38 protein-coding genes are annotated in these 40,529 nt (G+C 59.6%); 7 read left to right on the forward strand and 31 right to left on the reverse strand.

Translation table 11 applies throughout. The features are described 5' to 3' along the window. Positions 1–306 precede the first annotated feature (306 nt). From FYJ40_RS08015 to FYJ40_RS08025, 3 genes are all read right to left on the reverse strand, one after another. Complete coding sequence (locus FYJ40_RS08015) at positions 307–1,707, reverse strand: phosphoglucomutase/phosphomannomutase family protein (RefSeq protein ID WP_370450673.1); 1,401 nt, start codon at positions 1,705–1,707, stop codon at positions 307–309. A gap of 176 nt (positions 1,708–1,883) precedes the next feature. Beyond that, positions 1,884–2,777, reverse strand: a complete 894-nt coding sequence (locus FYJ40_RS08020; protein WP_154518399.1) for a homocysteine S-methyltransferase family protein — start codon at positions 2,775–2,777, stop codon at positions 1,884–1,886. A gap of 12 nt (positions 2,778–2,789) precedes the next feature. Continuing rightward, positions 2,790–3,212, reverse strand: coding sequence for a metal-dependent transcriptional regulator (locus FYJ40_RS08025; RefSeq protein ID WP_154518396.1), 423 nt, complete (start codon positions 3,210–3,212; stop codon positions 2,790–2,792). A 120-nt stretch (positions 3,213–3,332) separates the two neighbouring features. Between FYJ40_RS08025 and pepT the strand changes: the two genes are divergently transcribed. After that, on the forward strand, positions 3,333–4,580 hold the full coding sequence (gene pepT, locus FYJ40_RS08030; protein ID WP_154518393.1) for a peptidase T: 1,248 nt from the start codon (positions 3,333–3,335) through the stop codon (positions 4,578–4,580). A 219-nt stretch (positions 4,581–4,799) separates the two neighbouring features. Here pepT and FYJ40_RS08035 read toward each other — a convergent pair whose 3' ends face one another. The 25 genes from FYJ40_RS08035 to FYJ40_RS09155 form a co-directional block, all read right to left on the reverse strand. Further along, a complete protein-coding gene (locus tag FYJ40_RS08035) occupies positions 4,800–6,053 on the reverse strand; it encodes an LCP family protein (protein WP_154518390.1) in 1,254 nt (417 codons plus the stop codon). Positions 6,054–6,065: 12 nt separating this feature from the next. Continuing rightward, on the reverse strand, positions 6,066–7,349 hold the full coding sequence (murA, locus tag FYJ40_RS08040; RefSeq protein WP_154518387.1) for a UDP-N-acetylglucosamine 1-carboxyvinyltransferase: 1,284 nt from the start codon (positions 7,347–7,349) through the stop codon (positions 6,066–6,068). An 88-nt stretch (positions 7,350–7,437) separates the two neighbouring features. Next, positions 7,438–7,830: an ATP synthase F1 subunit epsilon gene (gene atpC / locus FYJ40_RS08045; RefSeq protein ID WP_154518384.1), complete on the reverse strand. Its 393-nt coding sequence runs from the start codon at positions 7,828–7,830 to the stop codon at positions 7,438–7,440. Between the two features lie 3 nt (positions 7,831–7,833). Beyond that, a complete protein-coding gene (gene atpD, locus FYJ40_RS08050) occupies positions 7,834–9,288 on the reverse strand; it encodes a F0F1 ATP synthase subunit beta (protein ID WP_055286334.1) in 1,455 nt (484 codons plus the stop codon). Next, complete coding sequence (atpG, locus tag FYJ40_RS08055) at positions 9,288–10,196, reverse strand: ATP synthase F1 subunit gamma (protein ID WP_154518381.1); 909 nt, start codon at positions 10,194–10,196, stop codon at positions 9,288–9,290. The genes atpD and atpG overlap by 1 nt, the downstream gene beginning before the upstream one ends. 5 nt (positions 10,197–10,201) lie before the next feature. Next, on the reverse strand, positions 10,202–11,800 hold the full coding sequence (gene atpA / locus FYJ40_RS08060) for a F0F1 ATP synthase subunit alpha (protein ID WP_154518378.1): 1,599 nt from the start codon (positions 11,798–11,800) through the stop codon (positions 10,202–10,204). Then, on the reverse strand, positions 11,800–12,276 hold the full coding sequence (locus FYJ40_RS08065; protein WP_154518375.1) for a FoF1 ATP synthase subunit delta: 477 nt from the start codon (positions 12,274–12,276) through the stop codon (positions 11,800–11,802). The genes atpA and FYJ40_RS08065 overlap by 1 nt, the downstream gene beginning before the upstream one ends. Further along, positions 12,266–12,868: a F0F1 ATP synthase subunit B gene (atpF, locus tag FYJ40_RS08070; RefSeq protein ID WP_117716380.1), complete on the reverse strand. Its 603-nt coding sequence runs from the start codon at positions 12,866–12,868 to the stop codon at positions 12,266–12,268. Before atpF ends, FYJ40_RS08065 begins: the two co-directional genes overlap by 11 nt. Positions 12,869–12,883: 15 nt before the next feature. Beyond that, positions 12,884–13,078: an ATP synthase subunit C gene (locus FYJ40_RS08075; protein ID WP_022094262.1), complete on the reverse strand. Its 195-nt coding sequence runs from the start codon at positions 13,076–13,078 to the stop codon at positions 12,884–12,886. Positions 13,079–13,202: 124 nt separating this feature from the next. Next, positions 13,203–14,006: a F0F1 ATP synthase subunit A gene (atpB, locus tag FYJ40_RS08080; RefSeq protein WP_022094263.1), complete on the reverse strand. Its 804-nt coding sequence runs from the start codon at positions 14,004–14,006 to the stop codon at positions 13,203–13,205. A 3-nt stretch (positions 14,007–14,009) separates the two neighbouring features. Further along, positions 14,010–14,321 (reverse strand): hypothetical protein, encoded by a 312-nt coding sequence (locus FYJ40_RS08085; protein WP_117770551.1) that lies wholly within the window; start codon positions 14,319–14,321, stop codon positions 14,010–14,012. 281 nt (positions 14,322–14,602) lie between these two features. Next, positions 14,603–15,250: a uracil phosphoribosyltransferase gene (gene upp, locus FYJ40_RS08090; RefSeq protein WP_040359658.1), complete on the reverse strand. Its 648-nt coding sequence runs from the start codon at positions 15,248–15,250 to the stop codon at positions 14,603–14,605. Between the two features lie 121 nt (positions 15,251–15,371). Then, complete coding sequence (gene glpK, locus FYJ40_RS08095) at positions 15,372–16,913, reverse strand: glycerol kinase GlpK (RefSeq protein WP_154518372.1); 1,542 nt, start codon at positions 16,911–16,913, stop codon at positions 15,372–15,374. Beyond that, positions 16,867–17,670 carry an L-threonylcarbamoyladenylate synthase gene (locus tag FYJ40_RS08100; protein WP_229770733.1) on the reverse strand — a complete coding sequence of 268 codons (804 nt, stop codon included), beginning with the start codon at positions 17,668–17,670 and terminating at the stop codon, positions 16,867–16,869. Before FYJ40_RS08100 ends, glpK begins: the two co-directional genes overlap by 47 nt. Positions 17,671–17,879: 209 nt before the next feature. Next, a complete protein-coding gene (locus tag FYJ40_RS08105) occupies positions 17,880–19,130 on the reverse strand; it encodes a HemK/PrmC family methyltransferase (protein WP_154518369.1) in 1,251 nt (416 codons plus the stop codon). Between the two features lie 631 nt (positions 19,131–19,761). Further along, complete coding sequence (gene prfA, locus FYJ40_RS08110; RefSeq protein ID WP_154518366.1) at positions 19,762–20,829, reverse strand: peptide chain release factor 1; 1,068 nt, start codon at positions 20,827–20,829, stop codon at positions 19,762–19,764. A 299-nt stretch (positions 20,830–21,128) separates the two neighbouring features. Further along, positions 21,129–22,556, reverse strand: a complete 1,428-nt coding sequence (locus tag FYJ40_RS08115; RefSeq protein WP_154518363.1) for a M20/M25/M40 family metallo-hydrolase — start codon at positions 22,554–22,556, stop codon at positions 21,129–21,131. Positions 22,557–22,628: 72 nt separating this feature from the next. Further along, positions 22,629–23,414 carry an amino acid ABC transporter ATP-binding protein gene (locus FYJ40_RS08120; protein ID WP_154518360.1) on the reverse strand — a complete coding sequence of 262 codons (786 nt, stop codon included), beginning with the start codon at positions 23,412–23,414 and terminating at the stop codon, positions 22,629–22,631. Between the two features lie 22 nt (positions 23,415–23,436). Next, positions 23,437–24,585 (reverse strand): amino acid ABC transporter permease, encoded by a 1,149-nt coding sequence (locus FYJ40_RS08125; protein WP_154518357.1) that lies wholly within the window; start codon positions 24,583–24,585, stop codon positions 23,437–23,439. A gap of 9 nt (positions 24,586–24,594) precedes the next feature. Further along, positions 24,595–25,521 carry a transporter substrate-binding domain-containing protein gene (locus tag FYJ40_RS08130; protein ID WP_154518354.1) on the reverse strand — a complete coding sequence of 309 codons (927 nt, stop codon included), beginning with the start codon at positions 25,519–25,521 and terminating at the stop codon, positions 24,595–24,597. Positions 25,522–25,860: 339 nt separating this feature from the next. Continuing rightward, positions 25,861–26,754 (reverse strand): aldose 1-epimerase family protein, encoded by an 894-nt coding sequence (locus tag FYJ40_RS08135; protein ID WP_154518352.1) that lies wholly within the window; start codon positions 26,752–26,754, stop codon positions 25,861–25,863. 114 nt (positions 26,755–26,868) lie between these two features. Then, positions 26,869–27,735 carry a hypothetical protein gene (locus tag FYJ40_RS08140; RefSeq protein WP_154518349.1) on the reverse strand — a complete coding sequence of 289 codons (867 nt, stop codon included), beginning with the start codon at positions 27,733–27,735 and terminating at the stop codon, positions 26,869–26,871. A 125-nt stretch (positions 27,736–27,860) separates the two neighbouring features. Next, positions 27,861–29,177, reverse strand: coding sequence for an ATP-binding protein (locus FYJ40_RS08145; RefSeq protein WP_154518347.1), 1,317 nt, complete (start codon positions 29,175–29,177; stop codon positions 27,861–27,863). 138 nt (positions 29,178–29,315) lie between these two features. Continuing rightward, positions 29,316–29,663, reverse strand: coding sequence for an NUDIX domain-containing protein (locus FYJ40_RS09065; RefSeq protein WP_154518344.1), 348 nt, complete (start codon positions 29,661–29,663; stop codon positions 29,316–29,318). Positions 29,664–29,685: 22 nt separating this feature from the next. Continuing rightward, positions 29,686–29,811 (reverse strand): hypothetical protein, encoded by a 126-nt coding sequence (locus FYJ40_RS09155; RefSeq protein WP_255481761.1) that lies wholly within the window; start codon positions 29,809–29,811, stop codon positions 29,686–29,688. A gap of 262 nt (positions 29,812–30,073) precedes the next feature. On the opposite strand from FYJ40_RS09155, the gene FYJ40_RS08955 reads away from it, so the two are divergent. The 3 genes from FYJ40_RS08955 (at position 30,074) to FYJ40_RS08165 (ending at position 32,263) form a co-directional block, all read left to right on the forward strand. Continuing rightward, positions 30,074–30,217 carry a hypothetical protein gene (locus FYJ40_RS08955; RefSeq protein ID WP_195838622.1) on the forward strand — a complete coding sequence of 48 codons (144 nt, stop codon included), beginning with the start codon at positions 30,074–30,076 and terminating at the stop codon, positions 30,215–30,217. Positions 30,218–30,412: 195 nt separating this feature from the next. After that, positions 30,413–31,783 carry an ATP-binding protein gene (locus FYJ40_RS08160; RefSeq protein WP_154518341.1) on the forward strand — a complete coding sequence of 457 codons (1,371 nt, stop codon included), beginning with the start codon at positions 30,413–30,415 and terminating at the stop codon, positions 31,781–31,783. Between the two features lie 33 nt (positions 31,784–31,816). Then, a complete protein-coding gene (locus FYJ40_RS08165; protein WP_154518338.1) occupies positions 31,817–32,263 on the forward strand; it encodes a low molecular weight protein-tyrosine-phosphatase in 447 nt (148 codons plus the stop codon). A 154-nt stretch (positions 32,264–32,417) separates the two neighbouring features. Here the strand turns inward: FYJ40_RS08165 and FYJ40_RS08170 are convergent, their stop codons facing one another. The 3 genes from FYJ40_RS08170 to FYJ40_RS08180 form a co-directional block, all read right to left on the reverse strand. Further along, positions 32,418–33,779 (reverse strand): ATP-binding protein, encoded by a 1,362-nt coding sequence (locus tag FYJ40_RS08170; RefSeq protein WP_154518335.1) that lies wholly within the window; start codon positions 33,777–33,779, stop codon positions 32,418–32,420. Positions 33,780–33,962: 183 nt separating this feature from the next. Beyond that, positions 33,963–34,292, reverse strand: a complete 330-nt coding sequence (locus FYJ40_RS08175; RefSeq protein WP_154518332.1) for a TIGR04076 family protein — start codon at positions 34,290–34,292, stop codon at positions 33,963–33,965. Beyond that, positions 34,285–35,109: a PfkB family carbohydrate kinase gene (locus tag FYJ40_RS08180; protein ID WP_154518329.1), complete on the reverse strand. Its 825-nt coding sequence runs from the start codon at positions 35,107–35,109 to the stop codon at positions 34,285–34,287. The genes FYJ40_RS08175 and FYJ40_RS08180 overlap by 8 nt, the downstream gene beginning before the upstream one ends. Before the next feature lie 675 nt (positions 35,110–35,784). Between FYJ40_RS08180 and FYJ40_RS08185 the strand changes: the two genes are divergently transcribed. The 3 genes from FYJ40_RS08185 to FYJ40_RS08195 are packed head-to-tail and all read left to right on the forward strand — an operon-like array spanning position 35,785 to position 40,019. After that, positions 35,785–36,291: a MarR family winged helix-turn-helix transcriptional regulator gene (locus FYJ40_RS08185; RefSeq protein WP_154518326.1), complete on the forward strand. Its 507-nt coding sequence runs from the start codon at positions 35,785–35,787 to the stop codon at positions 36,289–36,291. Further along, positions 36,284–38,107, forward strand: coding sequence for an ABC transporter ATP-binding protein (locus FYJ40_RS08190; RefSeq protein ID WP_229770734.1), 1,824 nt, complete (start codon positions 36,284–36,286; stop codon positions 38,105–38,107). The genes FYJ40_RS08185 and FYJ40_RS08190 overlap by 8 nt, the downstream gene beginning before the upstream one ends. Next, positions 38,100–40,019: an ABC transporter ATP-binding protein gene (locus FYJ40_RS08195; RefSeq protein ID WP_154518323.1), complete on the forward strand. Its 1,920-nt coding sequence runs from the start codon at positions 38,100–38,102 to the stop codon at positions 40,017–40,019. Before FYJ40_RS08190 ends, FYJ40_RS08195 begins: the two co-directional genes overlap by 8 nt. Positions 40,020–40,529 lie beyond the last annotated feature (510 nt).

Genomic DNA, 40,529 nt, shown 5'->3' on the forward strand with positions numbered 1-40,529 from the left:
GCCGCCTCTCGGCGGCCTTGCGAAAAACGAATCCAAGTCAGACCATTTCAAATGGTTCGATGTCTGCCCGGATGCGACACATCTGGTGTGTCCATCCTCGCAGTATCCGGTTCTCAAGGTGCACGCCCCGCGGCTCATCCGGTCCGACCGGGCCGCGCGGCAAGGAGATATATTGCCAGACCGGAGGGGCCCGCGGGGCGGGAATCTGGTTGCACACAACTCCTACACATTTATACCCGCTGCTGACGCTTGCCAGTCGTTACCTACCACTCGCCGAGCATATCTTTATATTGATCAGCCCCATGGCTAGAGCCGATATGCGCCCCGAGCCAAAGCGCAGCCGGCATCAAGCAACTCGTCGCGCTCCTCCACCGAAAAGCCCTCGGCGTACACTCGCACCACCGGCTCAGTGCCACTCGGGCGAACCAACAGCCAGGTATCATCCTCAAATGCCAAACGCAAGCCGTCCATGTGACTTACGCTCTGCGGCGCCTTGCCGCAAATCGACTTTGGATTCACACCGGGAAGCAGCGTGCGCAGCGACTCGGCATCTTCTGCCTCAAGTCGTAAATCTCGACGGCCATAACTTGTTTTTCCAAAACTCGCCTCGAGCTGATCGACCAGCACGCCCAGCGAAGCCCCCGTCTTTGCCATGAGCTCACACAGGAGTAGGCAAGCGAGAATGCCGTCACGCTCGGGCATATGCGCGGCAATGCCGATGCCACCGGCCTCCTCACCGCCCATAAGCACCCCGTCTTTTTTCATCTCGGCGGCTATATATTTGAAGCCAACCGGTTTTACGGTCACGCGGCAACCGAGTGCCTCGGCAACACGACGTACAAGCGTCGAGCACGATAGATTGACGACGACTCGCCCCTTCAAATTGCGAAACTGAACCAATTCGCCCATTACGAGCGCCATGATCTGATGCGGATGTATATATCTACCGCGCTCGTCGACCGCGCCAATACGGTCAGCATCGCCATCGGTCACCAGACCGGCACACGCACCGTCTTCGATAACTGCACGCTCGCAGGCATCCACCCACGGCTCTACGGGATCGGGACAGATATCCCCCCAATCCGATGCTTGCCCCGCATGAATCTCATGGACCTCAACACCCAGCTCGCGCAGCAAATCGGCAAGATAACCTTGAGCCGCTCCCCCCATGGGGTCGACCGCCACGCGCAGATGAGCGGCACGAATGGCATCGGCATCGACAAACGATGCTACCGCTCGCATATAGTCGGGAATGATATCCGCCGTGCGATACTGCTCCTCGAGCCCCAGAGGTTCGGCGGCCATCGTTGCCTCGAGTTCTTCGATGACGTCCTGGTTTGCCGTGGAACCATCGCCCATGCGCAGTTTGAGACAGAGATAGCCCTGCGGATGATGCGAACCGGTCACCATGAGCGCCCCGCACGCCTCGCCATCGTATGCGGCAGCCCACGTGATGGCAGGCGTGGGTACAAAACGGGCCGCGAGCACGGCATCAAGGCCATGGGCCGCAAGCACGCCAGCTGCAAGTTCTGCAAACTCGCGCGCCCGGGGACGGGTGTCATACCCGATATATACCGTCTTGCCGGGATATGTCTTTTGCCAGAGCTCGCCGGCGGCATCAGCGATACGGGCAACATTGTCAGCGTTAAAATCCTCGCCGACGCGAGCGCGCCAGCCATCAGTTCCAAAATGAATTATCGCGCACACTCGCAGACACCTCGCAGTGTTTGGATCATGGTACGCAAGTGGTATACCCGCAACGAGTGCCCGGCAAGCCGCCGGCGCACGCATTCACCGTTTAGGCAAAAGCCGTCGAGGGCGCATATAGACAAAAAAAACCGCCCCGGTCGGGGCGGTAATTCGAATGTGCTTTTCTTAGGACTCTATATATCGAGCGCGTCTGCCATAGCAGCCGTCGTGATCGCCGTGGTTCCGCAACAGCCACCAACCATTGCGGCGCCAGCCCGCTTCCACTCGACGCATGCGCGCGCGAAAGCTTCGGGGTCCTCGTGCCACACGGGCCCATCTTGCGTTTGGACCGGATTTCCCGCATTGGGACGTACAGTAACGGGCGTCGTGGCTATCTTGACCATTCTTGGTACCGCAGCGGTAGCCGCTGTCAGGGTGCAGCAATTGACCCCAACCGAGCTCGCACCGTGCTTCTCGGCATACAAGATGGCACCTTCGATGTTTAGGCCATCACCCAGCAGGTCGCCCTTGTCATCAATAGCAAAGCTCACCAGAACGGGCATGCCATCAGCGGCATCATGGACACCGGCGAGCACGGGCTGCAGATTGCGGATAGACGTGATCGTCTCGACCAGAATCCCGTCGACGCCGGCGTTGAGCAGGGCGGACGCCTGCTCGCGAGCATTTGCGCGAATCTCTCGATATTCGGAAGAATCCTCGACAAACCACTCAATCGCAATAGGCCCCATGGACCCCAGCAATAGCTGGGGATTTGCCTGGCGGGCATCGTCGACCGCCCCGCGATTGACCTCTGCCATAGATGGAGCGATTTCATCGCGATCGAGCGCAAAACCCGATGCCTGGAACGTATTGGTAATAAGCACCTGTGCACCAGCGGCAGCATACAGTCGGTGGATGCGAGAAACCGTCTGCGGTTCGGCGAGGTTCCAAAATGCCGGCGGAATATCGGCGGCACCGTATTCACTCAGCAGCACGCTGCCCATCGGACCCTGTGCCAGCAGCGTCTCGCTGGCAAGTCGGCGCATAAGCTCCTCGCCGCCGAAGCGATTGTAATAACTCGTATCCATATATATGTTTCGCTATTCCTCGATGCTGATTCCCTGCTTTTCGAGATAGGCGAGCCAACGGACCATTGTGTCCTCGGAAAGCGCGTGCTCCATCATGCAGGCCTCGGCATCGGCGCGCTCAAAGTCGACGCCGAGCTCCTGGACCAAAAATGTGCGAATCAGGCGATGGCGATACCAGATAGCCAAACCGACCTCGCGCCCACGGTTGGTCAGAATAACCTTGCCGTAGTGAGACTGCTCGACAAGTTCGGATGCCTTGAGAGCCGAAACCGCCTTGTTGACCGATGCCTTCGAGACGCCAAGGCGCTGTGCGATATCGACCGACCGCACGCCATTAGTCTCCCCATCCTCGCTTTCGATGCGAACCATGCACTCCAAGTAGTCTTCGTTCGCCACCGTTAGATGTAGCTCGCGCGAGCTATTTGTCGTATCCATGAACATCCGTCCCTTCTGCATTCAATGGCTGATTCTACCCCATCCAAGCGTCGCGGTATGCCGCGGCATACCGTGCTAGAGTTCTTGTTGCACACGACAACCAAGATTGGAGCGGTCTCTATGGAAAACACCACCACGAACCCCGACGTACTCGAGCGTTTTTTGCGCTACGTCCAGATCAACACACAGTCCGAGGATGCCAACTGCGACCAGGTTCCATCGAGCACCGTCCAGTTTGATCTTGCCAATGTGCTTGCCGAGGAATTGCGCGAGCTTGGTGCAACCGATGCCCATGTAACCGAAAACGCCTATGTCTGCGCTCACATTCCCGCGAGCGCCGGCTCCGAGAATAAGCCCGCCCTGGGCCTGATCGCGCACCTCGACACCACCGAGGTCGCACCGGGCGCCGGCGTAGCGCCGCACATCGTGCACTACGAGGGCGGCGACCTGGTTTGCGGCATCGTCGACGGCAAGCCCGTATCCATGAGCACCGCCAAGCTCCCCGCCCTCAACAACCTTTTGGGCGAGGACCTGGTTTGCACCGACGGCACCACGCTGCTGGGCGCCGACGACAAGGCCGGTGTCGCCGAGATTATGGCGCTCGTCGCACGCATTGCACAGGACCCCAGCCTGCCCCACCCCACGCTTGGTATTTGTTTCTGCCCGGACGAGGAAATCGGCCACGGTGCCGAGCTGTTGGATATCGAGGACTTTGGCTGTAAGTATGCCTACACAGTCGACGGCGGTCCGGTTGGCGAGCTTGAGTGGGAGTGCTTCAACGCCGCCGAGGCTACCGTTAGCTTTGAGGGCCAGTCCATTCACCCCGGCGACGCCAAGGGCCGCATGGTTAACGCGGGCAATCTGTTCTGCGACTTCAATGCCCTGCTTCCCTACGTGCAGCGTCCGGAATACACCGAGGGCTACGAGGGCTTCTATCACCTCGAGGGCGTTTCTGCCACAGTCGACCATGCCACGGCGCGCTATATCGTCCGTGATCACGATGCCGCCAAGTTCCAGCAGAAGCTCGATCTGATGGATGCTGCCGCCGCGCTGCTCAACCAGCGTCTGGGCGAGGAGCGCGTAACGGTCGAGATCAAGCACCAGTACCGTAACATGGCCGAGATCGTCCGCGACTACCCAGAGCTGATCGAAGTCGCCAAGGAATCCTTCCTTGCCTGCGATGTTGAGCCCCAGGTGCTGCCGATTCGCGGCGGCACCGACGGCGCACAGCTGTCGTTCCGCGGCCTGCCCTGTCCCAACCTTTCGACGGGCGGCTACTGCTACCACGGCGTCAACGAGTTTGTTCCGGTCAGCTCGCTCGTCAAGATGACCGACGTCTTGCAGGAGCTCGTCGCCCGCTTCGCATAAGGAACTCGAATAATCTAGGTAAGCAAAATCGCCCCGTCCTCAAAACCGAGAACGGGGCGATTTTTTGGTGCAAGGGGAGTAGTCGGCATCGCTGGTTGAATCAACGTCAGCGAGCGACATCCAGAGCGAACAAGTTGGCATGAAAAAGGCAGGACATTGACCTTCTGGTCATGCCCTGCCTTTTGAATGACAAATTGTCGCTCTGGACGGCGCGCAACCCTAGTAGTTGGCTTCGTAACCGTTGCCGTCGCCAGTGGGCTCCTCGTAATAATATGAGCTGTAATCCGAATCGTCCGAATAGCTCGAATCGTCCGAATAGCTCGAATCGCCCGAGCTTTCCGACGAACCGGCCGTACCGTAGGCGTAATCGTCAGAAGTATGATTGCTCAAATCACCGATTGTGGAGCTGGTTCCGTCGGATAGGCCCATGGTGTTTGGTCCCTTAGGATCCTTGCCGGCATCGACGCGCGCCATCATCTCCTTAAGCTCGTCCTCGTAGACAAAGACATAGCTCTGGCCGTCGATCATGGTGGTTTCATCTGCGTAGGAAGGCAGATTCGCCGAATAGATGCCATCGACATCCATGCCGCGCATAGCATTGACCGTAGACACGATGTCCTGAACGCTCATATCGGTCACAAGCATATCGGACAGCGAATTAACCAGGTCGAAGACCTTCGTAGCATCAAAGTTGTTGAGAATCTGGTTGGCAAGGGCACCAAGCACCTGGCGTTGGTGACGCATGCGCGTATAGTCGCCGTCGGCATAGGTATAGCGGCAACGGGCATAGGTGAGCGCGGTAGCACCGTCCATGTGCTGCTGGCCTGCCGTAATCTTAATGTCCAGATGCTCGGGGTCATCGACATCGTCGGTGGCGTTGATGTCGATACCGCCCACAGAGTCAATCAATGATTGCATACCGTCAAAGCTAACCTCGGCATAGTGGGAAATCTGCACGCCGCACAGCTCATTGACCGCTTGAACCATGGCCTCGGCACCGCCATAGGTATGGCAGGCGTTGATCTTCATGGTTTCGCCGTTATAGACAACCTTGGTATCACGTGGAATGGATATAAGCGTAGCCTGCTTTTGCGTAGGGTCGATGCGCGCCAAGATAATTGAATCGGAGCGATACGTGTCCTCGCCCGGACGACCATCGGTACCCAAGAGAAGCACGTAGAACGGATCCTTGGCCTCATTGGTATCCACCAAGATATGGCGCAGATTGTCGGTAATGACATTGGAATCGCCAAGCTTGCCCATAATATTGGCGAACCACAGCCCGGCGGCAGTCGTAGCGCTCAACAGCACGCCAAGCACGGCGATAAGCGCAACGCGACGGATTGTCTGGCCGCGGCGGCGCTGACGAGCGCGCTCGGAGTAGCGTGCAACATTATCGCGACTGTAGATCTTGGCCTGTGCGCCGGTTGAAGGTCTTCGAGTATCCGCTAAGGGCTTCTTATTATTAAACATAGGCAACCTGCATTAGTAGATGACGGGATCGGGAACAGTGGCGTGCTCGACGTTTGCACCAAGTGCCTGCAGTTTTTCGACAAACTGCTCATAGCCACGTTTGATGTGATGAATGGCCGAGACCTCGGTAACGCCGTCGGCGATAAGGCCAGCAACGACGAGCGCGGCGCCGCCGCGCAGATCAGGCGAGGTAACCTGTGCACCCGAGAACCCCTTGACGCCATGAATCATGGCGTGATGGCTTTCGATGCGGATATCTGCGCCCATACGGACCAGCTCCGACGCGAACATGAAGCGGTTCTCGAAGATATTCTCGGTAATCACAGAGCTGCCATCAGCGAGAGCGGAAAGCACCATGATCTGCGCCTGCATGTCCGTCGGGAAGCCCGGGAACGGAAGTGTCTGAATATCGACCGGCCTGATGTGCTCGACACGACTCACGTGAACGCCATTCTCGATTCGCTCACACTCGATACCCATGAGCTCCATCTTCTTGAGCACCATGCCCAAGTGAATGGGGCAAAAGCCCGTAACGTCGACACCGCGGTCATCGGCCATCAGGGCACCGGCAACGATAAAGGTGCCGGCCTCGATGCGGTCGCCCACCACGCGATGGGTAACGGGATGCAGCTCGTCCACACCTTCGATGGTCACGACGGGCGTGCCGGCGCCAACAATCTTGGCGCCCATCTCGTTGAGCATATTGGCAAGGTCGACGATCTCGGGCTCGCGAGCCGCATTATCGATAACCGTAGTGCCTTGCGCGCGCACGGCCGCCATGATGAGGTTCTCGGTAGCGCCGACGCTGGCAAACTCAAGCGTAACCGTGGTACCACGCAGCCCCTGAGGAGCGTTGGCATTGATGTAACCGTGTGCAGTGTCGAATTCTACGCCCAGCGCCTCAAGACCCAAGATGTGCATGTCGATCTTACGGGCACCCAGATTGCAGCCACCCGGCATGGCAATCTTGGCACGATGGAAACGGCCCAGCAGGGGACCCATCACGGCCGTGGAGGCGCGCATCTTGGCGACAAGCTCGTAGGGAGCCTCCCAGGAATCAACCTGAGAAGTGTCGATCTCGAGCGTATGCTCATCGAGAACGTCAATCTTGGCGCCCATACCCTTGAGCACCTTGCCCATAACATGGACATCCGAGATATCGGGCACGTTCTGCAGCGTCGTCTTCCCCGGTGCCAGAAGCGTTGCCGCCATGAGTTTGAGTGCAGAGTTCTTTGCACCCGAAACGGGCACGGAGCCTCCGATGGTGTGGCCACCTTCAACACGGATAATATCCAAGGTCTACCCTTTCAAAAAGCATGCCCGGGATGGCTGGGCCATCCCGGGCATGATGTGTTCGCAAATGGTCGAACGCCAAATCGTTTGACTATTGGGCAAGCATGAGCTTACACCATGCGATTTCATTATAGAGGTAGGCGCGGCGTGCATCATCCTCCGACAAATTACCCAGCTTCTCTTCAAAACCTTGAATATCAGCTTTAAGCTTGTCGGCATCGACGGTCGCCAAATCGCAAGCGCGCTCGGCGAGAACGGTCACGACATCGTCCGCAACCTGGGCATAGCCGCCGGCCACGGCAAACGTGTGGTCGACAGTGCCCATGGCCTTATCGGAGACGCGAACGTAACCGCGGTCGATCGTGCAGATCTCGCTGGAGTGAGCAGGCAGAACGCCAAACTCGCCATCCGTGGACGGAATCGACACAAACGCAGCGTCGCCCTCATAGGCGCAGCTCACGGGGCACACGATGCGGATACGCATAACCTACTTCTCCCCCATCTTGCGGGCGCGCTCGCGCACGTCCTCAATCGTGGAAGCATAGCGGAAAGCCTGCTCGGGCAGGTCATCGGCCTTGCCGTCGACAATCTCGGCGAAGGAGCGGACGGTATCCTCGACGCGAACGTAGACACCGGGGTTGCCGGTGAACTTCTCGGCGACGTGGAAGGACTGCGAGAGGAACTGCTGAATCTTACGAGCGCGGTTGACCGTAAGGCGCTGCTCCTCGGACAGCTCGTCCATACCCAGAATGGCGATGATGTCCTGAAGGTCGGAGTACTCCTGCAGGAGCTCCTGGACCTTAACGGCGACACGGTAGTGCTCCTCGCCGACGATCGAGGGATCGAGGGCGTCGGAGGAAGACGCGAGCGGGTCGATGGCCGGGAACAGGCCGAGCGACGAAATGCTACGCGAAAGAACCGTAGTGGCATCGAGGTGCGTAAACGTCGTGGCGGGAGCCGGGTCGGTCAGGTCGTCTGCGGGGACGTAGACAGCCTGAACGGAGGTGATGGAGCCCGTCTTGGTCGAGGTGATGCGCTCCTGAAGGTCGCCCATCTCGGTAGCCAGCGTGGGCTGGTAGCCAACGGCGGACGGCATACGACCCAGAAGAGCGGAAACCTCGGAACCGGCTTGGGAGAAGCGGAAGATGTTATCGATGAACAGCAGAACGTCCTGACCACGATCGCGGAAGTACTCGGCGGTGGTAAGGCCGGCCAGACCGATGCGCAGACGCGCTCCAGGCGGCTCGTTCATCTGACCATAGACCAAGCAGGTCTTGTCGATAACGCCCGACTCGCTCATCTCGAGATAAAGGTCGGTACCCTCACGGGTACGCTCGCCGACGCCGGTAAACACCGAGGTGCCACCGTGCTCCTGAGCGAGGTTGTTGATGAGCTCCTGAATCAGAACGGTCTTGCCGACGCCGGCGCCACCGAACAGACCAGTTTTGCCGCCACGGATGTAGGGCTCGAGCAGGTCGACGGCCTTAATGCCGGTCTCGAAAATCTCGGTCTTGGTAGTGAGCTCGTCAAAGCGGGGCGCTGCATGGTGGATGGGGTAGAACTCCTCCACCTCGGGCATGGGCTTGCCGTCGACGGGCTTGCCCATGACGTTCCAGATGCGACCGAGTGTCTTGGGGCCAACGGGCATCTTCATGGGCTCACCGGTATCGGTGGCGATGAGGCCGCGTTGCAGGCCGTCGGTCGAGGACATGGCGACCGTGCGGACAACGCCGCCCGGAAGCTGGCTCTCGACCTCGAGGATCGTGCTCAGGTGACCGATCGGGGTCTCGGCCTCGACCGTGAGCGCGTTGTAGATCGGGGGCACCGCGCCGTCAAACTTGACGTCGACGACAGGGCCGATAATACGCACGATGCGACCATCACCGGCAGTCGTCTTCTTGGTGGCTTCCTCGACCGCAAGCTTTACGGTGTTATTAGCCATTACTGTTCCTCCAATGCTGAGGCTCCGCCGACGATCTCGTTAATCTCGGTCGTGATCGAAGCCTGACGCACGCGACTATACGTGCGGGTAAGGGTCGAGATGATCGCGGTGGCGTTTTCCGTCGCGGAGTGCATGGCCTTGCGGCGTGCACCCTGCTCGGCAGCCGCCGAATCGATCAAGGCCTGGTAGATGACCGTCAGGATATACGACGGTACAAGCTTGCCGAGAACATGCTCGGGAGAGGGCACGAACTCGAACGTGGACGAGATACGCTTAGGGGCGTCGGCCTCGTTCTTACGCGGACCGTGGGCCATAGCGATCATCTCGGGATCGAGCGGCAGCAAGTGCTCGACGCGAAGCTCCTGATCCACGCGGTTCTTGGCGTGGTGGTAGACAAGCTCGACACGGTCAAGCTCACCGGCACGATACGCATCGCAGATATGAGAGGAGATCATGCGGGCCTGATTGAAATCGGGCTCAGAGGAGTTGCCCTCAAAGTGCATGATGACGTTTGCGCGGTCACGGAAATACGTGGCCGGTTTGCGCCCACACGCGATGATCTCGCACTCGACGCCGTCGTTCGCCCAAGAAGCGGCGAGCTTTTCGGCCGTGCGCTCCACCGTCGTATTGAAACCGCCGGCAAGGCCGCGGTCCGAGGCAATAACGACAATCAGGCCATGCTTGACGCTCTCATGCTTCTGCAGCATGGGATCGGTGCCTGAACAGGAGGCGTCGCCGGCGACCGTCAACATGACGTCGGTAAGCGCCTCCTTATAGGGTTCGGCCTGCTTGGAGCGATCGAGGGCACGACGGATCTTGGCCGTAGAGACCATCTCCATCGTGCGCGTGATCTGCTTGGTCGTGGTAACCGAGGAGATTCGCTTCTTAATGTCGCGAAGGTTGGCCATAGGGCTTAGTTCTCCTCTGATCCAGTCGTATCGGCATGGTGCTTGGCCATGAACTGCTGCTTAAAGTCGCCGATGACGCGCAGGAGCTCAGCCTTGGTGTCATCGTCGATCTTCTTGGCGCGAACCTTGTCGAGCAGCGAGCCAAAACCGTTGTCCATGTACTCAATGAGCTCGGCGCGGAAAGGCAGCACGTCGGCGATCTCCAGGTCATCCAGGAAACCCTCGTTGCCAGCGAACAACGCAACGATCTGCTCGGAAACCTCGAACGGCTTGTAGCGCGACTGCTTAAGGAGCTCAGTCATGCGAGCGCCGTGGGTAAGCTGCTTTTGCGTGGCCTCGTCGAGGTCGGAGCCGAACTGCGTAAAGCCGGCGAGCTCCTGGTACGAAGCGAGGTCCAGACGGAGGTTGCCGGCGACCTGCTTCATAGCCTTGGTCTGTGCGTCGCCACCGACGCGGGACACGGAGATGCCCACGTCGACTGCCGGGCGCTGACCCTGGAAGAAGAGCTCGGACTGCAGGTAGATCTGACCATCGGTAATGGAAATGACGTTGGTCGGAATGTAGGCCGAGACGTCGCCGTCCTGGGTCTCGATGATCGGCAGAGCCGTCATGGAGCCGTAACCGTTCTTCTTGGACATCTTGACGGCACGCTCGAGCAGACGAGAGTGCAGGTAGAAGATGTCGCCAGGATAAGCCTCGCGTCCGGGCGGACGATGCAGCGTCAGCGACATCTGACGGTAGGCCACAGCCTGCTTGGACAGGTCGTCGTAGATGACAAGCACATGGCCGCCGGGGTTGGTCTCGCTGGCGGGCTTGCCGTCCTCGCCGTTGTACATGAAGAACTCGCCGATAGCGGCACCGGCCATAGGCGCGATGTACTGCATAGGGGCGGAATCGGCAGCGGTGGCCGAAACGATGATGGTGTAGTCGAGCGCGCCGTGCTGAGCGAGGGTCTCGCGGATGTTGGCAACCGTGGAGGCCTTCTGGCCGATAGCGACGTAGATGCAGACCATGCCCTTGCCACGCTGGTTGAGGATAGCGTCGATGGCGATAGCGGTCTTACCGGTCTTACGGTCGCCGATGATAAGCTCGCGCTGGCCGCGGCCGATAGGCACCATGGAGTCGATAGCCAACAGGCCAGTCTGAACCGGCTCGCATACCGGGGTACGGTCGATGACACCGGGGGCCTTGAACTCGATAGGACGACGGTGCGTGGCGACAATGTCACCCAAACCGTCGATGGGCTGGCCGAGCGGATTGACGACGCGGCCGAGCATGGCACGGCTCACGGGGATATCCATAATGCGGCCAGTGGTGCGGCACTCGTCGCCTTCCTTGATGGAGTCGACGGCACCAAACAGAACGGCGCCGACCTCGTCACGGTCAAGGTTCTGGGCAAGGCCGAAGACGGTCTCACCGGTATCGGAGCTCTTGAACTCCAGAAGCTCGCCTGCCATGGCGCTCTTGAGGCCGGAGACGCGCGCAATGCCGTCGCCTACCTCGTCGACCGTTGAAACCTCATGCGTATCGACCGTCGCGGAGAGGTTCGTGAGCTGCTCCTGCAGTTTCTTGGCGATATCCTGGGCATTGAGGGTTTCGGACATTAGGCTTCACCTCCGTACGAATTAGCAGAGTTTGCGAGGGTCTCCTGCGCGATGCGCAGCTGCGTCTTGACGGAAATGTCACGACGCTCGCCGCGGGCCTCGAGCACCAGGCCGCCCACGATAGACGGATCGACCTGCTCGATAAGGAATACCTTGCGGCCGAAGTCCTGCTCGCATTTCTTAGTGATGGTTTGACGCAGCTCGTCGTCGAGCGGGATCGCCGTGGTGACGGTCACGCCCACTACATCCTCGTCTTCCTCGGCAACATGCTTAAAGGCAGCTGCCACCTTGGGAAGAAGGTCGAGCTGGTCGCGCTTGGACATGGTGTCGAGCACGGCAATGATCTCGGGGCTGGCGGAAGCCAGGCGCTCGATCATCTCGAGGTCCTCGAACACATGGTTCTCGGCCTTGGCGGCTTCCATGAGGGAGCGCGCGTAGGTCTCGAGCACCTTGTCCTGATAGCGGCTAGTCGGCATTCAGGCTACCTGCTTCCTGGATGTAGCGCTCGATGAGCTTCTTCTGCTCGGTCTCGTCCTCGAGCGCCTCGCCCACGATCTTGGTGGCGACGGCAACGGACAGGTCGGCGATGGAGCTCGCGGCACCGGCGTAGATGGACTTGCGCTCGTCCTCGACGGTCGTATGGGCCTTGGCGATGATCTCCTCGGCCTCCTTGTGAGCAGCCTCGATGATACGGGCGCGCTCGGACTCGGCGTCCTTACGGGCCTCGAGAACAATGTCGGCAGCCTGACGACGGGCGTCGGTGACGATCGAGTCGGACTCAGCGCGCTTGGCGATAGCCTCCTGCTTGGTCTTCTCGGCCTCGTCGAGGCTTTCCTCGATCTTCTTGCCGCGCTCCTCCATGGTCTTCATGATGCCCGGTAGGGCGACCTTGGCCAGCACGATCCAGATGATCAGGAAGGCGATAAGCGCCGGGATGAACTCCGCCATCTTAGGGATGAGGATGTCCGCACCGGCAGCGCCGTCCTCGGCGAACGCGGAAACCGGCATGAGCAGCGCGGCCGCGGACGCGGAGAGTGCGATCGCGCTCTTCTGGGATGAAAGATTCATACTTGACGCTCCGTGCTATTTAACGATCAGCGCGACAACGAAGCCGATCAGAGCCAGAGCCTCGCCGAAGGCGGAGCCCATGATGAAGACGGTGAACACGCGGCCCTGGACCTCAGGCTGACGGGCCATAGCACCCGTAGCACCCAGAGCAGACAGGCCGATAGCAAGACCAGCGCCGATAACACCGAGACCGTAACCGATAACTCCCACGATTCCTCCTTTGTCGTGCGTGTCTTATTTCACGCAGGATAACCTTTTTATAACTGCCGGGCTCCATGGGTACGGGCACCGGCGGTTTAACGAATTGCCTTACCTTTAAGGCGCGAACGGAAGACTACTCCTCCTCCGCGACCTCCTCTGCCTCGGAGACATACACGGCGGTAAGGACCGTGAAGACGTAAGCCTGGATGGCGCCGACCACAAGCTCGATCGCATAGATCAGGATGAGGATGGCAAGCCAGGCCAGCGAAGGCAGGGCGCCGACGGCGTGGGCCGCGGAAACCTGCTGAAGCAGCGGCTGCATGAACATGCTCGCCATGATGGCGAACGAGCCCATGACCACGTGTCCTGCGAACATGTTGCAGAACAGACGGACGGCAAGCGTGATGAGGCGCAGGAAGGTCGAGAAAAGCTCGACGACCCACACAAGGACGTTCATCGGGAAGCTCACGCCCTGCGGGGCGAGGCTCTTGATGTAGCCGATCACGCCGTGAGCCTTGCATCCGTAGTAGATGAAGTACACGAAGGCGAAGATGGCGAGCGCGGCGGTGGAGCCGATTGCGCCGGTGCCGGGCTTCATTCCCGGGATCAGGCCGATCATGTTATTGATCAGGATGAACAGGAAAAGCGAGCACAGGAACGGGAAGTGCTTCTTCCAGTTCTCACCCACGACGCCCTTGCCGATATCGTTCTCGACGTACTCGATGATGTACTCGAAACCGTTGACGAAGAAGCCCTTGGGAACCAGGGTCTGCTTCTTCTTGAACACGGCCAGGACGATCAGGAGCACGATCGTGGAGACGATCAGCCAAAACGAGTACTGCGTGATGCCGCAGCTCAGATCGCCCACGACAGGGGTGGAGCTGAACTCGCTGACCAGATGATTAATCTCATCAGGCAGCTTTTCAAAAATTTCCACGACTTACCTTTCGACCTCATGAGGATCTCGCAGCGCCTTGGCGACGCGAACCGTGCAGGCGGCCATAAAGGCCACGAAGCCGATCGCCTCGCCCAGGAGGAACATGCGAAATGCCTCTCCGAACAACGCAAACACAACCAAGGTAAAGACGAGCAGGGCGATTGCCGAGACCGCCAGACTCACCATACCCTTGAGCATGTCCGCATTCTGTTTATCGTCAAGAACCGGCTTGAGCGTAAAGACAAAGGGAAGAAAGGCGACCGCGCCCGCGATGGCGCCTGCAACGATAGCGAGCAGATCGGCTATCTGAAACACTGGCGTCCTCACTTTCTTTTTTAACGCTTCACAGAACAGTTCCCGCCAAACATTGGTGACTATTGTACGAGCCAATCGCTAAAGTACAACCGAAAAAGCATCGGTTAATACGCACCTGTTCGTTTTCTTAAGACCTTCTTTATGCCGCAGGTACGGTAATACGTTTTTCTCGAACCCTGCAGGGCAAAACGTCCGTTAACAGGAGTGCGCGCGGTCGACTTTTGTTCGTCCGCGCGCACCGTTTCTTCGTATTTGCAGCCGCGGCCGTCTTAGCCCAGCGACTAGAGCGTGCCGTAGATGCGGTCGCCGGCGTCGCCGAGGCCGGGAACGATGTAGGCAGCCTCGTTGAGATGGTCGTCGATGGCGCAGGTATAGATATGCACATCTGGGTCTTTCTCGGTCAGCGACTTGAGGCCCTCGGGGGCCGCGACGATGCACAGCATGCGGATGTCCTTGACACCGCGCTCGCGCAGGTAGCTAATGGCCATCTCGGCCGAACCGCCCGTGGCGAGCATGGGGTCGACAACCAGGCAGATGCGCTGGTCGATATCCTTGGGCATCTTGCAGTAATACTCATGCGGTTCGTGGGTAACCTCGTCGCGCTCCATACCGATGTGTCCCACGCGAGCGGAGGGCACCAGGTCGAGGATGCCGTCGACCATGCCAAGGCCCGCACGCAGGATGGGCACGATGGCGAGTTTCTTGCCGGCGAGCTGTTTGAACGTGGCGGTAGTGATGGGGGTCTCGACCTCGACGTCTTCCATAGGCAGGTCGCGCATGGCCTCGTAGCCGTCAAAAAGCGCGAGTTCGCGCACGAGCTGGCGGAACTGATTGGTGCCGGTGTTTTTGTCGCGCAGGATCGACAGCTTGTGCTGGACGAGCGGATGATCGACAAGCGTCACACGGGACGCATCGTAGGTAACGGTCATGGGTCTTGCCCCTTTCGTTGCGGCCACAAAATGGCCTTGCTGACAAGGCGCGCAGCAATGTTGCCGCCGCGCGCCATACACAAGTTTAGCGGTTTGCTGTAACGAGTGGCCCGTCGCAGCCCTACTGTGCGGTACTGAGCGAGCGCTTGACCGCATCGCGCCAGCCCGCAAGGTTTTGCTCGCGGCGCTCGGCGGACATGTGGGGAAGGAAGGTCCTAACGATCTGGGCATTTTGCTCCAGCTCTTCCAGGTCTTCCCAATAGCCGACGGCAAGGCCCGCCAAGTACGCGGCACCGATTGCCGTGGTCTCCACCGTCTCGCATTGCAGCACGGGGATATCCAGCAGGTCGGCCTGGAATTGCATGATGAACTCGTTGCGCGACGCGCCGCCATCGACAGACAGGCGTTCGATCGAAAGCCCCACGTCCTGCTCCATGGCGCGCAGCACGTCGTAGCTCTGATATGCCATGGATTCGCAGGCGGCACGTACGATGGTCGCACGGCTCGAGGCGCCGGTCAGACCGCACACGATACCGCGGGCACGCGGGTCCCACCAGGGAGCGCCCAAACCCGCAAAGGCGGGAACGAAGTAGCAGCCCTCGTTGTCGTTAATCGAAGCGGCGAGTTGTGCCGACTCGCTCACGCTCGAGATGATGCCCATGTTGTTGCGAAGCCAGTTCATGGTGGAGCCGGCGGCAAAGATGGAACCCTCGAGCGCATAGCTGATCTTCCCGTCCGCGGCGATACCGATGGTGGAGACCAGACCGTTCTTGGATTCGACGACCTCGTCGCCGGTGTTCATGAGCATAAAGCAACCAGTGCCATAGGTGTTTTTGGTCTGGCCGGGATGGAAACAGCAGTGGCCGAACAGCGACGCCTGCTGGTCGCCCGCCACACCCATGATGGGTGGCATGTTGGTCATGATGTCGCTCGCGACGCGGCCGTAGTCGCCCGAGCTCCAGCGAACCTCGGGCATCATGGAACGCGGAACGTCAAAGAGCGCCAGCAGGTCGTCGTCCCAATCGAGCGTATGGATATTAAAGAGTGCCGTGCGGCTGGCATTGGTGTAGTCGGTGGCAAAGACCTGGCTGCCGGTGAGGTTGTAGATGAGCCAGGTGTCGATGGTGCCAAACATGAGGTCGCCCGCCGCCGCGCTCTCGCGTGCGCCGTCGACGTTGTCGAGAATCCACTGCACCTTGGAGGCCGAGAAATACGGGTCGAGCGTAAGCCCCGTGCGGGAGCGCACCAGCTCTTCTGCGCCCTGCTCAACCAAATTATCGATCAGAGACGCGGTGCGACGGCACTGCCATACGATGGCGTTATAGATGGGCTGGCCGCTCACGCGGTCCCAGACCACCGTGGTCTCACGCTGATTGGAGATACCGATGGCGGCGATGCGATCGGAATGAATCCCGCTCTTAAACTGAACCTCCATCATGACCGCAATCTGGCTGGCAAGGACCGCCATGGGGTCTTGCTCCACCCAGCCGGGACGCGGGAAGCTGGTTTTGACACTGCGGCGCGCTTGGGCGACGATGCAGCCGTACTCGTCGACGATGGTCGCAAGTACCGAGGTGGTGCCGCAGTCGAGCGCCATGATGTAGGAACCGCCAAAGTCAAACGAGGCATCTTCCATGCCCAGGCTGCCCAGATTCAACGACATCGCTTACACCTTTCTGTTGCATCGGGTCGGACAGGACCCGCTCAATCTCTGACGCGGGAAGTGCGCCTTGGCGCAGGATCTGGAGCCCGCCGTGCTGGAACGACACGATGGTCGAAGCGTCGCGGCACGGCGTCTCGCCCGCGTCGACGGCCACGTCGACCCCTTCTAGAATGCGGTCTTCAACGTCGGCAAAGCTTGCCGGCGCGGGCGCGCCGTGTGTATTGGCGCTCGTACAGGCAAGTGGGCTGCCACAGGTGCAGATGAGCGCCTGTACCACGGGCGATGCCGACGCGCGAAGAGCCACCGTGTCGTCGGCGGCACGCATAAAGGTCGGCACGCAGGGAGCCGCCTTGACCACAATAGTCAGGGCGCCCGGCCAGCATCGTCGGGCAAGTATGCGTGCCTCTTCTGGGATATCCACGCCGTAGCGGTCGAGGGCCTCGGCATCATCGACCAGCCAGGCGACCGTTTGGGTGAGCTCACGCTGCTTGAGGGTAAAGATGCGACGGTAGCCGGTACCGAGCGCGGGCACCGCGGCGCCGTTGACGGCAGCCTGCGGATCGCGCGGCCACGGCAGAGATTCGCTTGTATCTTGGGGCACGGCGTCCGAGAAGGCGTTGACTGCCACAGCGACGCCATAGACGGTCTCGGTCGGGATCAGGGCCAGGCCGCCACGGCCGAGCACCTCGGCCGTACGCTCGACGGCGAGCCGATGCGGCTCGCGCGCTCCCTCGAATACCCGATAGACCGTCTGCATGTGTATGCCAGCCCCTTACGCTCTGGTGAAAGTTTGTTTACTGAGGGGCATTCTCGCACGAAACGTTTAACCTATTTGTCCACAGCGCATGTTGGTTTGGTGAGCGGCTATAGCAGTCGGTGAAAGTGAGGGGTAATTGAGCCGTGACAAGCCTCTTTACATTTCCGGCGCAGCGCTCCCGCCGCCGCGCCGCCAATACGCTTCGTACTTTACTGACGTTGTTTGGGCTCGGTGACGATAGCTCGAACGATGCGGGGACGATCGGTGAGGTCACGGACGATGCGTACGTCCGAAAGACCCGCCTGGCGGCAGAGCTCGGCCGCGGCGTCGAGGGCGCCCTCATAGAGCTCGCAGGCAAACAGGCCGCCGGCGCGCAGCATATAGGGCGCCGCATTGAGCAGGCGGCGGAAGATATCAAGGCCATCGGCTCCGCCCTCGAGCGCCAAATCGGGCTCAAAGTCCTTGACCTCGTGCGGCAGCGAGCGCATGACGTCAGTCGGGATATAAGGCGGGTTGGAAACGAGCACGTCGAAGGTGCCCCACTCCTCGCGGGGGATAGAGCTCACCAGGTTCGTGAGGCTGAAGGCGACCTCATCGGACGTAAGCCCGAGTGCATCGCGGTTTTTGGTGGCCAGGTCGATGGCGCGCGGCTCGATATCGGTAGCGGTGCAGGCGACATGGCCGCGACGCTCCCAAGCAAGGGAGAGCGAAATGCAGCCCGTGCCGCAGCCGACCTCGAGAACGCGGGCAATGCGGGGGTCGGCAGGCACAGACGCGGCGGCATCCTGCACTAGGGCCGTCTCTTGGTCGACGCCTTCGATGGCAATGCCGTATTCGTCGAGCTCGGGCTCAGCGACTTCCGCGGTCTCGGCCTCAGCTGCCTGCGCGGCGGCTTCCTCGGCCTCACGATCGGCCAGCTCCTCGGCATAAGCTCGGCTGCCCAGCACGTCTCCGCCCAACGCCGCCTCATCGGCAGCCGTGAGGTTGGCGGCACGGCGCTCGGCAGTCGCGCGTTCGTCGGCCAATGCGACTTCGGCTTTACGCGCCTGCTCGACCTCGTCGTTCCATGGCAACTCTACGCGCTGGCGGGTGGCAGCCTCGGGGCTCAGAACCTCGGCATCCAGATAATTGAGGACTTCCTCGACGAGCATCTCGGTCTCGGGACGTGGAATGAGCACGCCGGGAGCGCACGCGACGTCGATCATGCGGAACTGCGTGCTGCCGGTGATGTACTGCAGCGGCTCGCCCTTGGCGCGACGGACAACCGCCGCGTGCATGGTCTCGAGCTGCGCTGCATCGAGCGTGTCGTCCATACGCATATATAAGTCGATGCGCGCTAGGCCCGTGGCTGCGCACAACAGCCACTCGGCAGAAAGACGGGGGTGCTCTTCGCCGCGCTCGGCTAGGTACTCCTTGGTCCACTCGAGACAACGCCTGATGGTCCAGATCTCGTTTGCCATGGGTCCTCCCCTCTTAAGCGCCGGGCGGCGCGCGAATGTCGGAGCAGATTGTACGCGAGGGCGGCACGCGGCGAGAGACGATTGGAAGCGATTATCGAGAATCAGCCCAGAATTTTGCACCGGGCTCGCTCAAAGTGTTCATTCGCCGACGTCTAGATTTGCATTCGTCAAGCTTTTGGCAAGGTTGCCCCAAAACTGACCAATATCTAACCAAGAACTTGCCACATCGCTTGACGTGCGACGCACCAAAAAAGGCCCCGCGACTTCTTGGACGATTTTTCGAGCAATATTTTCAATTGCAGATGAAGGCTTTTATTTAATTTGAGCAGTTAGGAAGCCCAATTTCCAACAAAGCAGATTAAATAAACTCGAAAAGTAATTTACCCAACCTAGTCATTTAAGAACGTCCCCAATGACTACCTCTAAGGCGCCGCAGGTTGAGCATAAGTCCCCAATGACTGCCCGCCGCAGATAGAGGACGGACAGCGAGCGGGCCGCATTTGAGACAAGGTGACGTGGAACGAAAGGGCGCTGACCTTCTGGTCGCGCCCTTGAAGTTGAACGTCAGATTGTACAGGTGCGGCCCGCGCAGCGTCGGCCGGTCCGCCGTTCGGTAGAACGGCGGAACCTACTACACGGCCTGTGCCAGCTTCTCGGCACGCTCGGCGGCGGCAAGCGCCTCGATGACGGCACCGAGTTGGTCGCCCAGAAGGACGCCGTTGTAGGTGGAGTTGAAACCGATACGGTGGTCGGTCACGCGGTCCTGGGGCTGGTTGTAAGTACGGATCTTCTCGGAACGGTTACCGTGGCCAATCTGGCTCTGGCGCTCGGCGCCGAGCTCGGCCTGCTGCTTCTCGAGTTCCATCTCGTACAGACGGGCACGCAGCATCTGCATGCAGACCTCGCGGTTTTGAATCTGGGAACGCTGCTCCTGCGACTGCACCACGGTATTGGTGGGCAGGTGGGTAATGCGCACGGCGGAGTAGGTGGTGTTAACGCACTGACCGCCAGGACCGGAGGCACAGTAGGTATCGATGCGCAGGTCGGACTGGTTGATCTGAACGTCGATCTCCTCGGCCTCGGGAAGCACGGCGACAGTTGCCGTGGAGGTCTGGATGCGGCCCTGGGACTCGGTCTTGGGAACGCGCTGGACACGGTGCACGCCGGACTCGAACTTCATGACGGAGTAGACACGGTCGCCCTCGACCTTGAACTCGATGGACTTAAAACCGCCGGCCTCGCTGGGGCTGGAGTCGAGCACGGTGGTCTTCCAGCCACGCGACTCGCAGAAGCGTTGGTACATCTTGTACAGGTCGCCGGCGAAAATGGCCGCCTCGTCGCCACCTGCGGCGGAGCGGATCTCGACGATGGTGTTCTTGTCGTCATTGGGGTCACTCGGGATGAGCATGTACTTGATGTCTTCCTCGAGCTGGGGAAGCTTGTCCTCGTTCTCGGAGATGTCCATCTGGAGCATCTCCTTCTCGTCGGCATCGGTAGTGTCACGGAGCATTTCTTTGGCAGCCTCGATGTCGTCGAGCGCGCCGATGTACTCGCGCGCAGCGGCAATGAGGTCGGACTGGTGCGCGTACTCCTTGTTGAGACGCGTGAACTCCTTGATGTCGGAGGCGACGGCCGGGTCGGAAAGCTTCTTCTCGAGCTCCTCGTAGGCCTTGATGATCTTTTCGAGCTTGTCGCGCATGGCGGAACTCCTTTATATGCGTGAAGGTGAAAATCGGCGGAATTGATGGGGCGCATGGCGCCGTTGCGGGGTAAGCCCAGCTAGAACATGTCGATTTTCAGATACATGCGCATCCCTTCGCGTATAGGGTACATAGTTGCGGTCTAACCCATATATGATAGCGTGCGCAGGCAAACCTGCATATAACCCGCACGGAATGAGTGGACGTAGTCGTTGGGGACGTTCCTTAACGACGAGTCGCTTGAGAACGTCCCCAACGACTACAACGGCTAACAAAGGGACTGTCGCTTTGTCACATTCTAGAGCGTTTGAAGCAGAGCGATGAAAAAGTGGGCACCTTGGAGGTAGGCACGGCGGGTAATGCGCTCGTTGGTGCCGTGGACACCGCGATCGCACTCGTCATCGTCGACCACAAACGCCGAAAAGCGAATGCATTCAGAGCAAATACGCTGATAGTTAGCCGCATCGGTGGCACCGATCACAGTTGAGGGCACAATGCCGACAGCAGCCCCGCCCGCCGCATTCGGTACGTTTTCCTCCGCCCCCTTTTGATCACGAAAGTAGCGGGCGGCAATAGTGCGAACGGCCTCGAGCCCCGGTCCGCCAACACGTGGGGACGGCGAAGGCTCTGAGCTGCCGGGGCCAAGTTCGACCTCCACGCGCCCGGTAAGGCCCGCAGCGGCAACGGCCTCGCGGCAACGGTCAACAACATCAGCCACGCCCGTGCCCTCGAGCATGCGGAAGTTAATATTGGCCCACATATCCTGCGGCATCACGTTGGCGCCAGTGCTGCCGCCCTCAATCTGCGTGGGCGCACAGGTAGTGGTCACGAGCGGATAGAGCTTGTTGCTGGCGAGGCAGTCGCGAACAATGACGCCTCCGTTGGCGGCAATCTCATCCGCCGTGTAGAGCCCCAACTCGACAAGCTGCGCGGCAAGCAGATCGGTTACGCGCGTCGGCCACTCGATATCGCAGATTGCGGCGATAGCGCGGCTCAATACCTCGAGCGATGTGCCGCCGTAGGGGTTGGACGAATGTCCGCCTTCGCTCTTCGTCTTGAGCACGATATCGGCATAGCCCTTCTCGGCAAGGTCGGCATGCATAAGCCAGCCCTCGCCCGCGCCGTACTCGGCAGCCGAAACAATACGGTAGTCACCCTCGTCGATCAGGTATTCAAGTTCAACGCCGCGCTCCTCGAGCACGCGGCCTATGGCCCCCGCTCCATACTGCGTGGTTTCCTCGTCCTGGCCAAAGGCGAGCAGCAGCGTCCGCTCGTGCTCCCAGCCGTGCACCAACGCATACTCAACCGCCTCGAGAATACCTGCGACCTGGTCTTTCATGTCGATAGCGCCGCGACCCCAAATGTAGGTGTCGTCCACGTGACCGCTAAAGGGGGCATGCGTCCAGTCGGCCTCGGTGCCGGGCACCACGGGAACCACGTCCATGTGGCCCATGAGCATAACGGGCTTGAGGGCAGGGTCGGAACCGCCAAGTGTCACCAGCAGCGAGTGGTCGATGAGTTCGACCTCGCCCGCCGCGAACACATGTGGCCACGCCTGCTGCATATAGGCGCGCAGGTCATCGAACGGCTGCCAGTTCACCGCCTCGGCATCCATACTCGAAACGGTCGGAAACGACAGCACGCGCCCCAGGCGCTCGCACGCGCCAACTTCGTCCAAATCGGCAAAATCATCCTCATGCGCAAAGAAGCGCCAAACCTCGGCCATGACATCCTTTCGATTGTGATGACGAGGGCCGCCCCACCGGAACGGCCCTGCCATGCAAACATTTGCGGTTGGTTATTTGTCCTCGAGATAGCGCGAGAGGAACTCGCGGGTACGCTGGTGCTTGGGGTTGCCAAAGAGCTCCGCCGGCGCGGCGTCCTCGAGGACCACGCCCTTGTCCATAAAGACCACGCGATCGGACACGGTGCGGGCAAAGGCCATCTCGTGCGTGACGACGACCATGGTCATGCCGTCGGCAGCGAGCTTGCGCATGACCTCGAGCACCTCTCCCACGATCTCGGGGTCGAGTGCTGAGGTCGGCTCGTCGAACAGCATGATCTGCGGATTCATGCATAGGGCACGAGCGATGGCCACGCGCTGCTTTTGACCACCGGACAGGCGACCCACGGCGGCGTGCGCGAACTTTTCGAGTCCCACGCTCGTCAGATGCTCCAACGCGACCTTTTCGGCCTCGGCCTTGCTCATTTTTTTGAGTGTGACGGGCGCAAGCGTGCAGTTATCGAGCACGTCCATGTTGTTAAACAGGTTGAAGCCCTGGAACACCATGCCGATGTCCTCACGCAGCTTGTTAATGTTGCAGCGCTCGGCCGTGAGGTCCTGGCCATGGAACCAGATATGGCCCGCGTCCGGGGTCTCGAGCAGGTTGAGGCAGCGCAGAAAGGTCGATTTGCCCGAACCCGAAGCGCCGATAATGGTAACGACCTCACCGGGGTTAACGGACAGGTCGATGCCCTTGAGCACCTCGAGCGAGCCGAAGCTCTTGTGCAGGCCCTCGACGCGGATGAGCGGCTCATTGGTCTGTGCGGCGGCCGCAGCGCCGGTAGTGGCGGTATCTGCCATGATGATTCTCCTCGTCTTGAGCCTAGTTGGAGCTGGGCAGCGTGGCCGGGGCCTCGGCGCCGAGCTTTTTGCCAAAGGCCTCGAGCAGGCGGCTCGCCACGAGCGTCAGGATTAGGTAGACCACGAGCGCCACGCAGTAGACCTCCATCTGGCGGTAGTACACGCCGGCGACGGTGGTAGTGGCGTACATGAGGTCGAACACGCCGATGACCGAGAGCACCGACGAGTCCTTGATGTTGATGATGAGCTCGTTGGTGAGCGCCGGAATCGCGTTTTTAATGCCCTGGGGAAACACGACTTTGCGCATAGCCTGCCACTGCGACAGACCCAGCGAGCGTGCCGCCTCGGCCTGACCGGGGTCGATGGACTCGATGCCGCCGCGCAGGACCTCCATCATATAGGCGGTGGAGTTGAGCGAGATGGTGACGAGGCCGGCGGTAAAGGTACTCCAAATCTGGTTGGCCTGGGCGGTCTCGAAGCCCATGCCGCGCAAAACGGTGAAGCCCGCGTAATAGATGAGCAGGCCCTGGACCATCATGGGCGTGCCGCGCACGATGGTGGAGTAGACGGTCGTAAAGCCGCGGCCGATGCTCTTAAAGAAGCGCACCAGGTCGTTATCCACGCGATCGAAGGTCTGAATGCGCAAAAACACAAAGAGCAGTGCCAGGAAAAAGGCGATAACGGTGCCGAAGGTGGCAAGCGCGATGGTGATCTCGATACCGCGAATGAAGAAGTCGCCGCTCTTGTAGGTCATGTAGACCAGGCTCGACAAAAAGTCACTGGGGTTGGAATCCGAGACAATGCTCACCTGCACCAGGTCGATAAACGACATGACGCAGCGGTCGATAAAGAAAACTGCCGCGATGGCGACCGCGACGTAGCTGCCCAAGCGTGCTCCACGACGGAAACGCTCGGATGCGAACGGCGACTTTTCGCGATAGTCGCTCCAGTGCATAAGCTTGGTGACCAGCGCCGCCGCCGACACGACGAGCCACGCCCACAGGATCGCCCAAAGGCAATCTTGGAACACGCCCGTGGGGGCCAGGAAGCTCAGCGGCGTGGGGTTGCGCTGGCTAAACGCCAGTCCGAGCGCTGCGATGACGCTCGTGCCCAGGTACACATAACGATGGTCGGCTTTGATAAAGGAGACCAGACGATTGATGGCTTTCATGCTGCCTCCCTATGCCGGCTGACGGTCGAGGCACGCGTCCCACATCTGGTCGCGCTCCTCCTGGCTGACGCCCTTGAGCGTCTTGTCGATGAGCTTAAGCAGCTTGTCCGAGCCCTTGCGGCAGCCGACGTTTGCCGCGACCTCCTGCTTAAAGCCCTCGCCCTCGGCAAAATGAATGGGGACGATACCGGGATTTTGGGCCATGTAGCCCTTTTCGTTTTCGGTGTTGTACGTCACGGCGTCGCAGGTGCCCTGCAGCAGGTTCGAGAACACCGTGGGGACGGAGTCGACCGGGTTTTTGTGAACGACGCCCGGGATCTCGTCGATGACGGTATCGAGCATGGTGTCCTTTTGGCCGAGCACCGTGGCGCCGCTGAAGTCACTGAGCTTGGTGGCGTTTTGGTAGGGGGAACCCTCTTTTACGAACAGGCCAAAGTAGCCAATAAAGTACGGGTCGGAGAAGCCGACCGACTCCTCACGCTCGGGCGTGGCGCTCATACCGGCGATGATGAGGTCGATCTGGCCGTTGTTGAGCGAATCGATAAGGCCCGAGAAGCTCTGCTTGACGGCAACGGGCTCGCCACCGAGGGCCTTGCAGACGATCTTGGCGATCTGCACGTCGTAGCCATCGGCATAGGCGCCCTGTACGTTGTCGATGGGGATGGTGTACTCACTGGCTTCGGAAACCTGCCAGTTGTACGGGGCGTAGGCCGCCTCCATGCCGATGCGGATCTTATCCTTGCCGATCACGGAATCGGACAGGTCATCGCGACCGCCGCCCGTCGTGGGCTGAACCACCTTGAGCGTGGACGGGCGCTGACAGCCGGCGAGCGCGCCGGCGACGACGGAAGCGCTCGCGGCAAGAGCGCTACCCAAGAAGATGCGACGGCTGCACACCGGCTGTGGATGTACGTCGCGCTGATGGAGAGAATGCATAATCTGCCTTCCCTGTTGAATCGTATGCTAATGACTTAACAGGATACCGCTCAGCGTTACCTCCAGCAGATGCATATATACAAATTAACAAACAGAAAACGATTAGTAGCCGTTGGGGACGTTCTTAAACGACTGGTCAAACAAGTAGTCATCGGGGACAGTCGTTGGGGACGTCGATGATTCGGCAATGCCAGCGAGCGCCACCCAGAGCGAACAAGTTGGCATGAAAAAGGCAAGGCATAGACCTTCTGGTCATGCCTTGCCTTTTGAATGACAAATTGTCGCTCTGGGTGGCGCGCAGCGTCGACCGGTCCGCCGTTCGTTAGAACGGCGGAACCTCTAGAGCAGCGTAACCTCGAAGGCGCGCTTGTCGGTGGCGCCGGGAGCCAAGGTGATGGTGTTGACCTTGTGCTCGAAGACGTCGTCCTCGGTGTCCATGGTGGTATGTCCGGTCCAAGGCTCGAGCGCCACGAACGGGGCGTCGTTGGCGGCAGACCACACGCCAATGTACTTAAAGCCCTCAAAGTCAATCTTGACGCCGTGGCCCGACTTGCGACTGCGCAGCGTGAGCGTGGAGCCCGGGGTATCGGTGAACATGATGGCGTCGTTGTCGAAGCTACGGTGTGTGATGGGCAGCACGTCCGAGTTATCGGGAGCCTTGTAGCTTCCCTCGAACGTCATAAGGCCATCGGGCGTGATGATGGGCGCCTCGTTAGTCCAAGCCTCGGTAAACGCCAGCTCGTAATCCTCGAACGCCTCGTCCTCGGCACCGGGAACGGGCACGTTAAATGCGGGGTGGCCGCCCACCGAAAACGGCAGGTCCACGTCGCCGGTGTTGGTGACGGCAAAGGTCTGCGTAAGAGTGGCGTCGCCAGTCAGGGCATAGGTCATGTTGAGCTTAAAGTGAAACGGGAAGGCCTTGAGCGACTCGGGCGTATCGGTAATCTCGTAGGTGACGGACGAACCGTCCCCCGACACCTCGACCAGCTTGTGCTCCACGATACGCGCGATGCCGTGGCGCGCCATCTCGCAGCTGCCGGCCGCAGACGTCGCCGTGTTGTTGCGCAGCGAGCCCACAATGGGGAACAGGATGGGCGCATGCTTGCCCCAAAAAGCGGGATCGCCCTGCCACAGATACTCGTTGCCGTTGAGGGCAAGGCTCGTGAGCTGGGCGCCCATGGAATCGATGGCCGCGGTGAGGCCGCCGCGCCTGATGGTAGTGACGGTAGACATGCTACTTCCTCCAAAAGTAAACAATAGTGTCGAGGACTATTGTCCCACTCTTGGCGGCGGGACGGGACGGCAGGCGATTATTGAGTAGCCATAGCGGAAATGGGCGGCGAGCGCCTACTGGGTATCCACGTAAAGGTCAAACCCGCCCTGCGAGGTGGTGTCGACCGTATCGGGCGCCCGCGAGTTAAAGCTCGCGGGAACCATTCTTTTCGAGGCACGAAAACGCGTGCCGTCGGTGGCGACAGGTGGCTCATCGACCGTAAGTTCGTAGTCGCCGGGCTTGAGCTCGATACCGTCACCTTCGGAATTGACGTATTGGTGCTCGTCGATCGCTTGTCCCTTGAGCGTGCGGCCTACGATATGGATGAGCATCTGGCTGTCGCCGCGCGCGGTATCCCACGTCGCGCCGTCCTTGACCTCGACCGACACATGCACCGAGCGCGTACGGCTGAGCGATTGTTCGACGGAGATCTCGACCTTGGCGGCGTCTTGGCGCTGCTGCTCAACATGGCTCCAAACGCTGCCGATTGCCGAGCAGGCGATAACGCCGGCCATGAAGGCGATGAGGATGGGGCCGAGCGGAGAGCGCCGGCCCGCGCCTTCCTCGCGAGCCAGATCGGGGCGATGCGTGGGCGCAGGCGCCTGGGCGCCCTGCGCGGGCACGTCGAGAATGCTAAAGGATGCCGTGCTGTCGGGGTCGATAGTGTGACGCGGCTGTGGGGTCCTTGCCGGCGAGATGGACATGTCGGCCGGCTCACCCAGTGTGGCCGTGGCGTCGGCCTTTGCCTCGTCGGCCTCAGCCTGGGCCCAGGCCTGTTCAAAGGTTAGGGGTTCGGCCGAGTCGGAAGCGGCGTCCGTCTCGACGGCATCGTCGCCGCTCTCGTCCTCGTCGCTCGACACGTCATGCGGCGCGGGCTCGTCCCACTCCTCGTCCGGAACCTCGCCCTCGCTATACCACCATTCAAAGTTATCGATATCCATACGGGGCGCCCCTTAGGCCTCGCAAATAAACACTTGCTAGCCTTATACCCCCAGACGGCACGAGGGCTCGCACGGAATGCGAAAAGGACTGCTCCTTTGTCGCATCGAAACGGATCTGTTTACGTTTAGCCGCGGGTAATCTTATTTCTCAACAAGAAGTCGACTGCCCCCACGATTCTGATGCCATCGATGTCCGTTGGATGGTCGCCATCCCTGACAATCAGGATCTTCTCATACGAATCAGGAATTTTTCCTAGCGTGCTTAGCTTGAGCGGTCGCAGCTCGCGTTCCCTCGTCGCCTCGGCATCGATCCGTTCGGTAACCTGGATATATTTGCGGTCTGATCCCCCGCCGATTGCGACAAAGTCGATTTCCCCCGCGCGTAGATGGCCGCAAAACACTTCGTATCCTTCAAAGACAAGCTGGTTGTAGATAACGTTCTCGAGCATCCTTCCGCTATCGCTACCTCTATATCCGTCAAGATAGCTGCGAATTCCCGTATCAGCTATGTAATATTCACCGCCTGTCTTAAGAAGCTTCCGCCCCTTGATGTCATACCTTTTTACTTTGGTAAACAGGTACGTCTCTTCCAGAGCGTCAATATATGCCGACACCGTCGATGCGTTGGTCTTACCGCCCGCTGATTCGTTGAGCGTCCCTACGATTGTGTTGACCGAGGTTTGGTTGGAGATGTTGTCTGCCAGATACGCACAGAGCCGCTCGAGAACATCGCGCTTGGTGATAGCTCCGCGACCCCTACGCGTCACACGCGACAGGATATCGCGCGCGACGATCGTCTGGTAGAGGCTACGGATATAGTCGCGACACAGCTCACGTCTCGGCTCATCATGGGCCAGAAACGGCATGCCGCCATAGGTTATGTACTGCTCAAGCACGGTATTTGAATTAAGGCGATCGCCCGTCTTGGAAACAAGTTCGACCCTCTCACCAAGCCCTTCAGCGGCGACCGCATCAATCGAGCGAAAATCAAGATATTCGCCAAACGTGAGAGGCTGCATCTTGACCTCGACATATCGGCCCGAGATAAGCGTTGCGAGCTCGCTCGATAGCAAAAAGGCATTGGAGCCCGTGACATAGATATCGCACGGCAAATCCACTCGGAGCGAGTTGACCGCCTTTTCCCAACCCTCGACATTCTGGAGCTCGTCAAAGAACAGGTAGGGATGATCGATGCCGTCGATGCGCTCCCGAACCATACGATAAAACGTCAGATAATCCGTAATTCCCGCGTACTCTAGAGATTCCATCTTAAAGGTCAGCAAACGCTCGGCTGGCACCCCCTGTTGCGCCAGATAGTCCCTCATCATGTCCAATAACGTTGATTTGCCACAACGGCGTATGCCCGTCACGATTTTGATGAGGTCGGTATCCTGAAAAGCAATGAGTCGATCAAGATAACGGCTTCGGCGAACGATATCCATAGAGTCTCCCTAGCGCCCGACCAGACATGAAATCTTATAAACTTGCAGTTTTTGCAAGTTTATAAGATGTTACCTTAGAGACTTGAAAAAATTGCAAGTTTCTAAGGCATTGAATGTGACAAACGGACTGTCCCTTTGTCACATCTGGAGGGCAGCGCGAATAGAGGGGGCCTCGCGGTACACCACGTGTCCGAGGTGCTCGAGCTGATCGGGCTCGCGCGTAATGCCAAGCTCTTCGTTAATGCGGCGCGCCGTGGCGGCCGCGACGTCTTCCCCGGGAAGCGGATGGCCGGCGCAGCTATCGGCCAGCACCCCGCCCCACAGGCGCTTGAGCGGACTGCGGCGACAGAGCAGCAGGCGCGCGTCTTCGCCCCGGCCCTCTACCAGAAGCGTCAGAAATGCCTGATGCAGAATACCCTCGCCGACATGGGCCTCGATGCGGTCGACGGGGCTGAGCGTCTCGCCGGTCGCGGCATCGACCGCCACGACCTCGGCGCCTGCGCCGCCCTCATCCCAGGTGCGCGAACTCCGGCGAGCAGGCGTACACCGCCATACCTCGCGGCGTCACCGTCAGCTGGGCCACGAGCGCAAACTTGCCCTCGCCCACTGCAATCTTTGTCGTGTGCATACCCATGGGATCCCCTGTCGCCCGCGAGGTACCTGAGACCATCTTCGCCTGTATTGCGACTATACAGGCAAGCGCAGCCTGCGACAAAGGGACTGCCTCTTTGTCACATGAGCTTGGCGCCGCTCATGTGCCTGTTCTCGGTGTCATGCTTCACGCACTTCATGGACGTGGCACGCCGCCGCCATCCCAAGTCGATGGTACTCGCAAGCTCGGTTAAGCCCATGGGTTTAACGTCGGCATCTCGTTCGGCACCGCGGTAGGCGGAGCCGTGGTAAGCAACATTGGCATTGCGTACGTGGGCGCAGTGGGCGCCGCGTTCTCGCTTGTGGCCTGGGCGCTCACGCTGGTGACGATTAAGCTCGCCCGCTGGGAACGCCGTCGTCAATCAACACAGCCCCGGATGCAGGCATAGGGGCGAACATAGCCCAAGGTGGCGAGCAACCGGTGAAAACCGTCCCATACGAGTAGTGTCTATCCGCCTGCAAGCTTCGACAGTGCAATTTCGTGTATTTCAGATACACGCTTTTCTACGATTTCGTGTATTTTAAGTATACGAAATCGTACTAAACTATGTATCTGAAGTACACGAAATTGGAAAGGCGGCCCCATGCGCAGATCAATCGAATCCGTTATCGAATCATGGGCGACAAAGGATGCCTCACGCCCCCTCCTCATCCGTGGTGCGCGACGCGTAGGCAAAACGTACGCTGCCGAGGAAATCGGCAGGCGAATCGCCGGCGATGCGTTTGTCAAACTCGACTTTCAGACCGATCTTGAACTGATCGCTCCGCTGTTCGACTGTCCCACCGACGACGTTGACACCATCGTGGCGCGGATTTCAGACTATAAACGCACCCCCATTCGCAAGGAAACCGCCTTCATCCTGTTTGACGAGGTGCAGCTCTGCGAACGGGCGCTCAACTCGCTTCGCTTTTTCTCGGGTTCGGGCTGGCGCATATGCGCGACCGGCAGCCAACTCGGTGTCGCCACGCGCAAGCGCAAGTTGCCTTTTCCCAGCGGCGTTCGTCAAGAGACCATGCATCCCATGTCGTTCGAGGAGTTTCTCTGGGCGCTCGATGAAGAGCAGATGGCCGATGCCATTCGTACCCACGCCGGCACGCTCGAGACCTACGCCGCGCACCAAGCCGCGCTCAGCCTGTTTCATCGATACCAGATCGTGGGCGGCATGCCCGCCGCCGTCAACGCATATCGCAAGACGTTATCCATCGAGGATGCGCGCGTCGAGCAGCGCGAAATCGACGAGACCTATACCGCCGACATGACCGACCCAGAAAACGGGATCAGCGGCGTGGCGGCGCGCAAGGTCTGGCGCTCCATTCCATCCCAGCTGCTGAGATCGTCCACAAAAAAATTCAAGTACTCCGAGGTCGAACGCGGAGGCCGTCGTGCCAAGCTTATCGAGCCGCTCGACTGGCTCGAAGGCGCCGGCATCATATCGGTCAACAACCTGACCGAAGGCATCGAGCCTCCCCTCGTTCCCTTCGACGACGAAGATGGAAGTTTCTTTAAGGTCTATCTTCTCGATACCGGCCTCATGTTCTACAAACTCGGCATCAACCCGAGGCTCTGGCTCGACCTCAAAGAGGAATCCGCCATAGCGCTGTCTTCCGACTTCCGAGGCGCCCTGGCGGAAAACTCAGTCATGCAGGCATTTTCGGGCAATGGTCTGCAGACGTATTATTGGGTGCCGCCGTCGTCTTGGAAGACGACCGGCGAGCTCGATTTTCTACTTCAGACCGACCGTATGGAAATTGTGCCCGTCGAGGTAAAGTCCGCACGTAACGTGCGCGCGAGAACCCTCGGGTCGTTTATGGACAAAGCCCGATCGCCATACGCCTACATTTTGTCCGAGAACAATTTTTCCCGCAGCGAAACCGATGACGGGCGCGAGCTACGCCACCTCCCCTTGTACGCAGCGGGCTTTATTGGAGCAAACTGCCTCAAGAGCAGTCTGTAAGCCCTGCGCGACCGCCTAGAAAGGAAACCGCATATGCAACGCATTCTTTTTATCTGCTATGGAAACATCTGCCGCTCGACGATGGCTGAGTCGGTGTTTACCGAGCTCGTGCGCCGCGCCGGGCGCGAGGCGGAGTTTGTCATCGATTCCGCCGCGACCTCGACCGAGGAGCTTGGCAACCCGCCACACCACGGCACCGTTGCCAAGCTGCGCGAAGTCGGGATTCCCGTCGTTGCCCACCGCGCACGCCAGGTGCGTCGCGCGGAATATGGCGACTGGGGCCACATCGTCTATATGGACGACGAGAACGCGCGTGGCCTGCGTCGCATCTTTGGCGACGACCCCGACGGCAAGATTACGCGCTTGCTCGATTGGACCGAGCGCCCCGGCGACGTGGCCGATCCCTGGTACACCGGCAATTTCGATGCCACGTACCGCGACGTGCTCGCCGGCTGCACGGCCATGCTCGAGCAGCTGTAGGCAAGCGAGGTCGCGGGCCACGCCTTCGGCGCGAAACAAGCGCGGATAATCTTCCACATGAAAAATGATCGTGGGTTTTCTCCCACTTTGAGCGTTCAAGTGCGCTCTAAACGGGAGAAAACCCACGCTCATGAATGTGGCAAATGGACTAGCCCTAGACCGGTTTGACCTCCAGCTTTATCCCCTCGGCGCAGGAGTCGCCCAAAACATCCGAAAGGGCCCAGGTCGCATATAGCGGCAAATAGAGAACTGCTCCGTTGCGCTCAACGTTGCCTCTCGAGAAAACAATCCCGAGCCTTACGCCATATTCAGCCGTATCAAGCACATGACCGAGCGCTGCGTGCGCGTGGTAATAGGAGCCCGATTTAACCTCGATCGGAACAGCCGTCCCATCCGGTCCATCGACCACAAAGTCCACTTCACCGCGCTTTTTTGTCTGATAGTAGTAAAGCTGGCGATTTTGGGCAGCCAGCTGCTGGGCCACCACGTTTTCGTAAATGCCGCCCAGATTGGGCTCCTTGCTATCAAGATACGTCGCTTGGGCGACTCCAACGGGGTAGCGCGCCATCAACATGCCCGTATCCGATTGATAGAGCTTGAACTGCGATGGCCGTGCCGTCTTGAACAGGGGCGATTTTGGCTCGGTTACGATATCGGCTTTGAGAGCAACGCCGGCATCGACAAGCCATACAAAATCTCGCTGATACTTCTCGTAGTGAGCCTTGGGGTCAATGGAATTGAGCACGAAGCGCTTGTTTTCGCCCTCGAGCATAATAGGGAGCTGATCGTAGATGCTCTGCACCTGAAGGGCTCGCCCGCTTGCATACCTGGAGATATCCCGCCGGTACTGTTCGTTGAGCTCTGACTGTAGCTGACGAACAGAGGCAAGGTCGCCCTGCGTGTCAAGGAAACGCTGCACGACCTCCGGCATTCCGCCGACAACGGTATAGGTCCTGAAGTTTGCCATCATCGCGTCATGAATGTAATCAGGAATGGGCCTCTCGCTGATACACGCGTCACGTATCGTTTGGCGAGCCCCCTCGCTCACCCCGATTGCCCAGCAAAACTCCTCAAAATCGAGCGGGAACATCCTAAGCTCGTGGACATACCCCACGGGATAGGACCTGACGCCCTTGAACTGAGTCCCGAGCATTGACCCCGAAAACGCCCAACGGCACCTCCCGTCCTCAACAAGGAACTTTGCCATCGTCATGATGTCGGGGGCCTCTTGGACCTCATCGATAAACACGAGTGTTTTGCCTGGCGCAATCGACTTTCCCGAAAGAAGCGTCACCCTGCTGATGAAATCATCGGCATCCCGCGCCTCGAGAAGAGCATCTTTTGCCTGGCGGTTTTCCATAAGGTTAAGCTCGATGTAGGTTGCATGGTTGGCTTTGCCAAATGCGCGAATCGAATAGCTTTTGCCAATCTGGCGAGAACCCGTAATGAACAAGGCCTTTTGCTCGGAAGACTTCAGCCAACGCTCCAGCTCTGCCGCTATTTTCCTGCGCAGCATAGGCTTCCCCTCAGTGTCATCAAATGAAATGCAAAGTTTTATACGCTTAATTATCGATGAAACGCAGAATTTTTAGAACCTAAAATCGGATGAAATGCAGAGTTTTGAGATTATAAGCGAAAAAGAAGGGGCACCACCGGCGAACGTGGCAAATGGACTGTCCCTTTGCCACATTGCGCTCAACTACTCGTCGACGATCTCGGCAAGCCAGACGTTCAGCGTATCGACCTCGGGGCAGCAGAACTTTGCCGTGCCGGGCTCGTTGCCGGGCACAGTTCCGCCATAGCGCAGAATGTCGATATAGGGAAAGCCAACGTGACAGGCCATGGCGCACATCTTGCCGCGATCGCGGTCGAAGTCGAAGACGTCGCCCGGCTTGTGACCATGGTGGCAGCGGCACGTCCCCAGCTGGTCCACGCAGCTCACGCGGATACGCGGACGCTTGCCACGCGGCGCGCCGAGCGGCTTGTTCTCGCCCACAGGCCTGATGTCGCCCTCGCCAGCATTACTCATGGTCAATCACATCCAAGCAGGCCTCGATGGGAAGACCGGCCGACTTGTCCTCTTGGTCGGCATTACGCTCGATAAGCTCGGCCACCACACGCATGGCATCGGACGTCGCGCGCTGCAGACTCCAACCTGCCATAACGCGGCCGACGAGCACTGCCGAGAACGTATCGCCCGTGCCCGGGAAATAGACCGGAATGAGCTCAAAGGGAATCGTAAAGTACTCCCCCGCTACATGGTCGTAACCGATAACCGCGTTCGTGCCATTGACCACGGTGCTCGTAATGACCACCGACTTGGCACCCAGCTCGCGCACGGCGTCCACAAGGGCGCGGGCCTCTTCGGGCGTAATTTGCTCGGCAATAGGCCTATCGGCAAGCAGGCACGCCTCGGTATAGTTGGGCACCGCGTAGTCTGCGCACTCCAGCAGGTGCCGCATAAGGCTAATCGTGGACTCGGGCACGCCCGCATAGAGCTTGCCGTTGTCGCCCATGATGGGGTCGACGAACACCTTGGTGCCCTTTTGCGCACGGCGGTGGCAAAAGTCCGAGATGATGCGCGCCTCTTCCTCGGTCACGATAAAGCCGGTCGAGATGGCGTCGAACTCAAAGCCGAGTTCTTCCCAGACGGCAAGACTCTGACGCACGTACTCCGTGGTGTCGTGGATGTAGAACTTGGGATAGTTGAGCGTATCGGACACAAGTGCCGTCGGCAGATTGTGGATACGGTAACCCATGTGCGACAGCACCGGCAGCATGGCGGAAAGCGCGACCTTGCCGTAGCCGCACATATCGTTGATCAGCAACAGCTGAGTGCTCTTCATGAGTGTCCCCCTTGGATCGGGCGCGGCGCAACGGCGCCACAGTGCAACTAAGTGTAGCGCAGGGGACGTTGCGAGCGGAGTCGAGCGGCACGAAGGGCAAATTGTTGCGGAAAGGTTTCGGAAACGAGGGGCTAGCTTGCTTCATTGCGGCTCATTTGCCGCCACTTATTCAGTGCCATTTCAAAACTATGCCGGATTACGGGGCTGAACCTGAATGAGCCAACCACACCCCTTATTTTCAAATCATAGCGAACCTTCTACCTGCGGTTTTCTTTTTACCAATTTCGGCATGGTCGGCAATCCGTCATTCAGCCCCGTAATCCGGCATAGTTTTTAAGTTAGTCGTTGGGGACGTTCTTAAACGACTAGTCAAACAAGAACGTCCCCAACGACTATCCCAACAAGGGCAACGCCGATGTTTTGGCGAAGTCAGCGAAAACCCGCCAGAGTGAGCAAGGTGCCTTGAAACGAGGCGGCATTGACCTTCTGGTCATGCCGCCGAAGTTGAAAGGCAGATTGCCGCTCTGGCGGGTTTGCAGCGTCGAGCCGTTACGCGGTTTGGTAAAACCGCGTAACCACTAGTTTGGTACCTTGACTTTGATTTCTCACGCTCCTAAATTGGTTAGGCACAAAACAATTCCACTACCTAACTAAAGAAAGGAGCAGCACTAATTTATGTGCGATGAACCTCTTAGCCTTTGTTCGCACGAGCCCGGCGGCGACCCGTCACAGCCGGCGGATGTATCCGAAGCGGTTAGCTCGGAAGACAAGCTTGCCAAGCGCATCCTCAATAACCTGGGCTTTTGCGGCCATTACATGCATTTTCATGGCGGAGGCGTGTCCGGCAAGGCGCCCATCATCTGCCTACTGGCCAAGCAGCCCGGCGGCGAGATGTCGCAGCAGGAACTCGGCATGCACTTCGGCCTCAAGCCGGGGTCGCTTTCCGAGATCCTGTCCAAGCTCGAGCTCAACGGCCTCATTGAGCGCAGCCGTAACCCCAAGGATCGACGGCAACTCACCATTCGCCTGACCGAAACCGGCCGGGAAAACGCCCGCATCGACCAGGCGGCCCGCATCCGCTTTAGAGAACGGGCCTTTAGCGCGCTCACCCACGACGAGCGCGAGCAGCTCGCCGAAATGCTCGATAAAATCCGCAAAACCTGGGAGGAACTGGATGATTAAAACCCTCATGGGCAGCATCCGCGATTACATGAAGGTCACGATCGCTACGCCGCTGCTGGTGCTTGGCGAGGTAATCTGCCAGATGATGATCCCGTTTATCACCGCCGACATGATCGACGCCATCAAGGACGGCACTGCCGTTACCGAGATGCTGCCCACCGCCGGCCTTCTCGTACTCATCGCACTGACGTCACTCGCCTTTGGCGCCGCCGCGGGCATCACCTGCAGCCATGCCAGCTGCGGCTTTGCCAAGAACCTGCGTCGCGACCTGTTCTACAAGATCCAGACGTTCAGCTTCGCCAACATCGACGAGTTCTCGACCTCCTCGCTCGTCACGCGCCTCACCACCGACATCAACAACGTGCAGCAGGCCTTTATGATGCTCATCCGCATCGCCGTGCGCTCGCCGCTGGTGCTGGTCTTTGCCTTTACCATGGCATACGCCATGGGCGGCAGCGTCGCCATGGTCTACCTGGTCATCATTCCGCTGCTGGGCTTTGGCCTGTTCTTTATCATCTATAAGGTGCGCCCGATCTTTACCCGCGTGTTCCGCAAGTACGACGCGCTCAACGAATCGGTCGAGGAAAACGTCACCGGCATGCGCGTGGTCAAGAGCTACGTGCGCCAGGACTACGAGAAGGAGAAGTTCGCCACCGCCGCGCGCGACGTCCAGATGGACTTCACCCGCGCCGAGAAGTTGCTCGCCTTCAACAACCCCATGATGAACATCTGCGTCAACGGCGCGTTCGTCGTCATCATCTACCTGGGCTCCAAGCTCATCATCACGAGCCAGGGCACCCTGTTCGATGTGGGCCAGCTCTCCTCCATCTTTACCTACGGCTTCCAGATTCTGATGAGCCTAATGCAGCTGTCGATGATCTTTGTCATGGTGACCATGGCAGATGAGTCGGCGCACCGCATTACCGAGGTGCTGGCCGCCGAGCCCACGATCGCTAACCCGACCGAGCCCGTGCACGAGGTTGCCGACGGCTCCATCGACTTCGATCACGTGAGCTTTAAGTATTCCGCGCATGCGAAGCGCCAGGCGCTCGACGATATCGACCTGCATATTAAGAGCGGCGAGACCATCGGCATTATCGGTGGCACCGGCTCGGCCAAGTCGACGCTCGTGAACCTGATCGCCCGTCTGTACGATGTCACGGAGGGCACCGTGCGCGTCGGCGGCGTGGACGTGCGCGACTACGACCTGGACGCGCTGCGCCACCAGGTAGCCATGGTCCTGCAGAAAAACGTGCTGTTTAGCGGCACCATCGCCGAGAACCTGCGCTGGGGCGACCCGAACGCCACCGACGAGGAAGTCCGCGAGGCCGCACATCTGGCCTGCGCCGACGAGTTTGTCGACGGCTTCCCCAAGGGCTACGACACCTGGATCGAGCAGGGCGGCTCCAACGTTTCCGGCGGCCAGAAGCAGCGCCTGTGCATCGCGCGTGCCCTGCTGCGTCGCCCCAAGATCTTGATCCTGGACGACTCCACGAGCGCCGTCGACACCAAGACCGACGCCAAGATCCGCGAGGGCCTGGCGAGCTACCTGCCCAACACGACCAAGCTCATCATCGCCCAGCGCATCAGCTCCGTTCAGGACGCCGACCGCATCATCGTCATGGAGGGCGGCCGCATCAAGGACATCGGCAACCACGATGAGCTGCTCAAGACGAGCGAGATCTACCGCGAGACCTTTACCTCGCAAAATAAGATGAGTGCCGAAGGCGAGGACGCGGGCGAGACCGCCGCAGCCGACACCGAGGCATCCGCACCGCAAGCTCAGACTCAGGAAGGAGGCGAGGCACATGAGTAAGGCCGCTACCGCCGAGCGCGCGCGCAACCGCAAGGGCGGCACCATGACGCGCCTGATCAAGATGCTCTTTGGCTTCTACCCGGTGCTTTTGCCCCTCGTCGTCGCCGGCGTTGTGCTCTGCGCCATCATCAACTCCATCGGCGCGACGTTTCTCCAGAGCGCGCTGCAGGTCATTAGCGAATCGTGGCAGTCGGGCGACTGGACGGCCGCGCAGCCCAAGATTCTGAAGCTCGTGACCACCCTCGGCTGCATCTACGCCGTGGGCGTCGCCTCCTCGCTCTTCTGGAACCGCGCCATGGCCGTCATCACGCAGGGCTCGCTCGAGAAGCTGCGCGAAAAGATGTTCAACCGCATGCAGGACCTGCCGATTCGCTACTTCGACACGCACCAGCGCGGCGACATCATGAGCCACTACACCAACGACATCGACACGCTGCGTCAGATGATCAGCCAATCGCTGCCCAACCTGCTCATGACGATCATCGTCATCGTCACCGTGTTCTTCATCATGCTGTATTACAGCGTGTGGATGTGCCTGGTCATCATTGCCGGCGTCGCCTTTATGACCTTTATGACCAAGCTGCTCGGCTCCAACTCCGCGCGCTTCTTTATCGCGCAGCAGACCGAGCTCGGCGTGGTCGAGGGCCATATCGAGGAAGTCATGAACGGCCAGAAAGTCGTCAAGGCGTTCTGTCACGAGTCCGCTGCCGAGGCCGATTTTGACGAGCGCAACGAGAAGCTCTTCGAGGTCTCGCAGAAGGCCAACATGTACGCCAACATCCTCATGCCGATCCTCGGGAACCTGGGCGACTTGCTCTACGTGCTGGTCGCGCTGGCGGGCGGCATTTTCCTGGCGCTGGGCGTGCCCAACCTGAGCATCTCGGGCATGACGCTGTCCATCGCCGTCGTGGTGCCGTTCCTCAACATGACCAAGCAGTTCTGCGGACAGATCGGTCAGATCTCGCAGCAGATCAACGCCGTGGTCATGGGTCTCGCCGGCGCCGACCGCATCTTTGAGCTCATCGACGAGGAGCCCGAGGCCGACGAAGGCTACGTGACGCTCGTCAACGCGCAGGTGAACCCCGAGACCTGGCAGCTCGAGGAGGCCGACCACCACACCGGCATGTGGGCATGGAAACACCCGCACCGTGCAACCGGCAAGATCGAGTACGTACCGCTGCGCGGCGACCTGGTCATGGACAACGTCGACTTTGGCTACACGCCCGACCACGAGGTGCTGCACGGCGTGTCCGTGTTTGCCAAGCCGGGCCAGAAGGTCGCGTTTGTCGGTGCCACCGGCGCGGGCAAGACGACCATCACCAACCTCATCAACCGCTTCTATGACATCGCCGACGGCAAGATCCGCTACGACGGCATCAACGTCAACAAGATTCGCAAGTCCGACCTGCGTCGCTCGCTGGGCGTGGTGCTGCAGGACGTGAACCTGTTCACCGGCACTGTGATGGACAACATCCGCTACGGCAACCTGGACGCCACCGACGAGGAGTGCATCGCGGCGGCCAAGCTCGCGGGCGCCGACGACTTTATCACCCGCCTGCCCGACGGCTACGACACCATGCTCACCGGCAACGGCGCCCAGCTGTCGCAGGGCCAGCGCCAGCTGATTTCGATCGCACGCGCTGCCGTCGCCGATCCGCCGGCAATGATTCTGGACGAGGCCACGTCGAGCATCGACACCCGCACCGAGGCCATCGTGCAAGCGGGCATGGATAAGCTCATGGAGGGCCGCACGACGTTTGTCATCGCGCACCGCCTGTCCACCGTGCGCAACGCCGACGCAATCATCTGCCTGGATCACGGCCGCATCATCGAGCGTGGCAACCACGACGAGCTGATCGCCAAGCGCGGATATTACTACCAGCTCTATACCGGAGCGTTTGAGCTGGAGTAGCTCAAAACATCCCCTACGCTCCCAACGGAGCTCCCCGAGGGAGACGGGGTGTTTACTCCGTGCTCAAACATTCTCGCTTCGCTGCGAAACTGCGCGCGGAGCAAACACCCCCGTCTCCCTCGGGGAGCGCCTGCGCACACGGTCTTTTCTCGCAGCCTGAAAAGAAGTGGTGAGGCCCTGGCCGTTTGGCCAGGGCCTCGTTTTGTAAGGATGATTTGGGAGGTGGTGGAGGAACAGTCTTTTTGGGACGGGGCTAAATTAGCTGGTTCTCCATCCCAATATCGATGAATCAACAAATCGCAACTGAGCCCTAATCCAAAAACAGCTAATTTAGCCCCGTCCCAAAAAGACTGGTCAAGCTAACGGAACGCCGTAGCTAAAAAAGCCCCATTACAGTTTGAGTCGTCCGAAAGGGCGGCTCTTTTCCGTTGCACGGCTATACGATTGAGCCGTACCGGTGGTCGCTGGCCGACCGCCCCGGACGGCCGTCAGCCCCTGCCCCGTAGAGGG

The organism is Collinsella sp. WCA1-178-WT-3 (M1) (genome assembly GCF_009696325.1).
GTDB lineage: Bacteria > Actinomycetota > Coriobacteriia > Coriobacteriales > Coriobacteriaceae > Collinsella.

Bases quoted from the DNA above. Each gene is read 5' to 3' on its own strand.
- FYJ40_RS08020 (WP_154518399.1), bottom strand. From the start codon at position 2,777: ATGGATACGAGTTATTACAATCGCTTCGGCGGCGAGGAGCTTATGCGC.
- FYJ40_RS08025 (WP_154518396.1), bottom strand. From the start codon at position 3,212: ATGGATACGACAAATAGCTCGCGCGAGCTACATCTAACGGTGGCGAAC.
- pepT (WP_154518393.1), top strand. From the start codon at position 3,333: ATGGAAAACACCACCACGAACCCCGACGTACTCGAGCGTTTTTTGCGC.
- FYJ40_RS08035 (WP_154518390.1), bottom strand. From the start codon at position 6,053: ATGTTTAATAATAAGAAGCCCTTAGCGGATACTCGAAGACCTTCAACC.
- atpC (WP_154518384.1), bottom strand. From the start codon at position 7,830: ATGCGTATCCGCATCGTGTGCCCCGTGAGCTGCGCCTATGAGGGCGAC.
- atpD (WP_055286334.1), bottom strand. From the start codon at position 9,288: ATGGCTAATAACACCGTAAAGCTTGCGGTCGAGGAAGCCACCAAGAAG.
- atpG (WP_154518381.1), bottom strand. From the start codon at position 10,196: ATGGCCAACCTTCGCGACATTAAGAAGCGAATCTCCTCGGTTACCACG.
- atpA (WP_154518378.1), bottom strand. From the start codon at position 11,800: ATGTCCGAAACCCTCAATGCCCAGGATATCGCCAAGAAACTGCAGGAG.
- FYJ40_RS08065 (WP_154518375.1), bottom strand. From the start codon at position 12,276: ATGCCGACTAGCCGCTATCAGGACAAGGTGCTCGAGACCTACGCGCGC.
- atpF (WP_117716380.1), bottom strand. From the start codon at position 12,868: ATGAATCTTTCATCCCAGAAGAGCGCGATCGCACTCTCCGCGTCCGCG.
- upp (WP_040359658.1), bottom strand. From the start codon at position 15,250: ATGACCGTTACCTACGATGCGTCCCGTGTGACGCTTGTCGATCATCCG.
- glpK (WP_154518372.1), bottom strand. From the start codon at position 16,913: ATGTCGTTGAATCTGGGCAGCCTGGGCATGGAAGATGCCTCGTTTGAC.
- FYJ40_RS08100 (WP_229770733.1), bottom strand. From the start codon at position 17,670: ATGCAGACGGTCTATCGGGTATTCGAGGGAGCGCGCGAGCCGCATCGG.
- FYJ40_RS08105 (WP_154518369.1), bottom strand. From the start codon at position 19,130: ATGGCAAACGAGATCTGGACCATCAGGCGTTGTCTCGAGTGGACCAAG.
- prfA (WP_154518366.1), bottom strand. From the start codon at position 20,829: ATGCGCGACAAGCTCGAAAAGATCATCAAGGCCTACGAGGAGCTCGAG.
- FYJ40_RS08115 (WP_154518363.1), bottom strand. From the start codon at position 22,556: ATGGCCGAGGTTTGGCGCTTCTTTGCGCATGAGGATGATTTTGCCGAT.
- FYJ40_RS08120 (WP_154518360.1), bottom strand. From the start codon at position 23,414: ATGGCAGATACCGCCACTACCGGCGCTGCGGCCGCCGCACAGACCAAT.
- FYJ40_RS08125 (WP_154518357.1), bottom strand. From the start codon at position 24,585: ATGAAAGCCATCAATCGTCTGGTCTCCTTTATCAAAGCCGACCATCGT.
- FYJ40_RS08130 (WP_154518354.1), bottom strand. From the start codon at position 25,521: ATGCATTCTCTCCATCAGCGCGACGTACATCCACAGCCGGTGTGCAGC.
- FYJ40_RS08135 (WP_154518352.1), bottom strand. From the start codon at position 26,754: ATGTCTACCGTCACTACCATCAGGCGCGGCGGCCTCACCGCGGCCATC.
- FYJ40_RS08140 (WP_154518349.1), bottom strand. From the start codon at position 27,735: ATGGATATCGATAACTTTGAATGGTGGTATAGCGAGGGCGAGGTTCCG.
- FYJ40_RS08145 (WP_154518347.1), bottom strand. From the start codon at position 29,177: ATGGATATCGTTCGCCGAAGCCGTTATCTTGATCGACTCATTGCTTTT.
- FYJ40_RS09155 (WP_255481761.1), bottom strand. From the start codon at position 29,811: ATGGGTATGCACACGACAAAGATTGCAGTGGGCGAGGGCAAGTTTGCG.
- FYJ40_RS08160 (WP_154518341.1), top strand. From the start codon at position 30,413: ATGCGCAGATCAATCGAATCCGTTATCGAATCATGGGCGACAAAGGAT.
- FYJ40_RS08165 (WP_154518338.1), top strand. From the start codon at position 31,817: ATGCAACGCATTCTTTTTATCTGCTATGGAAACATCTGCCGCTCGACG.
- FYJ40_RS08170 (WP_154518335.1), bottom strand. From the start codon at position 33,779: ATGCTGCGCAGGAAAATAGCGGCAGAGCTGGAGCGTTGGCTGAAGTCT.
- FYJ40_RS08175 (WP_154518332.1), bottom strand. From the start codon at position 34,292: ATGAGTAATGCTGGCGAGGGCGACATCAGGCCTGTGGGCGAGAACAAG.
- FYJ40_RS08180 (WP_154518329.1), bottom strand. From the start codon at position 35,109: ATGAAGAGCACTCAGCTGTTGCTGATCAACGATATGTGCGGCTACGGC.
- FYJ40_RS08185 (WP_154518326.1), top strand. From the start codon at position 35,785: ATGTGCGATGAACCTCTTAGCCTTTGTTCGCACGAGCCCGGCGGCGAC.
- FYJ40_RS08190 (WP_229770734.1), top strand. From the start codon at position 36,284: ATGATTAAAACCCTCATGGGCAGCATCCGCGATTACATGAAGGTCACG.
- FYJ40_RS08195 (WP_154518323.1), top strand. From the start codon at position 38,100: ATGAGTAAGGCCGCTACCGCCGAGCGCGCGCGCAACCGCAAGGGCGGC.